The following is a 57,160-nucleotide window of genomic DNA, read 5'->3' on the forward strand; positions in this document are numbered from 1 at the left end:
TCTCGCGGGTTCGGCGCAATGGGCTTGCAACGAAATCATAACCAGCGCCATCACCGATCAGTGATTTCAGCATATCGCCGTTCCGATCGGCCTGCGAGCGACCATGGGCATTGATGTCGATATCAAGCTGCCCCTGAATGCGCTGCGAGACATTCCAGTCGGTTTCACCGTGCCGCGAAAAGTAGATGATCTCCCGAGCCAAAGCCTTACCTCAATTACCCATAAGCTTATTCTGCATAACCTTACCGCGACCGGCAAGACAAAGAAAATCCCGAAAAGTCGGTCGACTTTTCGGGATTTTGTATTTTCAGCCTCAGTCCTTGACGACCGAGATGTCCGGCGCATCGACCGCCTTCATGCCAATCACATGATAGCCGCTGTCGGCGTGATGAACTTCACCCGTAACCGAACGTGACAGATCGGAGAGGAAGTAGAGGCCAACATCGCCCACTTCATCAATCGTAACCGTGCGGCGCAGCGGCGCGTTATATTCATTCCACTTGAGAATGTAGCGGAAGTCACCAATGCCGGATGCAGCCAGCGTCTTGATCGGGCCTGCCGAAATCGCGTTGACGCGAATGTTCTGCGGTCCAAGATCAACAGCCAGATATTTGACACTTGCTTCAAGAGCTGCCTTTGCAACGCCCATGACGTTGTAGTTCGGCATAACTTTTTCTGCGCCATAATAGGTCAGTGTCAAAATCGAACCGCCATCGGCCATCAGCTTTTCCGCACGCCGCGAAATCGCAGTCAGCGAATAAACCGAAATCAACATGGTGTTCTGGAAATTGGCCTCTGACGTGTCGACGTAACGACCAGTCAGTTCATCCTTATCGGAAAAACCAATCGCGTGAACAACGAAATCGATCTTGCCCCACTTCTGTTCCAGCGCTTCAAAAACAGCATCAATGCTTGCACCGTCAGCGACATCGCAATGACCCGCAATAAAAGCGTCCAGTTCTTCGGCCAGCGGCTCGACGCGCTTCTTCAGCGCATCACCCTGATAGGTGAATGCGAGTTCAGCACCAGCTTCACGAGCAGCCTTGGCAATCCCCCAGGCGATGGAACGGTTGTTGGCTACGCCCAGAATCAATCCGCGCTTGCCCTGCAACAAACCTGACTTTGCGGTCATTAAGGGTCCTCATAGAATATAATCAACTAGATGCCCTATCGCACAGCATTGCACAGGCTTCAAGCAATTGCGCATAAAAAGCCGGGTATTATAAAATGCAAGCGACGGATCGCCGCCCAGTGCAGCGATCCGGTTACAGTTGAGCGAGGGCACAGTTCTTTAGTCGCCCTTACGTTTCTTGAGAAACTCTTCCAGCGCAGCATCGCCGCCTTCCGGCAGCATGATGCGGACGTGAACGTAAAGATCGCCATGACCGCCAGCTTTTAACGGCAGGCCTTTGCCTTTGAGACGCAGAACCTTATCGGAACTCGACCATGCAGGCACTTTAACGGCAATACGACCGCTTAGCGTTTCCACTTCCGCCTTGCCACCAAGGGCGGCATCCGCAAGATCCACCGGCAGGTCTACATGCACATCACGGCCTTCAAGCCTGAAGCGCGAACTGGGCTTGAAGTGAATCGTCACCAGAGCGTCGCCGGGGGTGCCACCCATAATGGGCTCGCCTTGCCCTTTGAGCCGGATAGTCTGTCCGTCTTCGACATATTGCGGCAGCTTGATCTTGAGGTGTTTGCCATTGGGGAAGACAGCCTCGACCTTTTCCGCACCCACAGCCTGCGACAGCGAAATCTGGATGGATGCCGAAAGATCACTGCCCTTAACTGGCCCGCGCTGGCGCGCACCACCGCGACCGGCACCAAAACCACCGCCGAACAGATCGTTCAAGATATCTTCTGCACCGCCGAAGCCACCCTGCGCTCCACCGCCGGCACCACGGAAATCAAAATTGCCAGCACCACCGCGCTGGCGGAAACCGGCGAACGGATCGCCGCCCGCACCAAATCCGCCCTGACCGCTAAAGCCCTGAAAGGCCTGCTTGCCTTCCGCATCAATTTCGCCACGGTCAAACTGGCCGCGCTTGTCCTTGTCGCCGACAATTTCATAAGCCTGATTAATTTCCGCAAAGCGCTCCTGCGCCTTCGGGTCATCCTGATTCTGATCAGGATGGTATTTCTTGGCCAGCTTGCGGAAGGCCGATTTTATTTCTTCGGGCTTCGCCGTTTTGGCGACGCCCAACACGCTATAGGGATCGCGCATATATAATCCTCATTCAGGAAAAGTGACTGAATATTCAGCCGTTAGACTCGTTGCACTTAATATGCGCACGAAGTCGGAAAAGTTCCAGAGCTATAGCGTACCGATTCTCAAAAAGCTTATAATGGTGCAAAAGATGTCAGGGTCCACTGGCCCCCGCGCTCCATACAGGTCTCTCCGCGATAAATAGAGACTCCATCGAAAGCCTCGCGAGAGGTTTCAAATTGACGACACAACGTGTCATTCACCTTGGTTTCGCCAACCGTCGTAATCATGCCCTGACTGCCGGTATCGTGATTTACCCAAGGCACAGGCTTTTTGCCCCATTGTGAAAAATTAAGGGCCGAAACAATCCCCTTGATTGTCGACTGGTCGGAGAGTTTGCCAGTATCCGTTTCATCTTTGTGCGGTGTTTTTATAGACCCCGTGATCGTTGAAGAATCGGGAACGGCTTTTTCGATGCTGAAGCCACCCATTGCACAGCCTGCCAAAGACAAAACAACCATAGCGAGAGCCGCATGGCGAATGATTCCCATGCCAGAAAAAGCAGAATCGTCACGTAGTTTTCGGCGGACGGATCGAGCGGCCAAAGGTCTTCCCTTAAATACATCCTAAAGATGTGATGAATATGGGGGATGTTGAGTTAACAAGCGGTTTGCGATCAAGGTAAACAAATCGATATAGAAGGACAACGCCCAAAATCTTACCAAGAATATCTTTAACGGTTCAAAGCCATGGACAAAATGCGCATTATGGAAGAAGTTCGCTTCCGAGATTTTAAAAACACCTGAAATGGCCGGAAAATGACAGACACAAGCGACGATTTCACCCTCAGCTCCGAACCGTTCCGGCTTTTTGGCGCGTGGCTCAATGACGCCACCAAAACCGAACTGAACGACCCCAACGCCGTTGCACTCGCCACCGTAGACCCGGACGGCCTGCCAAATGTGCGCATGGTTCTGCTCAAGGATTTCGATGAGCAAGGGTTTGTCTTCTACACCAATTACGAAAGCGCCAAGGGGCAGGAAATTCTCTCTGCTGAAAAAGCCGCGATGTGCTTTCACTGGAAGTCGTTGCGCCGTCAGGTGCGGGTGCGCGGCCCCGTTGAAAAGGTCAGTGACGCGGAAGCCGATGCCTATTATGCATCACGGCCGCGTGGCAGCCGTATCGGCGCATGGGCATCAAAGCAGTCGCGTCCGCTCGAAAGCCGCTTCGCGCTCGAAAAGGCAGTTGCCGAATACACAGCGCGTTTTGCCATTGGCGAGATCCCGCGTCCGAAACATTGGTCCGGCTTTCGTATTCGTCCGCAGTCCATCGAATTCTGGCATGACCGGCCATTCCGCCTGCATGACCGCGTTTTGTTTACACGATCTGCACCGGGGGATGACTGGAACAAAGACAGGCTTTATCCGTAAATATCTCACGAAAAAGGCCACCGAAGCGGTGGCCTTTTTCGTTTTAAACCAGCGGCTTCACCGCCACCCACAGGCTCCCAAGCACAAGGCCGAGGAAAATCAACCAGCCAACTGTGTTGTTTGAGAGAAACAGCTTTTTGCACTGATCTGGGTTGTCGATATCGAGCACTATGATCTGCCGATATAAATGCGCGCCCGCGGCAAGCAGACCCGCGAGTGCCGGCATCGGAACCTGAGCGACCGCAAAAGCTGCTGCAAAAAAACCGATTGCGCCACCATAGAGCACCATAAGTGCCGTCTTTGTATGTTTGCCAAACAGGCGCGCAGTAGAGCCAACGCCCACCAGTGCATCGTCTTCCTTATCCTGATGCGCATAGATCGTGTCGTAACCGATCGTCCACAGGATTGCGCCAATGTAAAGCAGCACTGGCGGCAGTGCGAGCGAGCCTTGTACCGCAGCCCACCCCATCAGAGCGCCCCACGAAAATGCCAGCCCCAGCACCAGCTGCGGCCAGTTTGTAAAGCGTTTCATGAACGGATAAGCTGCAACAATCAGAAGCGAAGAAAAGCCGAGTAAAATCGTAAACAAATTGAACTGCAGCACGACCACAAGCCCGACCAGAGCCTGAATCACCATAAATAACTTGGCCTGCCTGCGTGTTACCTGACCTGACGGCAGAGGACGCGAGCGGGTGCGATCCACCTTGTCGTCAATGTCCTGATCAGCAAGATCATTGTAAGTACAGCCAGCACCACGCATGGCGACAGATCCGACCAAGAACAGAAAAAGATGCCATATAGAAGGCACTATCATCCAAGCATCGTCGCCGGCTTTTGCCGCCGCTCCGGCAACCAACGCCGCCGACCACCAACATGGCCAACGCAGAAGCTGCCAGCCAATCGGGCGGTCCCAGCGTGCAAGCTGCGCATAAGGCCAAAGCGAAGACGGAAGCACGCGATAAACCCAATGGCCCGATGGCGCATCTTTGACACGCCCGCGGTTTTCACGCGACTGGACATCCGAACTCGGTCCGCTGGTGGGTTTTGACTGCTGCATGATTGCCTGCTTTCTAGAAACTGCCACGGCTCTGTCCGCTTTTTACTCAAAAATTGCGGCACTGCCCTTGCCCGCGCGCGCGATGGGCAATACAGACCCGTATCAATAAACACTTACTTATCTCACGCGCAGGGAGCAAGGCATGAAAGTTCTGTTGATCGGTTCCGGTGGCCGCGAGCACGCATTGGCATGGAAACTGGCGGCTTCCAAAAAGCTGACAAAGCTCTATTGTGCGCCCGGCAATCCCGGCATCGCCGAATTTGCAGAATGCGTGACACTCGACGTGACTGATCACAAGGCAGTCATTGCTTTTGCCAAGGATAAGGCCATTGATCTGGTTGTCGTTGGCCCGGAAGCACCGCTTGTTGCAGGTCTTGCCGACGATCTTCGCACTGAAAATATCCGCGTCTTTGGTCCGTCAAAAGATGCAGCGCAGCTTGAAGGTTCCAAAGGCTTTACCAAGGATCTCTGCGCGCGCTTTGATATTCCGACCGGCGCTTATGGCCGCTTCAACAATGCGCCGAAAGCCAAAGCCTATATCCGTGAAATGGGCGCCCCTATCGTGGTCAAGGCCGATGGACTTGCCGCCGGAAAAGGCGTCATTGTCGCCATGACGCTTGATGAGGCGCTGGATGCGGTCGATATGTGCTTTGAGGGTGCATTTGGCGCGGCAGGTGCCGAAGTGGTGGTCGAAGAATTCCTCGATGGAGAAGAAGCAAGTTTCTTCTGCATTTGCGACGGTAAAACTGCATTGCCGCTTGGTTCCGCGCAGGATCACAAGCGCGTCGGCGATGGTGATACGGGCGTCAATACCGGCGGCATGGGGGCTTATGCACCTGCCCCGGTTATGACGCCGGAAATTGTCGAACGCACCATGCGGGAATTGATTGAACCCACGATGCGCGGCATGGCTGAAATTGGTGCGCCGTTCTCGGGCATCCTTTTTGCGGGGCTGATGATTGGTAAGGATGGCCCAAAGCTTATCGAATACAATACCCGTTTCGGCGACCCTGAATGTCAGGTGCTGATGATGCGCCTTGAAAGCGATCTTCTGGACATCATCAATGCAGCCGTCGATGGCAAGCTCGATGAAGTCACGCTCGACTGGAAAAATGATCCGGCGCTGACCATCGTTCTGGCCGCGGAAGGCTATCCAGCCTCGCCGCAAAAAGGCAGCCTAATCCGTGGTCTTGAAACACTCACCGATGTTGAAGGCCTCAAGGTTTTCCACGCTGGTACGGCAGAAAAAGACGGCCAGATTATCGCCAATGGCGGCCGTGTACTCAACATTACGGCAATTGCTGAAACCGTTGCGGAGGCGCAAAGTAAAGCTTATGACGCTGTAAAACAGATCGACTGGCCGCAAGGATTTTACCGCTCCGACATCGGCTGGCGGGCTGTGGAACGGGAGCGCTCAGGCAAGTAATTCAGGCTATATGTCTGCTTTCATAAGATATAAGCGCCGTTGCAGGTCGATAACCAGCGCATTTTTAGCATAAGTGCGAAGCGGATTAGCGCGCGATCATGCGTGAAAACAAACAGATAGAGCATTTCCCATGTTTCAATGAAAACAGGAAATGCTTTAGCGAGCCCGATCAGTCGCAACTTCCAGATTGCTGTTTGAAAATGTGGGAGAAGCGACTTATATCAGCATCGGCGAACATTCCCATATTCTGGATAAAGCCGGAGAAACGTTTGTTAGATTCAAGATTGTTTTGATTATCGCCCTGCATCATCGCTTTAGTCTTTCATAAATAAGACATCAAACAATAAACCGGCAATATTTTGTTCAACAATATTCTGATCGCAACAATTTATAGTTCCGATAGTATTTTTATTAAATTGAGAAAAGCACCTTGTAAAAGCTTTTAATGCCGCATATATATGTGACATCGATTTTGTTTTCGAATGTTGCGGCGCGATTTCGCCCCCCGGTACTTCTTTCAAACTCGTGAAATTCGGCGATGGGCTTATGCTCATCATACTTCAACCGTGCGATTTGAAAGGAATTCAATATGGCAAACGGAACAGTAAAATTCTTCAATTCAACTAAGGGCTTCGGCTTCATTCAGCCTGATGACGGCGGCGTTGATGTGTTTGTACACATTTCGGCTGTTGAGCGTTCGGGCATGCATTCACTGAACGAAGGCCAGAAGGTCAGCTTCGACGTGGTCGCAGACCGTCGTTCGGGCAAGAATGCAGCAGAAAACCTGCAGGCGCTCTAATAATCATTCGAACGGAGTTTTTCGAAACTCTGTTTGCGTGGTAGCGCTTTAAAATTTGTCTCCAATCTTTGACCACGGATGTACTGGCACTGATTGTTGAGGCACTTCGAAGGTCGGGTAATTCCCGGCCTTTTTTTGTTTCAACCGTTCAGTCGCGACAATTTTGGTGAACAATTTCGATCGCGATCAATTCCAGCCTTGATGCGCGGTGAAAATGCAATCGGACAGTTTAAGCACTATCTGGAACGAGCGCAGAAGAAGATGCGGCGTTATCGAAAAACTGGTCCAAACTTCAATCATATGGCGACGTGCTTGCGGTGGCTCAGCGCGCAGCCTGGTAAAACGTAAAGCCAGGACCAAACAGCCAAAAACTTCGTTGTGTAAATATTGACGTTTACGTAATAAGCCGGTAGCTCTTAGTCATTGACAGCCGACGGGCTGAACGGATTGCACCAATTGAACGGGTAATTCGGAGCCTTTTGAGGAAAAGGTTCAGAGCAGGAACGCGTTCGATCATGCTCTGATTGTTTATTTTTGACGCGCATCTTGTCCGAAAACCGGTTCACACTTTCGGGATGCGATTTAGGAGGAAAGATGTATCGCGCGCCTGTTTCTGAAATTTTCCATATGCTGATGAAGGTCGCAGGACTGGAAAAAGCGTTAGAAGGTAATCATTTTCCAGAGTTTTCCGCCGATTTGGCCGAAGCTATTCTCGAAGAGGCAGGAAAGTTTGCTGCTGAACGCGTTGAGCCACTCCGCATCACAGGCGACAAGCACGGTGCGCGCGTTAAGGATGGCGTTGTTACCACCGCGCCGGGCTGGAAAGAGCTTTATGCCGATTGGATTGCAGGCGGCTGGAACTCGCTCACCGGCACGCCTGAATATGGTGGTCAGGGCTTGCCGACCATGATGTCGGTGGCAGTCAGCGAAATGTGGAATTCCGGCTCGCTGGCTTTTGCCATCGCGCCCACGCTCACCATGGGTGCGGTTGAAGCGCTAGAAAAGCACGCCTCGAAAGAGCTGAAAGACATTTATCTTGAAAAGCTCATCACCGGCGAATGGATGGGCACGATGAATCTGACCGAGCCGCAAGCAGGCTCCGACCTCGGGGCATTGCGCGCACGTGCTGAACGCCGTGACGATGGCTCATACCGCATCTTTGGACAGAAGATCTTCATCACCTATGGCGAACATGACCTGACGGATAATATCGTGCATCTCGTGCTGGCGCGCCTGCCCGATGCTCCCGCCGGAACCAAGGGGATTTCATTATTTCTTGTGCCGAAATTTCTCGTCAATGCGGATGGCTCGCTGGGCCGCCGCAATGATCTTTTCTGCTCGGGCCTTGAACACAAGATGGGCATTCACGCTTCCCCCACCTGTACCATGATCTATGGCGATGGATTTGTGAAAGGCGAGGAAACGGGTGCTGTCGGTTATCTGATCGGCGAAGAAAATCGCGGCCTCGCCTGTATGTTCACCATGATGAACAATGCCCGTTTGCTGGTTGGAATTCAGGGCGTGGGCGTTGCAGAAGCGGCCTATCAGCAAGCCCTTCATTATGCCAAAGACCGCAAACAGGGGCGCGCCCTTGGTGCCGATCCGAAGTCTGGTATGAGCCCGATCATCGAGCATCCTGACGTGCAGCGTATGCTGCTCACCATGAAAGCACTGACACAGGTTGCACGCGCAATTACCTATTCGTGTGCCCATGCTATTGATATGAGCCATGCAACGGAAGGGGAAGAAGCGCAATTCTGGTCGGATCGCGCTGGACTTCTCACACCGATGGCCAAAAGCTTTGCCACCGATGCAGGCGTGGATGTCGCATCACTTGGTATTCAGATCCATGGCGGCATGGGCTTTATTGAGGAAACAGGTGCCGCGCAATTGCTGCGCGATGCACGCATTACGCCGATCTATGAAGGCACCAACGGCATTCAAGCCATTGATCTCGTGCTGCGCAAGCTGCCACTGGGCAACGGTGAACATATCAAAGGATTCTTTGCCGAGTTGCAGGACGATGCCGAGAAGGCGAAAGTCTCGAACCGTCGAGAGCTGGGCGAAACAGGTTCGCGCCTTTCTGCTGCCATCGCGCAAGCGCGCGAAGCAACCGATTGGCTGCAAAAGGCTGCAAGCGAGGGCCGCACTGAAGAGGCACTTGCTGGCGCTACACCTTATCAGCGTCTTTTATCACTGACCGCTGGCGGCGCTTATCTGGCACGTGCGGCCCTTACCAGCGATGAAAGCAGCCATGCCGTTCTTTGCCGCTTCTTTGCTGAAAACATGCTGGCGGAAGTATCATCTCTGAAAGACACCGTGATAACGGGTTCAAGCAGCCTTACTGCGGCGAAATCTGCGCTGGAGCACTGATCATGAGTGAGCATATTCTGATCGAGCGCAAAGGCGCAGTGCAGATTATCCGGCTTAACAGGGCCGATAAGAAAAACGCCATTACGCGCGCCATGTATGCCACCATGGCCAAAGCACTGATTGACGGCGATGCCGATGAAAGCGTGCGCGTTCACGTGTTTCTCGGTGTGCCGGGCGCATTCTCGTCAGGCAATGACATGCAGGATTTCATGGCAGCTGCATCGGGTGGCAGTCTTGGCCAAGAAATTCTCGATTTCCTTGGCGCGCTCTCAAGCGCAAAGAAGCCGATTGTCTCCGGCGTCGATGGCCTCGCCATTGGTATTGGCACGACAATCCACCTTCATTGCGATCTGACATTTGCAACCAGCCACGCATTGTTCCGCACGCCTTTCGTTGATCTGGGGCTTGTGCCGGAGGCAGCATCCAGCCTGCTGGCACCGCCGCTTATGGGGCATCAGAAAGCATTCGCTCTTCTGGCATTAGGCCACGGCTTTGATGCGCAGGCCGCTCTTGAAGCCGGCATCGTTTATAAGATTGTCGAAAGCAGCGAGCTGGAAACCGAAGCTCTGAAAGCGGCAGACGAAATTGCTGCCAAGCCTCCGCAGGCAATGCAGATCGCCCGCAGGCTAATGCGGCTTCCCGCTGAACCCGTTTCAGAGAGGATCGCGCGGGAAGCAAAGCATTTTGCCGAGCGACTGACTTCGAACGAAGCACGCGAAGCCGTGATGGCTTTCCTAAGCCGAAAAAAATAATGCGATAAAAAAACCCGGATGGAGTTACCATCCGGGTGGCTTTGTTGGAGGTCAGCCAAGTTGGTTGCCTCAGCTTCGGAGCTTTAAATGTCTGAAAAGGTCCTTCATCTTTCCAGACGGCCGCCGAGTGAAGCGTTATTCTTTAGATAGTATAGAAATTCGACAAGACCGTGTTCACACGCGAATGTGATATTTTCTTAATTTCGAGCGATAATCTCACGGCCTTCAATCACCATGCGAACACCCAGCGAACCTGTCTTGCGACGTGCCAGAAAACGCGGACGACGGCGGCGTGGCTCCTGCCCCTGACGGCGTGCCTGTGGCTCAGACGTGCGAACAGGGCCAGTGCTTTCATAAAGCGGACGTGCAACGCCATCCTCTTCAACCAGCATCATTGGCAGATTGAAGGTTGCGGCCCATGCGCGCCAATCAGCTGCAACATCGGTCAGATCGTGCGCAACCAGCAGCGGCACGGAGAGCTGCGGATCTTCATGCATCAGTTCCAGCGTGACGGTGATTTCGCCGAACTCATCTTCAACCGCACGTGCCGTCACGCCGACGAAAGCGTTAATCGGAAGTGCAAGCGACATTGGCAAACCGCTTGATGGCAAAATCTGGCGGACAACCGCGCCCCGCTCGCTGATGGTGAAGGTTACATCTGCGTCACAATCTTCTGCCGGGTAAGTCACGACCTGTGGCAAGTGAAACGGATCCAACCGAAGTTCCTGACCTGCCCATTCCGGCTTCTTAAGTCCGCTGCTCATCATTTTCGACGCCTCTGCCTTATCTCTCTGTTTTTTTGAGAGCCAGTTATTCCGGCTTCTCTTTATGAGCGATGTTCGCTCTTGTTGATTTGGAGAATAGGCGATGAATATTACCGGGGCGCTTAACGCGTTAGGTTAACTTTTCCCTGCTTTTTCATTTGGTTACTGCTTTACAACCAGGTGTAAGAACTCGGTAATGCTTGCTAATTTTCGTTTACATAAATGAAAAGGCGGACAGTTTCCTGCCCGCCTCGATTTCGTCATATTTGCTGAAATTACAGCACTTTACCCGGATTCATGATGCCATTCGGGTCAAATGATTTCTTAATATGGCGCATCAGTTCAAGCGCTACGTCCTGCTTGAAGAAGGCAAGTTCTTCGCGCTTCAACACGCCGATACCATGCTCCGCCGAGATCGATCCCGTATAAGAAGCAACAATTATATGAATGCGGTGATTAAGGTCGTGCCAGCGATCAAGGAAAGCCTGCTTGTCTGCACCAACAGGCTGCGACACATTATAGTGCAGATTGCCGTCGCCGATGTGTCCAAAGCAAACGATGCGCGAGCCGGGAATCATTTCGAGCGTTGCTGCATTGGCCTCATGAATGAATTCCGGGATTTTCGCGACAGGAACCGAAATGTCGTGCTTGATTGAGCCACCTTCCGGCTTCTGCGCCCAGGACATTTCTTCGCGCATTTTCCAGAACATTTGTGCCTGCGCAACGCTCTCGGCAATGGCGGCATCCTGAATGATGTCGTTCTCAAACGCTTCCGTCAGGATTGTTTCAAGCGTCGTACGCGCATCGTCTTCTGAACGGCTCGATGAAATATCGACCAGCGCATACCAGTCATGCGGGCTTTCAAGCGGATCGCGCACACCATCCACATGGGCGATGGTAAATTCAACGCCGACACGCGGCATCAGTTCAAAGCCGGTGAGCGACGGGCCGGCATGTTCGGTCGCAAGCTGGAACAGGCGCAGCACATCTTCCGGGCTGCGAAGACCGGCATAAGCGACGCCCTTGCCCTTTGGCTGCGGGTAAATCTTCAAAACGGCAGCAGTGATAACACCGAGTGTACCTTCCGAACCAATGAAGAGGTCCTTCAGATCGTAGCCGGTATTGTCTTTCTTCACATAGCGAAGGTCGTTGAGAATCTCACCGCTTGGCAAAACCACTTCAAGACCGAGGCAAAGTTCACGCATATTGCCATAGGCGAGAACTGCCGTGCCGCCAGCGTTAGAACCAAGATTGCCACCAATCTGGCATGAGCCTTCGGCACCCAGCGAAAGCGGGAACAGACGACCCACTTTCTGCGCTTCATCCTGGAGGTTTTTCAGGATCACACCGGCTTCCACCGTCACCAGATTGCCAACCGGATCAACCGAGCGCACCTTGTTCATACGGCCAAGCGACAGAACGATTGCAGTGTTGCTCTGATCCGGCGTCTGACCGCCAACAAGGCCGGTATTACCGCCCTGCGGCACAACTGGCGTTTTTGTTTCATTGGCGAGTTTCAGAATGTCAGAAACTTCCTGCGTTGAAGCCGGGCGCAGCACCAGCAGCGAACGGCCCTGATAAAGATCGCGCTGCTCAATCATAAATGGCGCAATGTCTTCGGGTGCGGTCAGCGCGTTCTTTTCGCCAACAATGGCTGCAAATCGTTCGATCAGGGCGGTGTCGAGCATGTGCTTCTCTTAGATGTTTGGGGAACTAGCGCGGGGCCGCCGCGCGTTTAAGACGATCATTAATGGCCTCACCGAGACCATCGAACGGAATGGGTTCAACTGCGATTACACGTGCGCCGCTTAAATCAAGCTTGCGCATGAAATCAAACAGATTGCTGGCCGCTTCGCGCAGATCACCTGTCGAGCTGAGATTGAGCAGAGCAACCGCCTTTTCGGCATTGACCACGCGCTCAGGCCCGAATGCCAGCAACGCCTCGCCCTCCTCAACACTCGCTGTATTGAGCCGCATGGCAGCATTGGGCGCATAATGCGATTCCATCATGCCCGGTGCCTGAATGGCAGCTTTGTGTTCGGCGCGTTCGAGTTTTACACCAAGAACGGCTTCAATCTCCTCAGCAGCCAGACCACCCGGACGCAGCAGGCGCACGCGCTCGCCTTCAACCTTGATGATGGTCGATTCAACACCTACGCCACACGGACCGGCATCAAGGATCATATCGATCTTGCCACCCAGATCGTCCGCCACGGCTTTGGCCGAAGTCGGGCTGATGCGGCCGGAAGTATTGGCGCTCGGTGCTGCAACCGGACTGTCGAGATTCTTTATAACATCACGTACTTTTCCGGTTGGCATACGGATAGCAAGTGTCTCAAGTCCCGCTGTCACCAGCGGATGAATGGGGCGCCGCGTATCCTGTTTGGCTTTAAGCGGCAGAACGAGAGTCAACGGCCCCGGCCAAAAAGTCTCCGCGAGTTTGCGCGAGACAGCATCAAAGGTCACATAGCGCTCGGCCATAGCGATGCTGTCAACATGCGCGATGAGCGGGTTGAACTGCGGGCGACCCTTGGCGGCAAAAATACCGGCCACGCCTTCGCCATGCGCTGCATCCGCAGCAAGGCCATAGACTGTCTCTGTCGGAATCGCGACAAGGCCACCGCGGGCGAGCACTTCTACCGCACGCGAAACAGCATTGTCATCGAAGTCCAGAATATCGGCCAAGGTCATTCTCCTGCCGCTTTAGCTACACAAAGCCTTGCTTTTGAGCAAGTGTATCTCAAAGGCAGTTAATGCAAGATCGGAATGAGTTATTAAAAAAAGCCGCCTTTGAGGCGGCTCTTTTATTTTATCCGGCGATTTTCGAGAAATCGGCCACCTTGCTGGTGGCTGCGCGGATTTGTTCAAGCAGTGCAAGACGATTGGCGCGGACGTTTTCGTCCTCGTCATTGACCAGAACCTTCTCGAAGAATGTATCCACCGGACCGCGCAGCTTGGCGAGTGCCAGCATCGCACCACCGAAATCTTCGCGGGCAATGGCTTCTTCGGCTTCCTGAGCTGCGAGGTTTACCGCCGCATAAAGCGCCTTTTCCTCGTCGAGTTTCAGCAGAGCCGCATCGACAGTTGCGGCAACCTTGGTGCCCTTCTTCTCTTCCGCAGCCAGAATATTGGCAGCGCGTTTGGTGCCAGCCAGCAGGTTCTTGCCGTCTTCTTCATTGATGAAGACGATCAGCGCTTCAAGGCGACGGGCAACCAGCAGAAGATTATCGGCATCAGAAGTCAGAACTGCGTCAATCGCGTCATGACGTGCACCGTCTTCTTTCAGGTGAACCTTGAAGCGGTCATGCAGGAAGGACAGAAGATCAGCAAGCAGTGGTTCCGCGTTGGCTTCGATTTCCGCACGCTTCATTGTTTCGAAGTTGCGCAGTGCGTTATCGACATCCTGTTCGCCATCCACATCGCCAGACTTTTCAGCAGCCAGCTTTGCTTCAAACTCGCGCAATTGACGCTGAACCTGACTTTCCTTGAGCGAGGCATAGGCCGAACGCAGAAGTGGCATGAGCGGGAACTTCCAATCTTGTGACAACACAAGACGGATCACGCCAAGCGCTGCACGACGAAGAGCGAACGGATCTTTCGAGCCGGTTGGCTTTTCGTCAATCGCCCAGAAACCGACCAGCGTGTCGAGCTTGTCAGCAAGAGCAACAGCCACTGAAACCGGGTTTTTCGGCACGAAGTCAGACGGGCCTTGCGGCTTGTAATGTTCTTCCAAAGCGGCTGCGACAGATTCATCTTCGCCTTGAAGAAGCGCATATTTGCGGCCCATTGCACCCTGAAGTTCGGGGAATTCGCCGACAACTTCCGTGGTGAGATCCGCCTTTGCGAGAACTGCCGCGCGTGTGGCAAGCTTCGGGTCAGCACCGACGAGTGGTGCAATCTCAGCTGCCAGTTCGCGGATGCGTTCAACGCGTGCGCCCTGCGTGCCAAGCTTGGCGTGGAAGGTCACATTCAGCGCATCCAGACGCGCCATGCGCTGATCAAGCGGCTTTGTGAGATCAAGGCCGAATTTCTCGCCCGACGCTGAAAGCTTGTCGAGGTCCGGCAGATCATGCTGATCGGTGTGCCAGAAGTAGAGCGCGTCAGAAAGACGTGCGCGCACGACCTTGCCGTTACCATAAGCGATTTCCGTGCCGCCATCGCGTGCTGCGATGTTGGACACCAGAATGAACTTGTTCGACAGCGCCTCCGTCTCACCCTGTTTGCGGGTGACGAAGCATTTCTGGTTCACGCGGATGGTCAGCTGAATGACTTCCGGCGGAATTGCGAGGAATTCTTCCTCAAACTCGCCCATCAGCACAACAGGCCATTCGACAAGGCCCGAGACTTCTTCAAGCAGGCCTGCATCTTCGACCAGTTCCAGCCCGGAGGCGAAGGCGAGATTATGCGCGTCCTGCGAGATGATTTCCTTGCGGCGCTCCGCGTCAAGCACCACAAAAGCCTTTTCGAGCTTATCGACGTAATCCTCAAAGCGGCGCACTTTGATCGGCTGACCATCGCTTAGGAAACGATGACCATAGGTGACATTGCCCGACTTGATGCCATCAACATCAAAATCGACCACAACCGTTTCTTCGGTTTCAGGCCCAAACGTGCAAAGGATTGATTGCAGCGGACGCACCCAGCGCAACGCACCCGGTTTTGACGAGGCCGCACCCCAGCGCATCGACTTTGGCCAGGGGAAATTGCGGATCGTCTGCGGTACGAGTTCCGCGATGATTTCTTCCGCAGCGCGGCCCGGCTTGGTCAGATGAGCAACATAGAAATCACCCTTTTTCGGGTCGGAATGCACATGCGCCTGCGATACATCGGTCAATCCAGCCTTGCGCAGAAAGCCCTGGATGGCCTGCTCAGGAGCCGTAACGGATGGACCTTTCACGTCTTCATGCACGTCTTTTGAGCGCACTGTCAGGCCGCGAATATCAAGCGTCAGGCGGCGCGGCGTCCAGTAGGCAGTGGTTGCCTCATAGGTCAGACCAGCTTCCACCAGACCATCGGTGATCATCTTCTTGAAATCACCCGCAGCCTTGCGCTGCATGCGAGCCGGGATTTCCTCGGAAAAGAGTTCGAGCAGTAAATCAGGCATCACACAGCCTCGTTCTTAAGGTTGAAGCCGCCGGCGTCGGTGAGCAGAAACGCTTCGCCGCACTGACGCGCGAGATTGCGCACGCGCAGAATATAGCTCTGACGCTCGGTAACCGAGATCACGCCGCGCGCATCCATCAGGTTGAAGACATGCGATGCCTTGATGCACTGATCATAGGCCGGGAACACGCATTTATGCAGTGAGCCTTCGCCCGTGCTGCCCGCTTTTAGAATGGCTGCACACTCGCGCTCTGCATCAATGAAATGCTGATGCAGGATTTCTGTATTCGCCATTTCGAAATTGTAGCGGGAATATTCCTGCTCGGCCTGTAGGAAAACATCACCATAGGTAACTTTTTCTTCGCCTTCGAGACCATTGAAGTTCAAGTCATAGACATTGTCCACGCCCTGCACATACATGGCGAGGCGTTCAAGACCATAGGTCAGTTCACCTGCAACCGGCGAGCATTCAATGCCGCAAACCTGCTGGAAGTAAGTAAACTGCGACACTTCCATGCCGTCACACCAGCATTCCCAGCCAAGACCCCAAGCGCCGAGCGTCGGGCTTTCCCAGTCGTCTTCCACAAAGCGCACATCGTGCAGCGTCGGATCAAGACCGATAGCACGCAGCGAACCGAGATAAAGATCCTGAAGGTTCGGCGGCGATGGCTTGATGATCACCTGATATTGGTAATAATGCTGCAAGCGGTTTGGGTTTTCACCATAGCGACCATCCTTCGGGCGGCGCGATGGCTGCACATAAGCGGCTTTCCAAGGCTTTGGTCCAAGTGAACGCAATGTCGTTGCCGGGTGGAAAGTCCCCGCCCCCACTTCCATGTCGTAAGGCTGCAAAATAGCGCAACCATGTTCCGCCCAATAGTTATGGAGCGTCAGGATCAAGCCCTGAAAGGAACGGGTGGGGTGCATATGTGCTGGCAACGTACTGGACACGGGGTCAGGCCTTGTTATTGAAATGATTGGCCCGGTCTAATTTGTCCGCCTGCCACGGTCAAGCATGACATTTGATCGCTGAATACACCAAGCCCCAGATCGACAAATACAAGGCCCGGAAATCGGTGCGACTTCCGGGCTATAAAACTATTCGGTTTTGCTTTCAGGGGCTTTTGCCGGGGCAAGGCTCTTCTCCTGAACCCGTGCCTCAGAAGGTGTTGGATCGGGTGCCAGACCCTTTTTCAGCTTTTCTTCGATCTTGGCCAGTTCTTCCGGCTCAGGCTTGCCAGCGATTGCGTGATTCCACTGGAACGTAGCCTCGAGTTGGCGACCCGCCCGCCAGTAAGCATCACCAAGGTGATCATTGATGGTTGGATCTTCCGGGCGCAGTTTTACGGCTTTTTCAAGCTCAACCACGGCTTCCGGGTAACGACCGAGCTTGTAATAAGCCCAGCCAAGCGAATCAACGATATAGCCATCCTGCGGACGCAGTTCGACTGCTTTCTTGATCATCTCCAACGCTTCATCGAGGTTTTCACCGCGATCAACCCATGAATAGCCAAGATAATTCAGCACCTGCGGCTGATCGGGATAAAGCTCCAGCGCCTTTTTGAAATTCGGCTCTGCCTGATCCCATTCCTTCAACCGTTCATGCGCAATACCGCGTTGATAGAAAACCGGCCAGTCCTTACGCTCTGGCTTTTCAATCTGCTTCACCGCTGCATCATAGATTTTTGCAGCATCGGCAAAATTTTTGTCCTGTGCGTAGACGGCACCCAATGCCAGATAGGTGCGCAGATCCGTCTTGTCGCGTTCAAGCAAGGTTTTCAACTGCGCGATCGCTTCGCCTGTCTTGTCGTTTTCGGCAAGATTAAGCGCGCGCTGCATTTCGGCGTCGCGCCGGTATGGCGATTTTTCAGGCACACGAGCATAGTATTCAACAGCCTGTTCGGGCTGGCGCAATTTCGCCGAAATATCACCCAGCTGATAAAGTGTTGCATCATTATCAGGGCGCAGCGGCAGCGACATTTGTAAATAAAGCTTGGCAAAAGCTTCCGCGCCACCGCGATTGATCGCGGTTCCGAGCGTATAAAGCACTTCGCCAACGCCCTGCTGCGGCGTGTCGATCAGGCGAGGATATTTCTGTCCCGCCTCAAGTTTTTCGCGCATTTCAGTGATGGTCATGCGGCCGTTGAGCAATTCTTCTGCGTCTTTGAGAAGCTTGATCGCGCCTTCCTTGTCGCCCTGACGAAGCTTGAAGGAAGCATAGGCCATCACAACCCGCTCATACGTATCAGGAGCCGCAGCGCCACCGGGGCGATCGTCAATTGCCTGCTGGTAGTAATTGCGTGCATCCTGCTTCTGACCGGCAATATCCGCAATCAAAGCAGCATTATAAATGCGGAAAAGGTTATACCATTCCGGGCCTTCAATCTTGTTGACATCGGCCAGTGCACGTTTCGGATTGCCCTGCCCGACTTTGACCCAAGCGCTCATGAGACTGGTGGCGAGCACATCCATATCAGACTGAACGGATAGCATCAGCAGCGGGCCGGTCTTGCGATATTGCTTTTTGGAAATCGCATCGATTGCCAATGCAACACGCGAAAAGCGCTCAATCTCCGGCTGATCTTTTAGTTCTTCCGCAATCGGCAGCGCTTCCTTGAAGCGGCCCTCCGTCAGAAGTGCCAGAAGCAGATTCTGCTTGATAATGTCATTGCCGGGATCAAAAGCCATGGCCTGACGGTAGAAATCCACCGCAGCGCCAATATTGTTATCGGCCTCGGCCGTGCGGGCCGCCAGAAAAGCGCCCGCAAAAGAACCGGCACGGACTTGCGAAACAGGATCTGGATTGGCTTTTGCCATCGCCGTGTTTACAGGCAAGGCTGCGCCAGCCAAAGCCAGCAAAAGCAACCCATAAAACGAATGACGTTTTGTTCCCTGCCGCATAAAGCCCAGTCCTCTTTTCAAATCCGTATCAGTTCCCCCTATTCAGAGGCACCCCAAGCATGGCCTTTTTGGGATGTCAGGGCAAGAAAAGCATCCGTGATGGATGCTTTTCTTTCATTCTTATCAGCATGTCATCGCCCTGAAACCGGCTTCCACTTTCAGGTGACATGCTCAAAAGGCATCCGTGATGGATGCCTTTCTTTCAATTGAACAATAGCCTCAGTTTACCCGGCTAATGCAAAAATCGATGACTTCGATCAGTGCATCCTTCTCAGCTGTGGCTTTCAACGGTGCCAGAGCATCGCGCGCAATCTCACCGAAGTGACGTGCTCGCTGAACGGTATCGGCAATCGCGCCATGCTTTGTCATGATGCCAATCGCCTTTTCAAGTGAAGCATCGTCACTTGCACCTTCTTCAATCGCCTGCTTCCAGAAAGCACGTTCTTCGTCGGTACCGCGACGATAACTCAGGATAACCGGCAGGGTAATCTTGCCTTCGCGGAAATCATCGCCGGTGTTCTTGCCAAGATCAGCAGCCGAGCCACCATAATCAAGCGCATCGTCAACAAGCTGAAAAGCCAGGCCGAGATTCAGACCATAATCACGCAGGGCAACTCGCTCAGAGCGCGGCGCATCCGCGATAATCGGGCCGACTTCAGCGGCAGCCGAAAACAGCGCCGCCGTCTTGGCCTTGATGACCGCCAAGTATTCATCTTCGGTGGTTTCCATATTCTTGGCGGCAGCCAACTGCATCACTTCGCCTTCAGCGATCACCGATGCAGAGGTTGCAAGAACATCAAGCGCATCAAGCGAGCCCACATCGACCATCATCTTGAATGCCTGACCAAGCAGGAAGTCGCCAACCAGAACGCTTGCCTGATTGCCCCAGATCATACGCGCAGTGCTTTTGCCGCGACGCAGATCACTTTCATCAACCACATCATCATGCAAAAGCGTTGCTGTATGCATGAACTCAACAGCCGTTGCGAGGCGCACATGACCATCACCTTCATAGCCGCACATACGGGCGCTCGCGAGTGTCATCATCGGACGCAGGCGCTTGCCTCCCGATGAGATCAGATGATTGGCAACCTCAGGGATCATTTCAACATCGGAGCCTGCACGCGACAGGATCAGCTCATTGACCCGGCCCATATCGGCCTTCGTCAAATCGACCAGTGGCTGCACTGATCCGCCCTGTTTTTTCTTCGCGCCAAGATTCAAAACCACACCCAATGTCATCACTCCTAGCTGCCCGGTCACATTATGAAAGCGAACCGGATTGCTCAAGGCACCTATCAGCCCAGCAACGCTTAAGCTTTTTTACTCAGAGCCTGTTCACCATTGAAGGAAGCTGTTGTCAATGCGGTCTATTGAATACACATTGTCGAAATGATCGAACTTATGCGCACAAATGATTCCGTTCTGCTGTCAGTAGCGGAAGCTCTGATGAAAGAAGCAGGCATCATCTACTTCATCGCCGATACCAATATGAGTATCCTTGAAGGCTCTCTTGGCGTTATACCAAGGCGCTTTCTGGTCGAGGAAGACAGATTGGACGAAGCTCGGCGCTATCTTATCGATGCCGGTCTGGAGCATGAATTAAGAGATCATGACAAGTAACATATCCGAGCATCAGCACGATAGCATGGAAGAGACACTCGACACATTCCATCGGGGGGCCTTTCATCTCGTGCAGCCTGCAATGAAGGGGCATCGATCCGGCGTCGATGCAATGATCCTGGCAAGCAGCGTACCAGATGGATTTGCCGGTCGCCTTGCTGACCTTGGAAGCGGTGCGGGTGCGGCAGGGCTTGCCGTTGCGGCCCGCTGCAAAAATGCACAGGTCACGCTTATTGAGCGCTCCGGCTTCATGCTCGGCTTCGCACGCAAGACACTTGCCCACCCACTCAATGCAGCCCTGACTGATCGCGTCGACATCCTTGAAGCCGATGTCTCGCTGGCTGGTAAGGCGCGTGCCGCCGCGGGGCTATCCAACGACAGCTTCGATTTTGCGATCATGAATCCCCCATTCAACGAGGCACGTGATCGCTCAACACCTGACCCGGTGAAAGCAGAAGCGCATGTCATGCCGGAAGGCATGTTTGACCAATGGATGCGCACGGCCTCCGGCATCGTCAAGCCAGGCGGTGGCGTTTCCGTCATTGCGCGCCCCGGCTCGATTGCGCCGATACTTGAAGCACTCGAAGGCCGTTTTGGCGGCTTGAAAATCATTCCGATACAGCCTCGACCGCAAAACTCAGCTATTCGCATCATCATTACGGGCATTCGTGGAAGCCGCGCAGGATTGTCGCTCATGCCTGCCCTTGTTTTGCATGGCGATGCAGGCAATGATTTCACGCCACGTGCCACAGCCATTAATAATGGCCAGACTTCACTGCTTTAAGAAATGGCTGCACATCACACGGTCGAATCTGCAAACAATATATTCTGGGAAAATGAAGTCATGATTCTGGTCGTGGGAACTGTGAGACTGCCTGCGGAAAAATTAGACGATGCTCGCCCCATCATGAAACGAATGATTGAAGCAAGCCGCGCTGAGACCGGCTGCATTGATTATTGTTATTCTCAAGATGTACTCAAGCCGGGAATTATCCATGTAAAAGAGCTATGGCAGGATCGCAATTCACTGGAAAAACACTTCGCATCAGACCATATAAATCAGTGGCGTTCCTATTGGCCCGAACTGGAAATAACGGACCGCAATCTCGTTCTGTATGAAGTCAACACTCCGGAAGCAACCTGAAAAGAAGAAGAATGACATCAAATCCGAAGCCTGTCCGCCCCATCTCCATCATGCGCCGCTTTCTGGACAGCGAATCTTCCGGTGGCATTGTGCTCATGGCAGCCGCAGCGCTTGCGCTGATCGTCGCCAACACACCCTTTTCAAGCGCTTATTTTGATGCGCTGCATTTCTATATCGGGCCGCTCAGCCTTGCACATTGGATCAATGACGCATTGATGGCGATCTTCTTTTTGCTGGTCGGCCTTGAGATCAAGCGCGAGTTCCTTGATGGTCAGCTTGCAAGTTGGCCCAATCGCATCCTTCCCGGGATCGCAGCCGCAGGCGGCGTTATCGTACCAGCGCTGATCTTTGTTGCCTTTAACTATGGCGATGCAGAAAAAGTACACGGCTGGGCTGTGCCTTCCGCCACTGACATTGCTTTTGCTCTTGGCGTATTATCACTGCTTGGACCACGGGTACCAACAAGTCTCAAGGTTTTTCTTGCAACGCTTGCAATCCTCGACGATCTTGCAGCTGTCATCATCATCGCGGTCTTTTATACAGCGGAAATTTCAATGCCTTATCTCGGCGCAGCCTTTGCAACTGCGGCGGTGATGTTTGCCATGAACCGTTTTGGCGTAGCCAAATTGCTGCCCTACCTCATCGGTGCCGCAGTGCTGTGGTTCTTTGTGCTCAATTCCGGCGTTCACGCCACGGTTGCAGGTGTTGTCGCTGCGCTCATGATTCCGCTTAAGCCGGGCAAGGCAAAGCCGGATGATATGAGTTCGCCTCTTCACCAGCTCGAACACGCACTGGCCAAACCAGTTGCCTTTATCATTGTTCCCATTTTCGGCTTTGCAAATGCCGGCATCTCATTTACCGGAATGACACCCTCAATCATCTTCGACACATTGCCACTTGGCATCATGCTGGGGCTGTTTGTCGGCAAGCAGATTGGTGTTTTTGGTGCAGCATGGCTTGCGATAAAAACCGGGCTTGCGCAGAAGCCCATGGGCGCGAGCTGGGGCCAGCTTTACGGCGTTGCCATTCTGTGCGGTATCGGCTTTACCATGAGCATCTTCATCGGTCTGCTGTCCTTCCCGTCGGAATTCTTGCAGGCAGAGACGAAAATCGGCGTCCTTACAGGCTCTGCGCTCTCTGCAATCTGTGGTTACTTCCTACTCAGAATGCTGGCAAAACCACAAAACTGACGATTTTTTAATGCCCGGAACAAAATTCCGGGCATTTTTCTTTGTATTTTCAGGAATGATTTCTACATCTGGGGTAACAATTTTTTCAACTGGAGTTTGATTTGTCCGGCCTCTTGTCCCGCTTCATTCCGCGTCGTTTTCGCAAAAAAGAAATTGAAATCCCGGTTGTACGCCTTCACGGTGCGATCATGAGCGGCGGCTCACCGTTGCGTCCTTCGCTTTCGCTGGAAACGGCAGCAGGCGTGCTTGAAAAAGCCTTTGGCGAAAAGGAAGCGCCAGCCGTTGCAATTTCGATCAACTCGCCCGGCGGCTCACCGGTTCAATCGCGCCTGATTTATCGCCGTATCCGCGATCTGGCGGACGAACATCAAAAGCGTGTTTTCGTCTTCGTGGAAGACGCCGCTGCGTCCGGTGGTTACATGATTGCACTGGCGGGCGATGAGATCATTGCTGACCCCTCTTCCATCGTCGGCTCGATTGGTGTCGTATCGGCATCGTTTGGTTTTCCGGAACTGCTTAAAAAGATCGGCGTCGAACGTCGCGTTTATACAGCCGGACAAAACAAGGCCGTACTCGACCCATTCCAGCCAGAGAAAAAGGCCGATATTGACCGGCTGAAAAAGCTTCAGCTTGAAATTCATGAAACCTTTATCGACATGGTGAAAGAGCGTCGTGGCAGCAAGCTTGCAAACGATCCCGACCTTTTCACCGGCATGTTCTGGACTGGCATCAAGGGCAAAGAAATTGGCCTGATCGACGGTCTTGGAGATATGCGCAGCTTTTTGCGCAAAACCTATGGCAATAAGGTGAAACTCAAGCTGATCGAACCCAAGCGCGGATTTCTGGGCCGAAAGGTGCCGGGTGTCGAAATGGGCCTCGGCCTTGGTATCGACCCCTCCGCTATCGCAGCCCATCTTGGCGATGGTATGCTATCGGTTGCAGAAGAAAAAGCACTCTGGGCGCGATACGGGCTTTGAATTCCATGGTTTTACCATGTTATGGTGCATAAAGACCAAGATCAGTGTTACACTGCTGCTAAGATTTATCCACACATGTCCTGAAATGGCAATTGCAGGACATGTGTAAGCCTAGAGCGTCAAGCGTCCTTTTGGACGCACAAAGGGCGCTCTCATTCTGTGAAGGCACGATGCTAAAAGGACTAGAGGCCATGCCCCAGCTTATTTTTCTGCTGCTGATCCTCGCCGCCGCCTGGTACGGTTACCGGTCGTTCAAGCGCGAAGCGGTTCGCGTGACCCAGCGTGTGCGTCGGGCAGAGAAGGAAGCCCAGAACCGTGCCAATGGCACTTTGGTTCAGGATCCCAAGACCGGCGAATATTACGTCAAAAAAGACTGATCCTGATTTACCTAGAAAATGCACAATACAGCACAGGCCGCACAAACGGTTCGACACACTGCTCCGGCCAAGACCAATCTCGCGCTCCATGTAACCGGGCGCAGGGATGATGGTTATCATCTGCTTGATATGCTTGTGGTTTTTGCCGATTATGGCGATGTCATTGAAGTGACGCCCACCCCGCAGGATCAGTTCACTATCAGTGGTCGTTTCGCCAAAGGGGTTCCGCTTGATGGTGGCAATCTCGTTTTAAAAGCCCGCGATGCTTTGCGAGAATATGCTGCGCGTGATTTGCCCCCTGTTGCCATCCACCTTGAAAAGAACCTGCCCGTTGCTTCCGGTATTGGTGGGGGATCAAGCGATGCTGCGGCAACACTTCTTGCGCTCAATGAACTATGGCAGCTGAAGCTGGATTCTGACACGCTTGCAGCGCTTGGCCTAAAGCTTGGCGCAGACCTTCCTATGTGTCTGCATGGCGCGGCCTTTGGTACGCCGTTGATCGCACGTGGCATTGGTGAGCGGCTTTCCCCTGTAACAGGCATACCGTCGCTTCCCCTCTTGCTTATCAATGATGGCACGGCTGTTGCCACACCCGCTGTATTCCAGGCACTGACAAAGCGCGACCATCCGGCGCTCGCCTCGCCACCTGAAGGCAGCGTTGAAGCGATGTGTGGTTACCTTGGGTCAACACGCAACGACCTGCTGCCAGCCGCCCTCAAGCTTGCGCCACAAATCAACGACAAGCTTGATTGCCTGCGCGAGCACGGCGCGCTCTTTGCGCAAATGTCAGGTTCAGGAGCGACGTGCTTTGCCATATTCAACGACATGGCGCGCACACATATGGCGGCAAGCGCCATCCGCTCGAAGAAACCGGACTGGTTCGTTATTTCAACGAAAACAACGGCTTCCGCTGACTAAAGCACTTCCTGTTTTGATTGAATCATTGGAAATGCTCTGTGTTTGTTTTCAAGCATTATCCAACGCTCTCGGTAGACGCCTTGGTAAGGCCCGGTCTTCGCCTTTTATTGTTCACATATACTTGAACAAAATTCACCGCAGAGAAGGCATGCCGCTAAAATCCGCCTTATTGTTCACCTTTACGAATACAATCTGTGAACCAAACGGTGGCTAGGCGCAGCCAATCGAAAGGCCTATCTCTTGCTCATCGAAACGACGAACACAGCGTCGCTTCACAAAAACCAAGGAGATAGAAAATGAAAAAATTTGTTCTTGCTACTGTTGCCGTTGTTCTGAGCGCCGGTGCTGCTTTCGCTGAAAACCCAAATGTTGGCACCCCTGCCGATCTTTATGCCAATGACCGCACGCCCGTTGCAGCCCAGCAGGTTGATCGTACGGCAACCGCTTCCATCGGTCAGGTCTCCGTTCAGGACGGCTCAGCTCATCGCTTCGGTGACGCATCGCCTTCGAGCTTTCAGAACTAAGCTCAGTTTGTAAACAATCCCGCTGGGCGGAATGATCCGAACAGCACCCCAGTTATCTCCCCGGTGGATGGCGTTAGCGCCACCCCGGTGCCCCCGGAAGCACTGATGCCATCCAAAGGGCGATATAGAAGGAATAGAAAAATGAAAAAGTTTGCTCTTGCTGCTGTTGCCGTCGTTCTGAGCGCCGGTGCTGCTTTCGCTGAAAACCCAAATGTTGGCACCCCTGCCGATCTTTATGCCAATGACCGCACACCCGTTGCAACACAGCAGGTTGATCGCACGGCAACCGCTTCGATTGGTCAGAACACCCATCAGGACGGCTCAGCCCATCGTTTTGGCGATGCATCGCCTTCGAGCTACCAGAAATAATATCAGCTTGCTCTGATATCATTCAAAAAGGCGAAGCTTCAGGCTCCGCCTTTTGTTGTTTCTGGTGGCAAAATCGGGTGGGACAGCCGCACAGGCTTGAGTTGTTTTATGACAACCGGTGGGATGCCCCCATCCCGGATCAATGGCCTGATAACCAAGACAGGCGCCAGAAGTCCTGCATCGAGCGACGGCTTTGCACCCAAAAACCTGCCCACCAAACCCGAATCATGTGGTGTTGAAAAGCGTGCCGGCGCTTTTCCCGATTCCATATGCCGCCGCACGGCATCTTCCCAGCCATCCTGAAGAATTGCACCGGGCTTTAAGACGAGAAGCCACTGCGTTCGCAGATCATCAAATGCCTTCGGTAAATCCTTAGCATCGTAAAGCGAACATCCCGCCCCTTCGGCAACCAATCGTGTCGCATCGCTGGAACCGCTATCCGCAACAACAACACGTCGCAAAAGCCCTTCAACAACGGCGGATACCAATGCTGACAACGTTTGAGCCAGAGGCTTCTCAGAATTTCGCGCCATAATCAAAACGGATAACATGCGCCCTTTTATATCAAGGCTGCGTGATCGAAAAGCTGCCTGACATAATGTTCTTGATTTGTTCCGACTATTGGATTACGAATAGTGCCTGAAACGAGAGAGTCGGTTATGGAAATTATCCAGCAGGCAGACAAAGCAGCATTCGCAGCAGGAGGCGCGGAACACGCCAATGCGCTTGTGAGCGAAGCAGGCTTACGTATTGACCACGCACGGCGCCGTGGACGCGGCGCTGGCATCAATCCGACAGGGCGTTTTGAGCCGACCACACGACATGAATTTGACGATGGATGGGAGACGCTCGAAGACCTGCCCGCTTTCAAGACTGACGTGCAGATTGAAAAGCCCCGCACCATCATCACGCGCAATGATTCACCCGATATCAATTTTGACCGCTCTATCAACCCCTATCGCGGTTGCGAACATGGCTGCATCTATTGCTTTGCCCGTCCAACGCACAGCTATATGGGGCTTTCTGCCGGGCTTGATTTCGAGGCGCGCCTGTTCGCCAAGCCGGATGCGCCCCGCCTTCTGGAACGCGAACTTGCGAAGCCCGGCTACCAGCCCAAGACAATCGCCATTGGCACCAACACCGATCCTTATCAGCCCATCGAAAAGAAATGGCGTATCATGCGCGAAATTCTCGAGGTGCTGGAGGCTGCCAATCATCCCGTCGGCATTGTCACCAAATCAGCGCTCGTGGTGCGTGACATCGATATTTTAAGCCGTATGGCTGAAAAGGGTCTGGCCAAAGTCGCGCTTTCAGTCACCACGCTGGATGCCAACCTTGCGCGCACGATGGAACCGCGCGCATCAACACCAACTTTGCGGCTTCAAGCCATTCGAAAGCTCAACGAAGCCGGCATTCCAACCAATGTCATGATGGGGCCGGTCATTCCCGGCATCAATGATCATGAGATCGAGCGCATTCTGGATGCTGCTTTCGCACAAGGGGCGCGCGAAGCAGGTTATGTGTTGCTGCGTCTGCCGCTTGAAGTGGCACCTTTGTTCAAGGACTGGCTGCTGCGCAATTATCCTGACCGCTATCGGCATGTGATGTCACTGGTACGCTCGATGCGTGACGGCAAGGACTATGACGCGGAATGGGGCAAGCGGATGCGCGGCACAGGCCCCTATGCCTGGCAGATTGGGCGCCGTTTTGAAATTGCTGCGCGCAAGCTCGGCTACAATTCAAAGCGCGTTGCGCTGCGGACAGATCTGTTCGAGCCTGTCGAAAAAGGCGGCAAACAGCTTTCTCTTTTTTGAGCCGCAGCGCGTGTGGGAATCCGTCATCCACAAAAGCAAGGCGCTGCGAGCCTATTGTTCGCTTCACGCATGTCAGAGTTGTCAGTTGTGTATTTAATCTCCGTCTGATTTTTTCGGACGGAAGGCCCCTGCTTTTACGCCACTATCCTCGGCAGGGACCTTGCGGAGAATCAGAAGCAATGCGAGCATTGCCGCCAAATGAAACGCTTGAGTTCTGATTCTCCGCTCCTCTTTGACATCCCGCTTGCACCTGACTTCTCAGAAGAGAGAAGGCTTATGGCGCGCGGGCTTCGTCATATTGCAGGTATTGATGAAGCTGGCCGCGGGCCGCTCGCAGGCCCCGTTGTTGCTGCTGCAGTTGTTCTTGATCCGGAAAACCTGCCTGAGGGGCTGGATGACTCCAAACGCCTGAATGCCAAAAAGCGCGATGCGCTTTACGAAATCATTCTGGCCAAAGCACTCACCGTTTCGGTCGCAAGCCTGAGTGCGCGCAGCATTGATGGAAGTGACATTCGAAAAGCAGCGCTTGAAGCCATGCGCCGCTCGTTTCTGGGCCTGACACTCAGCCCGGATCACGCATTGATTGATGGTCGCGATATTCCGCCCGGTTTGTCTTGTCCGGGATCTGCATTGGTAAAAGGCGATCAGCGCTCAATGTCAATTGCAGCAGCGTCCATTGTGGCGAAAGTCACGCGTGATCGCATGATGGCCCGCAGTGCAGCGGTTCATCCTGCATATGGCTTTGAGGTGCACGCGGGTTACGGCACAGCTAAACACCGTGCAGCCATCGAAGCAATTGGCCCAGTACCAGGCGTTCACCGCTATACTTTTGCACCAATTAAAGGCCGCTTTTCGTCTATTTAATGCGGATCTGTATGTTGAATTTTTACGGCAACGTTTGACTAGCAGGAGTGCTTGTCAAACTCGCTGAAGGCTTCCTTTGCGACAGCAAGGCCATTCATCGCTGCGGGAAAACCAGCATAGACAGCCATTTGGATTATAACCTCAACGATTTCCTCCCGTGTCAGTCCGGTGTTCATGCCTGCCAGAATATGTGCTTTCAACTGCTGCGAGTTATGACCAAGTGCCGTTAACGCCGCTATCGTGCCAATCTGGCGGTCGCGCGCCACAAGGCCCGGTCTGCTGTAAATGTCACCATAAGCAAATTCATAAATATAACGGGCAAAATCCGGCGCAATGTCGTCTAAAGCTTCAACGACGCTACAGCTTGAGTCTGCATGTAATGATGTGAGCTTTGCTCTGCCACGCTCCAAACGGCGATTATCGTCCTGCATCAAAGCCCCCCTTATCCTCTCAAGAGCCTCCCAATTTCAACCAAACCCAGGGTACGGCGTCACACCTCTGAGCGAAACTCCAAAAACTTGGGTTGCTTTGCGCGAGGCAGCACTCCCTTCTAAATGTTGCATAGCTTCATATTTTGGCCAAAACCCAAATAAAAAAGCCGCCCTTTTGAGGCGGCTTATAAAACTCTATTAGAGATGAACTTAGTTCAGGTTGGATTTAACCTGACCGACTGCATCCTTGAACAGGGTGCCTGCAACCTTGGTATCAACCTTGTCGGCAACGATCTTGCCAGCAGCTGCAATTGCCAGATCAACAGCCGAAGCACGGACTGCATTGATTGCATCGGTTTCAGCGGTTGCAATCTTCTGCTCAGCAAGCTTGTTGCGACGAACGACATATTCTTCGGTCGCACGCTTGGCGTCTTCGAGTAGAGCCTTTGCTTCGCGTTCAGCAGCGGCAACAATGTCGCCTGCTTCTTTTTCCGCTTCCTTGCGCTTGCGATGGTATTCAGCAAGAAGCTGCTGGGCTTCTTCGCGCAGGGTTCGGGCTTCTTCGAGTTCGTTCTTGATATTCTCGGCACGCTCATCAAGTGAGCGACCGATCATACCCGGAACCTTCAGATAAACAATCAGTGCGATGAAGAGAATAAGCGCAACAAGCGCCCAAAATGTTGAATCCATTTTCGTCTCCTCAGGCGTTTGCGGTTTTGACGGCTGCGGTCACATCAGCTTTGTCAGCCTTTGTGCCCAAAAGCTGTTCAACAATCGCAGACGTTGTTTCTTCGGCAATCGTACCGACATCGCTCATGGCCTTCGCCTTGATTGCTGCGATACGTTCTTCCGCTTCAGCAAGCTTGCCTTCAAGAGCTGCCTCAGCAGCTGCACGTTCAGCATTCGCTTCGCCCTTGCCCTTTTCGCGGGCAGCTTCAGCAATCGAAGCAGCCTTGGCGCGGGCAGAGGCCAGTTCCTGCTCGTAAGCAGCAATGGCGTTGTCAGCATCCTGCTTGAGGCGGGCGGCCTGCTCAAGATCCTGTGCAATACGGTCACGACGGTTTTCGATCACGCCACCGATACGTGGAAGAACCACGCGCGAGAGGAACAGATAGAAAAGGCCGAAAGTGATCGCCAGCCACAGAAGCTGTGATGCGTAATGGGTAGAATCAAACGGCGGGAATACGCCGCTGCCGTGTCCGGCATCGTGCGCGACCCCGGTTTCGGTGTGCACAGCATCGGCTGCGCCGTGCTCGCCAGCAGCTGGTGCCGGTTGCGATTCGGTGGCGGTTTGGGCAAACGCCGTGGACACGAACATCCAGATTTCCCCTTCAATCCAGCATATTCATTTCCGGGCAAAAGAACCGGAAAATTGAACCATGCTCACTCAGACTTCATATGCAAAGGCCAGCCGCGCTGCATTTCAAGATACAGATCGCGGCAGGCCAGTTTCTTGCGACTGTTGATTAAACAGCGAAGAGGAGCAGAAGCGCGATGAGCAGCGAGAAGATGCCCAGAGCTTCCGTCACAGCGAAACCGAACACGAGACGGCCGAACTGGCTGTCAGCAGCGGATGGGTTACGCAGAGCGCCCGAGAGATAGCTACCGAAAATGTTGCCGAGGCCGAGAGCCGTACCGGCCATACCGAAACAGGCGAGACCGGCGCCGATGTACTTTGCTGCTTCCGCTTCCATGTTAAAGCTCCTTCTGGATTGCAAATTAGTGCGGATTTCTGTTCTGGCGGAAACCCGCCGGTGAGAACCTCAAAGCGCTTCGTGTTTTATTATAGCAATACGAGGCGCTTTAAATATTTTCATTACGCATGTTGTTGTCGGAAAACCGGTAAACCACTTTTCCGCAACATGCTTTAGTGACCCGGATGTACTGCGTCGTTGATGTACATGCAGGTGAGAACGGTGAAGACGTAGGCCTGGAGGAACGCAACCAGAAACTCAAGCGCGGTGATCGCGACCGTCATGATGAGAGGCAGGATAGCGCCACCCACACCCAGCGCTCCGAGCGAGCTGAGCGAGACAACAAAGCCTGCGAAAACCTTGAGCGTGATGTGGCCTGCGAGCATGTTCGCGAAAAGACGAACCGAGAGGCTGATTGGACGCGAAAGGAAAGAAATGATTTCAATGGCAACAACCAGTGGCACGATAATGCCCGGCACGCCGCTTGGCACGAAAAGCTTCAGGAAGCCAATGCCGTGCTTGTAGAAACCGTAAATGATGACTGTTCCAATAACGAGCAGCGATAGCGCAAATGTTACGATGATCTGGCTGGTGACCGTGTAGAAGTAAGGAAACAGACCGATAAAGTTTGCGACCAGAATAAACATGAACAGCGAGAAAACGAAGGGGAAGAACTTCATACCCTTCGAACCGGCCGAATCTCTCAAGCTTGACGCCACGAATTCATAAGCCATCTCCGAAACCGACTGAAGGCGGCTTGGGATCAATCCACGGCTCGACGATGTGAAATAAAGAAAACCGGATGCGAGCACCACAGTTGCGACCATGAAGGCCGAAACATTGGTGAACGACAGGTCCAATCCACCGACGTCGATCGGAATCAATCGGGAAACCTGGAACTGATGAATCGGATCGTTGGCCAACTTAACCTCGTCTGTCGTTCCTGCCCTAAGGCACTTCACTGGCGAACCAAAGGTTCGCTTGGGCGTTTCAGTCACGGACCAAAGGCCCGTTGTCACAAGCGTCTATACGCGAACATTCTTGTCATGTCCGCTAAGACTTAGTCTTTCTTGCCCTTATCCACGTCAGACTTAATATTGCCTTGATCGGCGACATAACCTGCGGAACGGAGCACGTTGAGGGTGCCTGCACCAAAGCCTAGAAGGAGAAAGATGATCAACCCCCAAGGCGACGTGCCTGCGTAACGATCAACAAACCAACCAATCAGCGCGCCAACTATGATACCAGCGATAAATTCACTGGAGAGTTTCATGGCCTGCGCAACGGAACTGGAAGTTTCCGACCGCTCATCCTCGGAAGCCGGAGCTTTGAACATACCCTTTTTGGCCAATTCGGCTTCAAGGCGATTCAAACGCTGATCCAGCCCCCCGGAAACAGTTTTCCCGCCTGCACTCTTGCCTTCGCCGGGTGCTTTTCCCGGTTCAGTGCCGCTCGTCATTGGCAGCTCCTTTTTGCAAGAAACGCGGGCGTTGAAAGCCCATTTCCAAGTTGCGCGCAACATATTGACACACCGCCCGCTAGTCAAGGCAGTGAAGCAGTTGCTTCAAAAGGTTTTTTCTCTTGGAAATACAATAATTTAGCCACTGGTGCGACTCATTTTCCACCCAAAGGCAAAAATCACACAGCCATTCGGCCCAAAAATTGGAATCAAATTGGGCGTCGGTCAGCAGAGAGATTCATCAATCTGCACCTGTTTCGACCGGCATACGAAACAAATAAATGTGTGCGAAAGTGATTTTCCATGACGGGCTGTATCAGCTCCAACCGCCGCCATAAGTCCTGTAAAACACATGAAGTCCGATCTTGGTCATTTTCTTCATGGTTGGCGCCCAGAAAGGGCTGACATAGGTTGCATGATAATGCGTGGAAGAGCCAACATCCGGCAACCAGATGCGGCCTGCAGTCACCGTTTTGGCAACCTGCTGCGCCATGCGCCATTGCGGCATTTCGGTTACACGATGTTTCTGGCCGTCGCAGGCAAACGAAAACTGACAGGCATTCAACCAGTTGCGATTTTGATAAACAACGCCGCAGATGGTTCCTGGATAGGCGGGATTGCGCACCCGATTAAGCACAACCTGCGCGACAGCCACCTGCCCCTTGACCGTTTCGCCGCGCGCTTCGTAATAAACGGCCTCTGCAAGACATTTCTGTTCTTTTGCTCCAAACGACTCAGCGGGTAAAGGCGTTGCGGCCCAAGCATGATCCTGACTGCTGATTGGAGGCACAAACCGGCCTGCATCGGCCTCTGGCGTCAAAATGCTCTCAAATGGAGAGGTTTTGCCATAATCCGGCTTAGACGGCGCGTAGCCCAACGCGAGAACGTCGGGCTGATCGTTGTTTATAAGCTTTGCCAATTGAACAGGAATGTCACTTTTGGGCTTGGGCGGTTTGATCGCGTGGAACGCCATCGCAATCTCAACCTCCTTCCCTTCTATGCTGGACTTGGAGAAAGCCATCCGCGCATCGATCTTTTCGCGCGGCGCGGTGATCATGCTGATTTTTTCAAACATGCTGCCCGCGTTAAATGCACGCGCCGGTGCCTTCGGCTTGACCGAAACGATGCGGTCCGTTTTATCCGCGCGATTGATACGGTTTTCATCCGGGTTCGGGTCGTCAACGCCAAGCTTTGCGGTTTTGTGGCCACCCGAAAGCGCAACACGACCGATGCCCGGAACTTCAATGCCACCGCTGGAAATACTGCCGGTTACAGTCGTTGCGTCAACGAAAGGCATTTCCGCCTGATGAAGCGAGCCAACGGGTGCTTTGGCGACGAATGCCGTCCAGCGATGACCGGCAATATCAGCGCTCGGAACGAGGCTTGCCATATCCTGAAAGGCAATTGCATTGGAATTGAAAAGATAGGTGATTGCGGCCAGAACGAGCGGTACCATACGGTGTGGTTTGCGCACGACCTGACGTGGCTTGGCACGCACGGCGTAATAGCGACCATCCTCCGGACAATAGCCCGTCACCGGATAGTGCCATACCGGCTCGGCAACGGCCTTCGACCGGCCAAACAGCGCTCGTATGGAACCAAAACGCACCGCAAACTCCACTCGCAACAATTACTTAACTATAGCGAATAATGGAGCATTAACCTTGATGGATGGTTAACAGATTTTCGTTTACCCTTTGAAAATATTGATTAATTTTGAATTAACGCCAGACGCCGCTTGCTTGTTTTCATTTGCTTTTTTGAACCTCTAAACAACCAATGAGCGCAAGCTTCTCCCTTCGCGATCTATTCGGCGTAAAAAATGAATTTAAAATGCGCAGGCACAACCAACCCGCTTTAATTCGGCTTAACCGCCCAGCGTTGAATGTCGTCACTCTGGCCAATCAATGCCAGACCATTGGCAATCGAATCAAACTGATTCGAACTTGTAACCATTGCATCGGGGAAGCGCCGCTCGAAGGCCGTGCGAATGGCCGGCACGAAGGAAGTGCCGCCCGTCAGAAACACACGGTCGATGCCATCAAACGTCAGCCCGGCATTTTGCACGGCCTGCTCAACGGATTGCTCGATATTAGCCACATCGCTGGCAATCCAACTATCGAAATCATCGCGCGTGATAGCGGAACGAATTTCAAAATCATCGGCCTTGAAATGCAGTTCGGATACTTTTTCCGACGACAGGCGAACCTTGAGATTTGAGACGGCCCGATAAATTTCATAACCGTAGTCGTTTTCGATCAGATGAATGAAATGTTCAAGCGGCTCAGGATCAACTGCATTCTTGGCAAGATCGGTCAGTGCGCGAATAGTTGCGGGCGAATTCATCAGAAACAATGTGTTCCAGCGCGCGAAATTTGCATAATAATGCCGCGGTATCGGCAGGCGCTTGCCAAAAGATTTATATTCGCCATTTTTGCCAAGGAGCGGCGACACCGCATTGTCGATGATGCGATAATCAAATGTGTCGCCCGCAATGCCAAGACCTGTCTGGCTCAGCGGCGTGAAACTCAAACCATTCGCACCCACGTCAAAACGCACGATGGAAAAATCGCTCGTACCACCACCAAAGTCAGCGACCAGAACGGTGGATTGGGTTTTGAGTTCCTGTGCATAAAAATAAGCAGCCGCCACAGGCTCATAAACATAGTGAATGTCGGTGAAGCCAAAAGCACGGAACGCTTTTTCATAACGCTGCATGGCCAGGTCTTCGTCCGGCGATACTCCGGCAAAAATGACCGGACGGCCAATAATGACACGATTGCCCTTTGGAGGCAGGCGATCACCAAGGCGTGCTGCAACGGATTGAAGAAACGTTTCTAAAATATCTTCAAACTTGAAACGCTTGCCGAAGACCGGCGTATCGGTGAAGGATTTTTGAGCCGCAAACGTCTTGAATGATTGCAGCATACGCGTTGAATGCGGTGCATTCACAAAGGCATCCATCGCCCATGCCCCGCTTTCGCAGGTGCGCTCACCAGTTTCCCGATCCTGCCAGAAACAGAGAATCGAGCGGTAGCCGGTCATGTCGACGCCATCCTTTGGCACACTCAGCACAGCCGTCCGACCATCTGGCGAGGCCAGAGACAGAACAGTGTTCGTTGTACCGAAATCGATGCCCAGTGTAACGCCGTCAAACTGGCTCTGGCTAACGGTCGTCATAATCTGCCTCTGATGGTGGGGATTTTCAGGAGGCGGCGAAGTAGCAGACAGATAAGAGTTTCTCAAGTCACCAAAGACGAATAAGAGACAATCACAATGAATGAACCGAAGGAGCACACATGTCCCGCTTAGACGGAACGACTGCCATTTTAACAGGCGCCGCACGTGGTTTGGGTGCTGCTCTTGCTTTTTCCCTCGCCGAAGCCGGGTGTGATCTCGTGCTGTGCGGTCGCAACCTGAAGGCACTTGAAGAGACGGCCCATAAGATTGCGGCACATACGGGGTGCAAGGTGCAAACAGTGCAGGTCGATCTTGCAGACATGACAAGCGTGGCTGCCGCTATGGAAACAATCAAGGCGGACCACAGCTCTATCGATATTCTTATCAACAATGGCGCTATGTGGCTGGAAGACAGAGAGGACGAATATTCCATTGAGGAAGTTTCGGGCGTCATCAATGCCGCGGTAACCGGAACCTTTATGTTCACGCAAGGGATGCTGCCCCTTCTCAACGCGTCATCGCGCCCGGATATTGTCACCATCGGTTCGATCAGTGGCCTGCCAAATGCACCCTTACAAACAGTTTCGGTGCCGTTCTATGCTGCAAAGCGCGCACAGGCTGCACTGGCAGACGGACTACGGCAAAAGCTTGCCGGAACGCCAGTGCGTTCCATCATCGTGCACCCGCCCTACCTCGAAGACGCGTCGCCCCTGGAGGACAACTGGGAAGCCTCCGCCCATCGAAAAAAGGGACAGGCAGCCACAAGCCGCGATATCGTTGAATCTGTGCTCTTTGCGCTCACGCGCCCACGCCATGTCACATTGTCGATTACTGTCGACGCTGATGAGGGCGGCGTTTTCGGCTAGAACTTTAAATGCTCTGAGGACGCGTTTCCCGCAAAAAGAAAGCCCGGTTTCACAACCGGGCTTTCATTTATCTCTTCTTTTTTGCGCGACCCGCAAACGGATTGTCCGACGTCTTGAGCGACAGACGGATCGGCACGCCCGGCATATCAAATGTCTCACGCAGGCCATTGATGAGATAACGCACATAAGATTGCGGCATCGCATCAGGGCGTGAACAGGAGACCACGAAGCCCGGTGGGCGGGTCTTGATCTGCGTCATGTATTTGACTTTGAGGCGACGGCCAGAAACTGCCGGCGGTGGCTGGTGCGCAATAACGCCTTCAAGCCAACGGTTCAGACGACCCGTCGAAATGCGACGGTTCCAGATTTCATGGGTCTTGACGACATTCTCCATGAGCTTGTCCAGCCCCTGCCCGCGCTCACCGGAAATCGGCACAGCACGAAGGCCACGCACCTGTGGCAGAAGCCGCGCCGTCTTTTCGTAAAGATCTTCGAGAACCATCTGGCGATCTTCGATCAGATCCCATTTGTTGAACGCAATAACCGGCGCACGGCCTTCGCGGATGATCAGATCGACGATCTGCAAATCCTGCTTTTCAAAAGGGATCGTCGCATCAAGCACGATAATCACCACTTCCGCAAAGCGGATCGCACGAAGACCATCGGCAACCGAAAGCTTCTCAAGCTTTTCCTGCACGCGCGATTTACGACGGAGACCAGCCGTATCGTAAAGCTTGATATTGCGTCCGCGCCATTCCCACTCGACCGAGATCGAATCGCGCGTGATACCGGCTTCAGGCCCTGTCAGCAGACGATCTTCGCCAAGCATTGTGTTGATCATCGTGGACTTACCCGCATTCGGACGTCCAACAATGGCAATGCGCAACGGCTTGGTGGCATCATAATCCGGGATGATTTCCTCATCCGGGTCTTCAATATCATCGCCAATCAACTCACCAACGGCAGCCGGCGTGAAAGCCTCTTCCGCAGCTTCTTCTGCACGTTGATCGGCAAATGCACGCTCTTCGCCCAGAAGCGCGACAATTGCGTCACGCAAATCGGGCATGCCCTGACCATGTTCAGCAGAAACAGGACATGGTTCCCCAAGGCCAAGCTGGAAAGCATCATAGAGGCCAGTTTGCGCGCCCCTCGCTTCCGCCTTGTTTGCGACCAGCACAACAGGCCTGCCGGAACGGCGGACCAGTTCGGCAAAAGTGCTATCGGCTGGCGTCAGCCCGGCTTTCGCGTCAATGACGAAAAGAATGGCGTCAGCTTCCTGAATGGCAGCCTCCGTCTGGGCACGCATGCGCGCTTCCAGACTGTCATTGGCAGCATCTTCAAGACCAGCCGTATCAATGACCTGAAACTTCAAATCATAAAGCTTGGCATCATGAATACGCCGGTCGCGCGTGACACCCGGCAAGTCATCAACCAGCGCCAGCTTGCGGCCGACGAGGCGATTAAACAGGGTGGACTTGCCGACATTGGGACGCCCGACAATGGCGAGAGTGAAACCCATAGGTTCGTATTACTCCGAAATTGGTTTAGCTCAGCCCTGAGCTTCTGGCATTTTAATGCCAGCGCCGCGCATGAGATCAAGCATTGTATTGGCGCGCTGGCGGATGTTCGCCGGAGCCAGTGTGTCATTGGCAATCTGCTGGTAAAGTTTTGCGGCATCGTCGAAACGCTCCGCTTTCCATGCTGCCAGACCAAGGGTCTCACGCGCACTCGAACGCATTGGATTGCCGTCTGCCGAAAGCGTTTCAACGCGCTTTGCGACATCATCATAAGAACCAGAATCCACCAGCAGATAGGCTGCACGAATGCGCGCTATGTCGCGCATCGGCGCGGGAACTGCATTATCCGCTGCAACCGCATCAAAAGCCGTAACAGCCGCTGGCACATCACCCTTCTCCGCCAGCACAGAGGCAGCACGCAAACGCGCCAGTACCGGATAAGAGCCATAGCCTGTCTTTTCAAGATCATCGAGTGCGGCGATGGCTTCTTCGTTCTTGCCGGAAGCGGCAAGATCGAGAGCCGCCAGGAACTTATCGCCAGAGGCAGATGCCTTGCTCTCAGTCCAGTGCTTATAACCGACCCAGCCGGCTGTACCGATTACAATCGCAATCGCCGCGCCAATTAGAAGAGGGCCAAAGTTTTTCCAAACCTGCTTCGCCCGTTCCGAACGGAGCTCTTCGTTTACCTCGCGAATGAAACTGTCGTCTGCCATGGACCTGCCATTTTTTACTTGAGCGCTATGCGCATAAAGCCACGCTCTGAAAACTGTTGATCTTAATTTCTATGTTCAGGCGCTTTTAGTCGGAATTCGCGCCATATGTAAGACCCGTCAGCGAAATAAGCTGCACCTTACCCGAACAATCTGTATTTGTGTCCGAGCTTCGCCTTATTCAACACGTAGGAAGCAACCTTTCCCCCAAAGTGGCGTTCACTCTCTCATGCGTATTCTTTCTTCTGTCCTTGCTGTCACGGCCTCTTTTGCTTTTGTCACAAATCCGGCTCAGGCAGAAACCTCTAAGCCGCAATATGTGCTGATCTCTTTTGACGGCGCGCATGACAACAAGCTTTGGACCCGTTCACGCGAACTGGCGAAAAACAACAATGCGCATTTCACTTATTTCCTGTCCTGCGTCTTTTTGATGGAAAAGAAAAACCGCCGCGATTATCAACCGCCGCAAAAACGTGCCGGTGCATCCAATGTCGGCTTTGCTTTGAGCCATGATGAAGTTGTGACGCGCCTTGATAATATCTGGCAGGCGCACCTGGAAGGGAACGAAATTGCCAGCCATGGCTGCGGCCATTTTGATGGCACCAACTGGTCCACGGCCGACTGGGACAAGGAAATCAAAGAATTCCGCCGCATCACTGCCGATGCTTATAAGAATAACGGTATCGACGGCGAGCCCGAGGGCTGGCAAGAACTGGCGCGCCACGGCATAAACGGCTTCCGCGCGCCCTATCTTGCGGCATCAAAGCCCGTACAGGATGCATTGAAAGCCAATGGCTTCCGCTATCAAGCATCATCGATCACGCGTGGACCGGAACTGCCACAGATCACTGGGCAGTTTGCGTCTTTCGGTCTGCCGCTTATTCCTGAAGGCCCATCGCAGCGGCTTATCGTGGGTATGGATTACAATCTTTATGTCCGCCACTCCAAAGGCAAGGAAGCGCCCGCCCAGGCAGCTGTGTTTGAAGAACGTGCCTATAAAGCTTTCCGCACGGCCTTCGACAAACAGTATAATGGTGAGCGCATTCCCTTACAGCTTGGCTTTCACTTTGTGCTGATGAATGACGGGGCTTACTGGCGCGCCATGGAACGTCTCGTATCCGAGGTCTGCAACAAGCCTGATGTGAAATGCACGACATATAATGATTATCTCAACACAATCATCGCTCCGGGCGGCAGCGCCGCGCAGAGAAGATCGTAAAGATTATGACATCAGGCCGAGATTTTCCTGATCCAGCACCGGCAATGGCTCTTGATAAATCACCGCTTCAAAGCCACGCAGACGCTTATAGATCGAAAGAAGTTCGATAATGGTCGTCCATGAATTAACGAGATACTGGAACGACCCACGCACCTGATCAAATACATTGAGTATCTGGTTCATCAGGCCAAGCGTCAGCTTGCCCGCAACAATTGATGGCACCAGAATAAGTGTCGGAAAAATACTGTCAGCCTGCAAATAAAAGATACGGGCAACGTTGAAATAGACGTAGTGAAAGTAGAGCCGAAAATAATTCTGGCGGACACTGGAGAACAGTTCTCCCATCTTAAGCGGCTCGGCACGATGCGCATGATCTTCACCATAGACCAACTCCTTACGATAGGCCGCTTCCACGCGCTGATTGTTGAATTCCAGCCCCGGCAGTTTGATGCCGACCAGCGCCAGAAAGCCGGTGCCAAACAGCGCCCAGACAATTGCCGCCCATACCAGCGCATGCGGCACCAGCCCGATGATTGGCAACTCGCTCACCCTGTTAGAAAACGAAAACAACACCGGAAGAAACGCGATCAGCGTCATGATCGCCTTGATCAGATTGACGCCCAGCTGTTCAACGGTCGTAGAAAAGCGCATCGTATCTTCCTGAACGCGCTGCGCAGCGCCTTCGACCGAACGCAGTTTCGGCCAGTGGCTCATGTAAAAATCATTCATCGCCGTGCGCCAGCGGAAGATATAATGGCTGGTGAAAAACGCGCTCAGCACGCCAATGGTGACACCAACAAAGGCAATGCCTGCGAAGTCCACCATACTCCAGTAAAAATCAACTGCCTGCACCGAGCCGGGCGTTCCCAGCGCCTTCTGCACCATATCATAAAACGGGCCATACCATGCGTTGACCGCAACGCTGACCTGCACACTGAAATAGGTCGCAAACAGAATCAAAGCCGAACCAAGCACAGACCATCGCTGCCATGGATGCGGCGCAAACCATGACCAGACCGCATAGAATGCGAACACGGCGACAGCAAAATAGATATAAAACCAAAGGAAAGGCGCAGACCAGAAGAGGCTTGCGCCAATGATGGGTGCAACATCAGCTGCCGCCGGTGGCAAACCGATTAAACCTCCGAGTGCCGCACCACCTTCATACCAGCCAATAATGGCAAGCAGTGTCCAAACGAGCACGGATGAGAAGAACAGCTTAGGACGCGGGAAAAAGGATACGAACATTGCAATAGGTCCAACAAGTATGTTGGCTGCATAAGGCACCGATCCAAAACTGTTTACCAATTAAATTTTTTTAAGGTTTTCCATTACTTGGCAGCACGCCCAGCGGCGTAAGCAATGATCGCCGTCATCAGGAGGGCAAAGGCTGCAACGAGAGTGGGGACAGTGAACGAGCCAAAGCGTTGCGCCATGAAGCCTGCAATCAGCGGCCCTGCAATCTGTCCGATGCTGAAACAAACCGTCATCCTTGCAAGGGCACGCTTCGGCGACTGCGGTGCAAGCACACGCGCGGTCTGAAGCCCGAAGGCCGTTAGCGCCATAAAGGTTATGCCAAGCAATGCACCGCCAACCAATGGCCCCAAAGGTGGCGGAAGCAACACGCTTGCCGCCACGCCGAGAGCTTCGATCGCCGCAGTCAGCGCAAAAGCGATAAAGAGACCAAACTTCCGAATGGCAGGCGACCAGAGCCAGATCGAAGGTGCAGCGCATAATCCCGTCACAACCCACACGGCTGCTTCCATCAACGAGCCACCATCATTTGCCCGTACGATTGTGATGATGAACGTTGCCGTGATCACATAGCCAAAGCCAAAAATGCCATAGGCTATTGAAATCGCATTAAAAGCAAAGCTGCTTGGCAGTGCCGGTTCGCGCTTGCCATTGGCTCCGCCAACTGGCCCTTCCTTCACAAGCGCAACCACCAGAACAGCCATGACCAGACTTAAAATGGCAGCTCCAATCCAGTCGGCCCGCCAATCAAGTCCCGAAAACCGGATACCCGCAACCATGATCGCTGAAAGCGCAATACCTGCGCCAACCCCGCCAAAATGCAGCGCACCAAGCTCTGCCCGTTCGGCAATCGCTATATGGCTAAGCACGATTGTCGTGCCAAGAATCATCGTCACGGCGCTGATAAAGCCTGCTGCAAAACGAATGATCGAAAACGGCCAAACGCCATCAAAAAATGCCATCGCGGCACAGAGAACCGCACTGATGATCAAACCGGCAATGACGCTTTTGCGTTCAATCCCCGCTGACCAGCCATAGCCCGCAACCATTGCTCCCAACAGATACCCAACATAGTTGGCGGAAGCGATAAAGCCTGCATCTGCGGCATTAAAACCCACATCCACCATCATGCCGGGCAGGATCGGCGTGTAAATAAAGCGGCCGATCCCCATTGCCGCAATCATGGCGAAAAAGCCGCCAAAAGCGTAACGAAGAGCAATACGATGCGAATTTGTTTGGGAGAGTGCTTGATTCATAGCGCTGAAAATACGCTTTGGGTAATCGTGCACAACTGAATTTTTCTGATTGAGACAATCACTCGAATTGAGTTCAATTTTTCGGCATCCCGCAAAAGCAGCCTAACCGGCCTGTATATCCGGTCTGTTTTTTGGGGGGCGCGTTGGCACGCTGTCTGGCTGGCCTGAATGAAGAAAATGCAGCAATGTCTCGTTCATTGATTGCAGCCGGAAAGCCGCATCCCGCCAACTGAAATCAATATCCTGCGGCACGGGTGAAAGGCGTTCAGGCGCGTCGCCCTCGCCCAGATTACAATTATGGATGACCGATTGAAGCGATTGTGAAATCCATTCGGGCGGCGACGCTTCCTTCTTACGAAGCGCATTACCGACGGCCTCTCCAAAGAGCAGAGCCGTTGCATAAAGGCGGATGCCGCGGCGATCATAGCGGCCTGCCATTTCACTGATCTCGCGCGCAACCAGCCGACCGCGCAAAGACCAGCGCGCGTTTGACCGGGCGAGCGCTATGCCATCCCCCAGCGCGTTGACCGCGCGTTGCGCCTGTGTAAACTGGTTGATTGCGCTCTGTGCGTGGATAACATCTTGTGTTTCCAACGCAATTGCCGACTTTTTGAGACCTTTCAGGATATTATCGACAAGTCCCCGCACGGCTCTGTCGATCAGGCGCACCGGATCGGGTGTCAACAATATCTGACTGAACAAAAGCCCGACACCCGCGCCCACCAGAACATCAATAAGCCGTGTCATTCCCGCGACCTGCGGCCCCATTGCCAGGACAAGAATAGCAGAAACGCCCGATTGAATGGCGATAGCCGGCGCAAGACCGAAGGTCGTTGCAATCACCATGGCGATGCAGGTGACAACACTCATATGCAGGACCGGAATCGTATGGGGCAGAAGCAGAGAAAACTCGCCCACCAGCACGCCAGTCGTCACACCTGCGATCACGCCAATCGCCTGTTTGCCATGATTGGGCAGATTGGGCGCAAGACAGATAACGGCTGTCACCATCGCGAAGAGAGGGCGCGGCTGCCCCAGCATCCACTGACAGATCAGCCATGCGACTGCGCCACCAACAGAGGCAATCAGCGCATCACGCCAACTCACTGACCATTGCTGAAAAATCTTCTCTATTCGCTGACGCATTTATTAACCTGCCAATTTATCCGTCACGCTGGAGATACTATCTATGACAGGTTTTGCGGTACTCAAGCCTTGAAGAATGCCTCATACTGATCCGGTTTGAACCCGACAGTCAGCGCGCCATTCCTCTCAAGCACCGGGCGCTTGACCATAGAGGGTTGTGCCAGCATGAGTTCACGCGCCTTGGCAGCATCGACATTGTGGCGCTGTTCTTCGGGCAGCTTACGGAACGTGGTGCCCGCACGATTGAGCAACTTTTCCCATTCGATGTCTTTCAGGAAACGGTCCAGCGTTGCATCATCAAGGCCGTCTTTCTTGTAATCGTGAAAAGCATAGTCAATGCCATGATCTTCAAGCCATGTGCGCGCCTTCTTCATGGTGTCGCAGTTTTTGATGCCGTAAATCGTGACGCTCATGTCCGAATCCTTCAATTTTTATCCGATCAAAAGCTATCCGCAGCGGGGTTGCAACCCTCAATGTTTGAAGGCTGGCGCTCTCTTTCAAGCAGATCGCGCTTGCGTTCCACACCCCAGCGATAGCCGGACAATCCACCATCATTGCGCACAACCCGATGACAGGGAACCGCAACAGCAATCTTGTTGGCGCCACATGCCTGCGCCACGGCACGGATTGATTTTGGCGCGCCGATCATTTGCGCAAGTTCGGTGTAGCTCACTGTTTTACCAAACGGGATTTGCAGCAATGCCTGCCAAACCCGTTCCTGAAAAACAGTGCCACGCAAATCCAGTGGCAAATCAAGCCCAATACGAGGGTCTTCAACGAACCCGATAATTTGCGCAACATGATCCTCAAAATCCCGGTCCCCTCCGATAAGCTCGGCTTTCGGGAACCGGTCTTCGAGATTGCTGATCAGCGCCTCCGGCTCATCGCCCATCAGAATGGCACAAACACCCTTCGCACTTTCCGCAGCAAGAACCGCCCCCAGCGAAGACTGACCGACAGCAAAGCGGATTGTCTCATTCTGCCCACCGGATTTATAGGTCTTTGGCTTCATTCCCAGAACCTTGTCCGATGCTTCATAGAAGCGGCTTGATGAATTATATCCAGCTTCATAAATGGCGGCTGTCACGCTTGCTTGCGGCGTTTCAAGGGCTGAACGGATTTTTCGCCCGCGCTGCGCATCCGCATATTCTTTGGGCGTCAGTCCGGTGAAGGCTTTGAAAAGACGGTGAAAATGCGATGCACTGGCACCAACTGCGCGCGCTATTTCGTCAAGGTCCGGTATTTCTTCCGCAATATCGATATAGTGACAAGCGGCTGCAATCATATCAGCATGACGGGCATTGTTCTGTGCATCAAGCGTTGCTGGCAGATTGGGTTTACACCGTATGCAGGGACGAAATCCTGCGCGTTCCGCGGCCTCTGCCACGTCAAAAAACTGAACGTTTTCACGTTTTCCACGCCGTGAAGGGCAAGACGGGCGACAATAAACGCCCGTCGTGCGTACGCCATAGAAAAACTCGCCATCCGCAGCTTTGTCGCGTGTGAGAACTTTGTGCCAGCGGCTTTCATCCGTGTCATCGTTGAGCGTTGGCGTGCATGTCATCAGGTTCATGTCCATTGATCCTTCTTACTATGAAGGAAATCTAAAGCCTTACAAGACTGACAACACTCCGCTGCTTACTTTCAAATTCATCAGCCCCTACGAGCCTGTGCAATTGCATCGATCAGGCCCTGCTTTTTCATCACGCCGCCATAGAGTCTGGTGCCGATCACAAAAGACGGCGTGCCACCGAAATTAAACGCCTCGCCCTGCTCCATGTTGCGCTCAAGGATAGCATCGATCCTTACGGCATCTGCCTGATATTGCGCTTCAAGTTTTTTCGGATCAAGACCGGCCTTTCTAAGAGCCTCGTCCGTCTGATCTTTGCTCAAACGCCCTGTCGTTTGCATCATGGCTTCCATTGCCTTGACATAGGCGCCGGATTTTTCTGCTGCCAGAACCAGCCGTGCCGGATAGGCAGAATTATCGCCAAAGATAATCCAGTCTTTAAGCACCAGCCGCACTTTGCCATCGTTTTCAACAACGCGCATCAGTTCAGCATGTCCTCGCTTGCAGTAAGGGCACTGGTAGTCGAAATATTCGACAATGGTGACATCGCCATGAGGATTGCCGAGCACCGGGATATCTTTGTCATAAAGCACATCGGCCACGCTCGGCATGCTTTGCGCAAAACTTCCGCCACCAGAAATGGCAATCGTCGCGGCTCCTGCTGCCGTTGCAGCAAGCATCTGGCGGCGATTTATCATCAGCTTTCTCCCTGAGACGATTGAGCCTTGTTGAGAACAACAACACGGCTTCCGTTGGAAACCCGTTTGTGAAGATCGATAATATCCTGATTGAAGAGACGGATACAGCCAGACGAGGCCGCCTTGCCAATTGACCATGGCTCGTTGGTGCCGTGGATACGGTAAAGCGTATCCTTGCCATCACGATAAAGATAAAGTGCGCGTGCACCGAGCGGATTGCGGATACCGCCTTCCAGACCTTGGGCATGTTTTGCATAATGTTCGGGGTTACGCTTGATCATGTTCTGCGTTGGCGTCCAGCGCGGCCATTGAGCCTTATAGGCGACCTCTGCGTCACCGCTGAATGTCATTCCGGCACGCCCGACGCCAACGGAATAGCGCATGGCCTTGCCGTCCGGCTGCACCAGATAGAGATAGCGCTTATAGGGATCGACGATAATCGTGCCAACCGGATGCGTGGTCTGATAGTCGACCTGCTTACGAAGATTTCTTTGCGCTATTTTGCTCAGATCAAGTGCCGCAATATGATTTCCACGATCGGTGACCGCGCCATACATGACTTCATATTCGCTTTTCGCCGTCTGTATCTCAGGCTCAACGACAGGCGCAGCACGCACCGGCTCAGGCGCGAGGGCCACGGGTTGCGGCATGGTGACGGGAATCGGCCTGTCTGTGGGAACGCTTGTGCACGCCGCAAGAGCCAGTGGTAAAAAGCCGACCAGGATCATTCGCGCGTATGACAGGCACGTTCTTAGCTTCGCAGTGCATAAATTCAATTTCTCAAACCCCAATATCGCTGTCCCCAAAACATGCCGGCCTTCATAAGCTGAAATTTTATTTAAATGAACAAGTAGATTATAAAAAGCCAATGATCGCGTCACCTTAAGGCAACCTTAAGCTGGCGAAGCGAAAGCTGGCTCAAAATCAGTCAACACTGAAACAGGGACGACTATGCGTATTCTGGTGGTTGAAGACGATGCACTCCTGCTCGACGGCCTTACCGTGGGGCTGGGATTGGCCGGCTTCACCGTGGATGCCGTTGCAAGCTGCGGCGACGCCGAAGCAGCCCTTGCAACGCAGAACTACAACGCAATTGTGCTCGATCTCATGCTGCCAGACGGTTCCGGTCTTGATGTGTTGAAGTCGATGCGGCGGGCACGGGATCAAACGCCGGTGCTGTTGCTAACCGCCCGCGATCAGGTGCCGGAACGCATTGCAGGGCTTGATGCGGGTGCGGACGATTATGTCGGCAAGCCGTTTGATCTTCATGAGCTTGCAGCGCGCGTGCGCGCCATTGCCCGGCGCGGCGCAGGTCGTGCCAGTGCCACGCTTGAATGGCAGGGCGTTGAACTTGACCCGGCGGAAATGTCAGTGCAATTCAACGGTGAACCGCTTCGCCTGACGCGACGCGAATTCTCTATTCTGCGCACGTTGATGGAGCGGCCAACCGCAACCGTTTCCAAGTCATCACTTGAAGAAGCACTTTATGGCTGGCAGGAAGAGGTGGAGAGCAATGCGGTCGAAGTGCATATTCATCACTTGCGCTCGAAGCTCGGTTCAGCCTTCATCGAAACGGTGCGCGGCGTTGGCTACAGGCTCGCGGGAGCCCAAACATGAATTCCATCCGCAGCCGTCTGACGGGCATATTGATCGGGATCACCTTTCTCGTCTGGGTGTTTGCGGTTATCTGGATTCATGTGAGCACGGAAGCCAGGCTTGAAAAAGTACTGGATGCGCGTCTCATGGAAGCAGCCCGCATGGTTAATTCGCTGCTGACCGAGCGGCGTGTTGAAGTCGCGCCCGATGGAAATGGCGGACAACTTTCGCTCAAGCCCTTGCCCGATTTTCCGCTCTATGACCGGCAGCTTTTCTGCCAGATATGGGCTATCGATGGAAGGCTGGTTGGCCGCTCGGAAAGTGCGCCCGGCGCCCGCCTGACCAACGTGGCGAACGGATTTTCGGATACGGTTGTTGCAGGCGACCGTTGGCGGGTTTTTGCCGTGGAAAACACGCAGCTTGGTTTGCGTGTCATGGTCGCCGATAGCCTCTCGGTCCGAGAGCGCCTCGTGCAAAATGTGGTGGCCGGTGTTGTTCTGCCTGCCCTCCTCTTGCTGCCCATTCTTGCCATCCTGATCTGGCTGTGCGTGCGACGCGGACTTAATCCGTTGAGCCGTCTTGCCAGCACGTTGTCGAAGCGCGACGCGCGCGATTTGCATCCTCTGCCAGAAGAGAAGCTGCCTTCCGAAATCGCACCCGCAGTGTCCGCTTTGAACGATCTTTTCCATCGCGTGGAAGAGGCGCGCGAACGCGAGCGCAATTTTGCAATTTTTGCCGCGCATGAACTCAAAACCCCACTGGCGGGCCTCAAGACACAGGCGCAGATCGCAGAGAGTGCCAAAGATGACACCATGCGTCTCAAGGCAATCCGCCAGATTGCGTCAGGTGTTGATCGCACGAGCCGCCTCGTCAGCCAGCTGCTCGACCTTGCGGCCCTGGAAACAGGTGACGAGATGGTGAGGCCCACGCCCGAACCCGCCTGTCAGTTGCTGGTTTCTATCTCGACCGACATGCGTATGCTTGCGGCAAATCGCAACGTGACGATTGAGCTTCCCAATAATCTTCCGCTTGTGACAATGGAATATCCGCATCTCTTCACGCTTGCCATGCGCAATCTGATTGAAAACGCCGTCAACCACTCACCGGAAGGCGGGTCTGTGCGATGCAACCTTCAGCGGGATGACGACAAGCTTGTGCTCACTGTCGAGGATGATGGTCCCGGTATTGCGCCTGAAGACATGGCACATGTGACCGAACGCTTTTATCGCGGCTCGAACAGAAGTGAGAATGGCAGCGGTCTGGGGCTGGCTATTGTGAAAATGGCAACAGCCCGTATGGGTGGAAAATTGCAGCTTCACAATCGCCCCGAAGGCGGCTTGCGCGCTTCATTGATTATCCCAGCACAATAATCCGAAATCAAAAATTTTAATCGAATCAAATAGCTATTTCTCACGCTAAAAAAGCTATTCCTCTCGAAGCGCCCAATTCGTCGCATCCCAATCAAGTGCTATTTGATTTAGATCAATGACACGCAACCGTGGAATGCCGATAGAAGGGCTATCGCTATAGCTGTCGTCACTTGGACACTTGGGCAGCTTCTGACTTGCGCTGCGAGGGGATTACATGAACTACGCCGCTGGAACAGTCCTGTCTGGTCTGGGAGCACTTTTTGCTGTGCTTCTGGCCGGATTTTCTCATGATGAGCTGTTTAGAATCCACATGTGGATTCTGTTCGCAACACTTGCCATCTTCACCATTCTTTTGATGCGTAATGCCGATTACGGCCTGACGCCAAAGAAAGTCGATCAGTCCACCTATATGGATGGGCCGATCCGTTATGGCGTCATCGCAACCGTGTTTTGGGGTGTGGCCGGCTTTCTCGTCGGCGTGCTTATCGCAGCACAGCTCGCCTTCCCGGATCTCAATCTGCAACCCTATTTCAACTTTGGCCGCCTGCGTCCGCTGCATACATCGGCAGTGATCTTTGCCTTTGGCGGCAACATCCTGATCGCCTCGTCGTTCTATGTCGTGCAGCGCACCTGTCGCGCGCGCCTCATCGGTGGCGATCTGGCCTGGTTCGTTTTCTGGGGCTATCAGCTTTTCATCGTGATGGCAGCAACCGGCTATCTGCTCGGCATCACGCAATCGCGCGAATATGCTGAACCGGAATGGTATGTCGACGTCTGGCTCACCATCGTTTGGGTCGTCTATCTCGTCGTCTTCCTCGGCACCATCCTGCGACGCAAAGAGCCACATATCTATGTGGCAAACTGGTTCTACCTGTCGTTCATTATCACCATCGCCATGTTGCACATCGTCAACAATCTGGCGATTCCGGTCTCCTTCCTTGGCGTGAAGAGCTATTCGGCTTTCGCAGGTGTACAGGATGCAGTTACCCAATGGTGGTATGGCCATAACGCGGTGGCGTTCTTCCTGACCGTGCCGTTCCTCGCCATGATGTACTACTTCGTGCCGAAGCAGGCGAACCGTCCGATCTATTCTTATCGCCTGTCGATCGTGCACTTCTGGTCGATTATCTTCCTCTACATCTGGGCCGGCCCGCACCATCTGCATTACACCGCTGTTCCCGATTGGGCGCAGACGCTCGGCATGGTGTTCTCGATCATGCTCTGGATGCCGTCATGGGGCGGTATGATCAACGGTCTGATGACACTTTCGGGTGCATGGGACAAGGTCCGTACTGATCCGATCATCCGTCTGATGGTTGCAGCGATCGCCTTCTACGGCATGGCAACCTTTGAAGGTCCGATGCTGTCGATCAAGGCTGTGAACTCGCTGTCGCACTACACCGACTGGACGATTGGTCACGTTCATGCGGGTGCGCTTGGCTGGAACGGCATGATCACCTTTGCTGCGGTCTACTACCTGACGCCAAAGCTGTGGAATCGTGAACGCCTCTATTCGATCCGTATGGTCAACTGGCACTTCTGGCTCGCCACACTCGGCATCGTGCTCTACGCCTCTGCTATGTGGGTTTCCGGTATCCAGCAGGGTCTGATGTGGCGCGAATATGATAGCCAGGGCTTCCTCGTTTACTCGTTCGTCGAAACCGTTGCTGCCATGTTCCCTTACTACGTCATCCGTACACTGGGCGGCGTTCTCTATCTCTGCGGTGGACTGGTTATGGCCTGGAACGTCTATCAGACCATTCGCGGAAATCTGCGCAAAGAAGCCCCTATGGGCGGTGTGCAGCCTGTGGTTGACGCAACCATGCAGCCAGCGAAATAAGGAGTGTGATTGATGTCTTTTCTGAAAAACCACTCCAAACTGGAGAAAAACGCAACGCTGTTGCTGATTGCCTCGCTGGCCGTCGTAACTGTGGGCGGCATCGTGGAAATCGCACCGCTGTTCTATCTCGAAAATACCATCGAGAAGGTGGAAGGGATGCGTCCCTATTCACCACTGGAACTGGCAGGCCGCGACATCTATGTGCGTGAAGGCTGCTATCTCTGCCACAGCCAGATGATCCGCCCATTCCGCGATGAAGTGGAGCGTTATGGCCATTACAGTCTGGCAGCAGAGTCTATGTATGACCATTCGTTCCAGTGGGGATCGAAGCGCACGGGTCCAGACCTTGCGCGCGTCGGTGGTCGCTATTCAAACGAGTGGCATGTGCAGCATCTGGTGCGCCCGCGCGACGTGGTGCCGGAATCGGTCATGCCGAATTACGGCTTCCTGCTCAACACCCCGCTCAAGATCACTGATATTTCGGCGAACCTCAAAGCTAATGCTGCCGTCGGGGTGCCTTATAGCCAAGAGATGGTCGATAACGCGGTTGCCGATCTGAAAGCACAGGCTGAGCCGGACGCTGATACGACCGCCCTTCTTGAACGGTATCCAAAGGCGAAAGTTGGCGACTTTGACGGCAACCCACAGGTCATTTCGGAGATGGATGCATTGATTGCCTATCTCCAGATGCTCGGCACGCTCGTTGACTTCTCGACCTACGACCAGTCCCCCAAAGCACGATAAAGCGGAGAATTAGCCATGGATTACAACACCCTGCGCACTTTCGCCGATAGCTGGGGCCTGCTCGCGATGGCTCTGTTCTTTGTATTCGTGGTGCTTTTTGCTTTCCGTCCGGGAAGCAAAAAGAAAGCCGATGATGCGAAGGAAATTCCATTCAAGGACGACAAAAATGACTGACAAAAAAATTGATGAAGTCAGTGGCGTAGAGACCACCGGACATGAATGGGACGGCATTCAGGAACTCGACAACCCCATGCCACGCTGGTGGCTGTGGACATATTACGCAACCATCTTTTGGGCATTAGCCTATGTCATCGCCTATCCGGCATGGCCACTGATCTCAAGCTCGACGGCTGGTCTCACTGAATGGTCGAGCCGCGGTGACTTCTGGAAGGAAAATGCCGAGATCGCATCTGAGCGTCAGGGCATCATGGACCAGATCAATGCGAAAGACGTCAATGAGATCATCGCTGACGAAAACCTGCGCCAATATGCGATTGCAGGCGGCGCAGCAGCGTTTCGCGTGAACTGCGTTCAGTGCCATGGCACAGGTGCACAGGGCGCTCCCGGCTATCCGAACCTCAATGATGACGACTGGTTGTGGGGTGGTTCGGTAGACGACATCCTGACGACCATTCGCCATGGTGTGCGCTCGCCCGATGACAGCGAAACCCGCATTTCGGAAATGCCTGCCTTTGTCGATGTGCTCGAACCAGAGCAGATTCGCGATGTGAGCGCCTATGTGGTCAGCCTTTCCGGCACGCCACACAATCCGGACATGGTCCCGGCAGGCAAGCAGGTCTTCGCTGAAAACTGCGCGGTCTGCCATGGCGCAGATGCAAAGGGTCTGCGTGAATTCGGCGCGCCAAACCTCACCGATGCCATCTGGTTCTATGGTTCAGGTGAAGACGCGATTGCAAAGCAGGTGGCTCGTCCAAAGCATGGCGTGATGCCCGCATGGGAAGCACGCCTCGGCGACGCGACTGTCAAGCAGCTTGCCATCTTCGTTCACTCTCTGGGTGGCGGCGAATAACAAATACTGGCCCCGGCAACGGGGCCAGCCAGCTAAAAATGACGCCCCGATCTAACGGCAATCGGTCGCTTCATTTCAAATCACTGCATTGGAACGGACGGCGAATAACCACCCCGCTCTCAAACATTGAAAGTGCGATCCCCCGGCAAGCCAGCTTCTGTCTGTCCGGCATCGTGCTTCAGGAGCAAGGCAAATGTCAGACGATGTCGAACGGATAGACGTTCAGGCAGTTAACTCCCCCAAGATCCGCCTCCCTAAAAGTGGAAAGTCGCTTTATGCGGCGCGGGTCAAAATTTTCCCGAAGCGCGTGCAGGGCAATTTCCGCCGCTTCAAATGGATGATCATGTTCATCACATTGGGGATCTACTATCTGACGCCATGGCTGCGCTGGGACCGCGGTCCCTATGCGCCCGATCAGGCAGTTCTGATCGATCTTGCCAATCGCCGGTTCTATTTCTTCTTCATCGAAATCTGGCCGCAGGAATTCTATTATGTCGCAGGTCTGCTCATCATGGCAGGCCTTGGCCTGTTCCTGATAACGTCAGCGGCTGGTCGCGCATGGTGCGGCTATACCTGTCCACAAACCGTATGGGTCGACCTTTATCTGGTGGTCGAACGTGCCATCGAAGGCGACCGCAACGCACGCATGAAGCTCGACAAAGCGCCGTGGAGCTTCGACAAAATCTGGAAGCGTGTCACCAAACACGCCATCTGGTTGATGATCGGTATTTTGACGGGCGGCGCGTGGATTTTCTATTTTGCCGATGCACCAACCCTGCTCGTCGACTTTGTAACCGGACATGCAGCTCCCGTCGCTTACATCACCGTGGCGATCCTGACAGCCACGACCTATGTTTTTGGCGGGCTGATGCGCGAGCAGGTTTGCACCTATATGTGCCCCTGGCCGCGTATTCAGGCAGCGATGCTTGATGAAAATTCGCTGACTGTGACCTATAATGACTGGCGCGGCGAACCACGCTCACGCCATTCCAAGAAGGCAATTGCCGCCGGGGAAACCGTAGGCGATTGCGTGGATTGTAACGCCTGTGTTGCCGCCTGCCCGATGGGTATCGATATTCGCGATGGCCAGCAGCTAGAATGCATCACCTGCGCGCTCTGCATCGATGCCTGTGACAGCGTGATGGACAAGGTCGGCAAAGAGCGCGGTCTCATTTCCTATGCAACGCTTGCCGATTACGACTGGAATATGGCGCTGGCCACCAACAATGGCACCGCTCCGATTAATCCGGCGCGCGTTTATGAGGCACCAAACAAGTTGTCCGGTGCTGTTGAGCATCTTTCGTGGAAAAAGATCCTGCGTCCACGCATTCTGTTCTATTTCATTATCTGGGCACTGATCGGTCTGACGCTGGTGATCTCGCTTTCGACGCGTCAGCGCATTGGCATCAATGTGCTGCATGACCGCACACCGCAATATGTGCTGTTGTCCGATGGTTCGATCCGCAACGGCTATACGGTCAAGCTGCTCAACATGATCCCTGTTCCGCGTACCTTCCGGCTTTCAATCGAAGGCCTTCCGGGTGCAACGCTGACCGTGCAGGATGAAAACATCGATGCAGACGGCAATTATGATGTGCCGGTTGAACCCGACAGGCTGAAAACGCTGCGTGTTTTTGTAACCCTGCCGCATGATGCCATAACGGAGCAGCGCTCCGACTATGAAATCGAAGTGCGCGATGCAGACGGCTCTGAAACAGCCCGCTACAAAGCAACTTTCATGGCTCCAGAAATGACCGGGGAGAAGAGATGATGTCAGTGAAATCAAAAACCACCAATGGCTTCACCGGCTGGCACATGCTCGGCATTATGATCGCTTTCTTCGGTGTCATCATCGCCGTCAATATGACGATGGCTTATAAGGCAGTCAGCAGCTGGAGCGGGCTGGTTGTGAAAAACACCTATGTCGCCAGTCAGGAGTTCAACGCCAAAGCCGAAACCGGCAAGGAACAGGCAGCCCTTGGCTGGCAGTCGCAGCCCGCTTTTGCGGAAGGTGTCTTTACGTGGCGTCTTACCGATCGTGATGGCAAGGCTGTCAGCATGAGCGGCGGCACGGTCGAATTCAAGCGTCCTGTCGGCGATGCCCATGACACCAAAGTCACACTCTCCATTGCAGAAGACGGTGTTCTGACAGCACCGCTCGAACTGGGCGAAGGCGCATGGATTATGGAAGTCAATGCCGATGCGGGCCTTGACGACCCGTATCGCCACATCATCCGTGTTCTGGTGAAGGACGGGAGGATCTTATGAGTTGCTGCGTTGAAAATGCACAGATAGCCACGGTCATCCAATCGATTTCGCCAGACGAAATGCTGGTCGCAAGCCGTGCGCTCGGCGATGGTTTACGCCAGCTTGATCTCTCGGTTCCCGGTATCCATTGCGGTTTGTGCATCAAGACCATCGAACAGACGCTCGGCAAGCTGCCGGGCGTTTCTTATGTGCGCGTGAACCTGACCGCACGCCGCGTCACCATTCGTTGGAAGGATGGCGAAACGCCACCCGATGTGATCGATCCGCTCCGTCGCCTTGGCTACGAAGCGCATATTTTTGATATGGTGCAGGACAAGGACCCGACCTTCACGCGGCTTTTGATCGCGCTTGGCGTTGCAGCCTTTGCATCCAGCAATGTCATGCTGTTGTCTGTTGCGGTCTGGTCGGGGGCCGATGCTGCCACCCGCGATATGTTTCACTGGCTTTCCGGTCTGATCGCGCTACCGACACTGATTTATTCGGGCCGAATTTTTTATGTTTCTGCATGGAATGCCTTGCGGACCCGACGCGTGAATATGGATGTACCCATTGCGCTAGCTATTTCGCTTGCCTTTGGCATGAGCGTTTATGAAACGATGAACCATGGCCAGCACGCCTATTTTGACGCTTCGGTCACGCTGTTGTTCTTCCTGCTGATTGGCCGCACACTCGATTATCTGATGCGCACACGTGCACGCTCTGCCGTGCGTGGTCTGGCACAATTAAGCCCGCGCGGCGCTGTGGTGATCGGCGACAATGACGAGCGCAACTATCTGCCGGTCAATGAAATTCGCATAGGCCAGCGCATCATCCTTGCAGCTGGTGAACGTGTTCCTGTCGACGCCAAAGTGGAAGATGGTCGCTCGGAACTCGACTGTGCCATTGCATCGGGCGAAAGCGATGCGGTTCCAGTCGGCCCCGGCTCGGATATTCGTGCGGGAACCATGAACCTCTCCGCACCACTTGTCATTCGCGCAACGGCGGAAGCCAAAGATTCCTTCCTTGCCGAAATGGTGCGTCTGATGGACGTTGCCGAAGGCGGTCGCGCTTTTTATCGCCGTCTCGCTGATCGGGCGTCTGAACTTTATGTGCCGATGGTACATACAATTGCTTTTGCGGCCTTTGTCGGCTGGATGATTTATACCGGCGGCGACTGGTATCGCTCGATCTATATCGCTATCTGCACGCTCATCATCACCTGCCCCTGTGCGCTCGCACTTGCAGTGCCAATTGTTCAGGTGGTTGCAGCACGCCGCCTGTTTGAGAACGGCATCATGATCAAGGACGGCTCGGCCATGGAGCGGATGGCCGAGATCGACACGGCCGTATTCGACAAGACCGGCACGCTGACGCTCGGCCAGCCTCGCCTGATTGATCGCGGGTCAATCGATCCGAATAATCTTGAGATTGCATCTGAACTCTCACTTTATTCCCGCCATCCTTTGTCGCGGGCACTTGCTCTGTTTTCCGGAGCAAAGCCTATGACTGACTTCACACGCATTGAAGAAATCCCGGGGGCTGGCATTGAGGCCGAACTGAGTGGTACGATCTATCGGCTTGGCAAACGTGAATGGGCTGACGACAAGGCAGATGCTAATCTTTCTGATGGGCCGGAAACGTGCCTTTCGATCAATGGCGAGTTGGTCCAGACTTTCCGCTTTGAAGATCAGCCGCGCGAAGATGCGCTCGCCGCAATCGGTGCACTGAAACGCAATGGCTTGCAGCTTGAGATTATCTCCGGCGACAAAATGCCTGCTGTGAAAAAGCTTGCCGGTTATCTGGGTGTGGATACCTATCGTGGCGAAGTTCTGCCAGCCGACAAATCCCGGCTTGTGCAGGGTTTAGCAAATGACGGCCATAAAGTGCTGATGGTTGGCGACGGGCTCAACGATGCCCCTGCGCTTGTTGCGGCACATGTTTCCATGGCTCCGGCAACTGCCGCCGATATTGGCCGCAATGCTGCCGATTTCGTGTTTCTGCGCGAAAGTCTGTCTGCTGTTCCGCTGGCATTTGCAGTGTCAAAAGAAGCAGGCCGATTAATCAGGCAGAACTTTGCGCTTTCCATCGGCTATAATATCATCGCTGTGCCGATTGCGATTTTCGGCTTTGTCACACCATTGGTGGCAGCGCTCTCGATGTCTCTGTCGTCCATCGTGGTTGTCAGCAATGCGATGCGGTTGCGGGCCGGAAAACAGAAACAGCCGATGCAGACCACTGTTGCACGCGCTGTGGTTTTGAAGGAAGCGCATAAATGAGCGGACTTCTTTTTCTCATTCCCATCGCGCTTTTTTTGGGCGCGATGGGCCTTGCTGGTTTTCTATGGTCGCTCAAAAATGGCCAGTATGAAGACCTTGACGGCGCAGCAAACCGCATTCTTATCGACGATGATCAGGTGCCCGCCAAGAAAGATGAATCGTTATAACAGAATCGCGAATGTCGGTCTGAATCGTTATAACAATACACCCCTCCCCCCCCCCCCAGCGTGATGACACGCTGCAATCTCATCTTATTCTGTTATGAGAACGGCTCTGAGATCATTGACATTGGTGCCGGTCGGCCCCGGGATAAACAGATCATCAATCGCGTCAAATGCACTCCACGCATCATTGGCATTCAACCGCGCTGCACCGTCCTCGCCAGCCTTTTGCAGCCGCGAAACAGTTGTGCCATCGGCAAAAGCACCGGCATTATCTTCCGA

The 57,160-nt window shown here is 53.6% G+C and carries 59 protein-coding genes (2 of these 59 cut by a window edge); 28 read left to right on the top strand and 31 right to left on the bottom strand.

Annotated features, from left to right (window positions below; translation table 11 throughout):
• From VBH83_RS04345 to VBH83_RS04360, 4 genes are all read right to left on the bottom strand, one after another.
• Positions 1-202, bottom strand: the start of a protein-coding gene (locus VBH83_RS04345) for a histidine phosphatase family protein (protein WP_265983059.1). 389 nt of this gene lie to the left of the window's left edge; the window shows 202 of its 591 coding nt (coding positions 1-202); the start codon lies at positions 200-202; its stop codon lies beyond the left edge, outside the window.
• A gap of 111 nt (positions 203-313) precedes the next feature.
• Complete coding sequence (gene fabI, locus VBH83_RS04350; RefSeq protein ID WP_265983058.1) at positions 314-1,132, bottom strand: enoyl-ACP reductase FabI; 819 nt, start codon at positions 1,130-1,132, stop codon at positions 314-316.
• Between the two features lie 159 nt (positions 1,133-1,291).
• Entirely contained in the window at positions 1,292-2,227 is a 936-nt protein-coding gene (locus tag VBH83_RS04355; protein ID WP_265983057.1) for a DnaJ C-terminal domain-containing protein, read from the bottom strand.
• 116 nt (positions 2,228-2,343) lie between these two features.
• Positions 2,344-2,814 (bottom strand): RT0821/Lpp0805 family surface protein, encoded by a 471-nt coding sequence (locus VBH83_RS04360; RefSeq protein WP_396996526.1) that lies wholly within the window; start codon positions 2,812-2,814, stop codon positions 2,344-2,346.
• A gap of 213 nt (positions 2,815-3,027) precedes the next feature.
• Here VBH83_RS04360 and pdxH point away from each other — a divergent pair, with 213 nt between their 5' ends.
• Positions 3,028-3,639, top strand: coding sequence for a pyridoxamine 5'-phosphate oxidase (gene pdxH, locus VBH83_RS04365; protein WP_265983056.1), 612 nt, complete (start codon positions 3,028-3,030; stop codon positions 3,637-3,639).
• Positions 3,640-3,682: 43 nt separating this feature from the next.
• On the opposite strand, the gene ubiA is transcribed toward pdxH, so the two are convergent.
• A complete protein-coding gene (gene ubiA / locus VBH83_RS04370) occupies positions 3,683-4,696 on the bottom strand; it encodes a 4-hydroxybenzoate octaprenyltransferase (RefSeq protein ID WP_265983846.1) in 1,014 nt (337 codons plus the stop codon).
• 142 nt (positions 4,697-4,838) lie between these two features.
• Here ubiA and purD point away from each other — a divergent pair, with 142 nt between their 5' ends.
• The 4 genes from purD to VBH83_RS04390 all read left to right on the top strand — a co-directional run bounded on the left by purD (position 4,839) and on the right by VBH83_RS04390 (position 10,046).
• Entirely contained in the window at positions 4,839-6,122 is a 1,284-nt protein-coding gene (gene purD / locus VBH83_RS04375; RefSeq protein ID WP_265983055.1) for a phosphoribosylamine--glycine ligase, read from the top strand.
• A gap of 589 nt (positions 6,123-6,711) precedes the next feature.
• Complete coding sequence (locus tag VBH83_RS04380; protein ID WP_024896137.1) at positions 6,712-6,921, top strand: cold-shock protein; 210 nt, start codon at positions 6,712-6,714, stop codon at positions 6,919-6,921.
• A gap of 594 nt (positions 6,922-7,515) precedes the next feature.
• Positions 7,516-9,294, top strand: coding sequence for an acyl-CoA dehydrogenase (locus VBH83_RS04385; RefSeq protein ID WP_265983054.1), 1,779 nt, complete (start codon positions 7,516-7,518; stop codon positions 9,292-9,294).
• Between the two features lie 2 nt (positions 9,295-9,296).
• Entirely contained in the window at positions 9,297-10,046 is a 750-nt protein-coding gene (locus tag VBH83_RS04390) for a crotonase/enoyl-CoA hydratase family protein (protein WP_265983053.1), read from the top strand.
• A 197-nt stretch (positions 10,047-10,243) separates the two neighbouring features.
• On the opposite strand, the gene VBH83_RS04395 is transcribed toward VBH83_RS04390, so the two are convergent.
• The 7 genes from VBH83_RS04395 to VBH83_RS04425 form a co-directional block, all read right to left on the bottom strand.
• Positions 10,244-10,813 carry a DUF6101 family protein gene (locus VBH83_RS04395; RefSeq protein ID WP_265983052.1) on the bottom strand — a complete coding sequence of 190 codons (570 nt, stop codon included), beginning with the start codon at positions 10,811-10,813 and terminating at the stop codon, positions 10,244-10,246.
• A gap of 272 nt (positions 10,814-11,085) precedes the next feature.
• On the bottom strand, positions 11,086-12,498 hold the full coding sequence (locus VBH83_RS04400; RefSeq protein ID WP_265983051.1) for an FAD-binding oxidoreductase: 1,413 nt from the start codon (positions 12,496-12,498) through the stop codon (positions 11,086-11,088).
• Positions 12,499-12,523: 25 nt separating this feature from the next.
• Positions 12,524-13,501: an L-threonylcarbamoyladenylate synthase gene (locus VBH83_RS04405; protein WP_396996531.1), complete on the bottom strand. Its 978-nt coding sequence runs from the start codon at positions 13,499-13,501 to the stop codon at positions 12,524-12,526.
• Positions 13,502-13,619: 118 nt separating this feature from the next.
• Positions 13,620-15,914, bottom strand: a complete 2,295-nt coding sequence (gene glyS, locus VBH83_RS04410; RefSeq protein ID WP_396996533.1) for a glycine--tRNA ligase subunit beta — start codon at positions 15,912-15,914, stop codon at positions 13,620-13,622.
• The gene (locus VBH83_RS04415; RefSeq protein ID WP_265983844.1) at positions 15,914-16,840 is read right to left on the bottom strand and encodes a glycine--tRNA ligase subunit alpha; all 927 of its coding nucleotides are present in this window, start codon (positions 16,838-16,840) and stop codon (positions 15,914-15,916) included. The genes glyS and VBH83_RS04415 overlap by 1 nt, the downstream gene beginning before the upstream one ends.
• A 171-nt stretch (positions 16,841-17,011) precedes the next feature.
• The gene (locus VBH83_RS04420; protein WP_396996535.1) at positions 17,012-18,814 is read right to left on the bottom strand and encodes a tetratricopeptide repeat protein; all 1,803 of its coding nucleotides are present in this window, start codon (positions 18,812-18,814) and stop codon (positions 17,012-17,014) included.
• Positions 18,815-19,033: 219 nt separating this feature from the next.
• Entirely contained in the window at positions 19,034-20,050 is a 1,017-nt protein-coding gene (locus VBH83_RS04425) for a polyprenyl synthetase family protein (RefSeq protein ID WP_396996537.1), read from the bottom strand.
• A 156-nt stretch (positions 20,051-20,206) separates the two neighbouring features.
• Between VBH83_RS04425 and VBH83_RS04430 the strand changes: the two genes are divergently transcribed.
• The 9 genes from VBH83_RS04430 (at position 20,207) to VBH83_RS04470 (ending at position 25,936) form a co-directional block, all read left to right on the top strand.
• Positions 20,207-20,437, top strand: a complete 231-nt coding sequence (locus tag VBH83_RS04430; protein WP_396996539.1) for a DUF2007 domain-containing protein — start codon at positions 20,207-20,209, stop codon at positions 20,435-20,437.
• Complete coding sequence (locus tag VBH83_RS04435) at positions 20,427-21,221, top strand: methyltransferase (protein WP_396996541.1); 795 nt, start codon at positions 20,427-20,429, stop codon at positions 21,219-21,221. Before VBH83_RS04430 ends, VBH83_RS04435 begins: the two co-directional genes overlap by 11 nt.
• Before the next feature lie 60 nt (positions 21,222-21,281).
• Positions 21,282-21,581 carry a putative quinol monooxygenase gene (locus tag VBH83_RS04440; protein ID WP_265983046.1) on the top strand — a complete coding sequence of 100 codons (300 nt, stop codon included), beginning with the start codon at positions 21,282-21,284 and terminating at the stop codon, positions 21,579-21,581.
• Positions 21,582-21,592: 11 nt separating this feature from the next.
• Positions 21,593-22,771 (top strand): Na+/H+ antiporter NhaA, encoded by a 1,179-nt coding sequence (nhaA, locus tag VBH83_RS04445; RefSeq protein WP_265983045.1) that lies wholly within the window; start codon positions 21,593-21,595, stop codon positions 22,769-22,771.
• A 101-nt stretch (positions 22,772-22,872) separates the two neighbouring features.
• On the top strand, positions 22,873-23,748 hold the full coding sequence (locus tag VBH83_RS04450; RefSeq protein WP_265983044.1) for a S49 family peptidase: 876 nt from the start codon (positions 22,873-22,875) through the stop codon (positions 23,746-23,748).
• A 191-nt stretch (positions 23,749-23,939) separates the two neighbouring features.
• Positions 23,940-24,125 carry a hypothetical protein gene (locus tag VBH83_RS04455; RefSeq protein ID WP_265983043.1) on the top strand — a complete coding sequence of 62 codons (186 nt, stop codon included), beginning with the start codon at positions 23,940-23,942 and terminating at the stop codon, positions 24,123-24,125.
• An 18-nt stretch (positions 24,126-24,143) separates the two neighbouring features.
• Positions 24,144-25,043 (top strand): 4-(cytidine 5'-diphospho)-2-C-methyl-D-erythritol kinase, encoded by a 900-nt coding sequence (locus tag VBH83_RS04460; protein ID WP_265983042.1) that lies wholly within the window; start codon positions 24,144-24,146, stop codon positions 25,041-25,043.
• Between the two features lie 296 nt (positions 25,044-25,339).
• A complete protein-coding gene (locus tag VBH83_RS04465; RefSeq protein ID WP_265983041.1) occupies positions 25,340-25,567 on the top strand; it encodes a hypothetical protein in 228 nt (75 codons plus the stop codon).
• A 141-nt stretch (positions 25,568-25,708) separates the two neighbouring features.
• Positions 25,709-25,936, top strand: coding sequence for a hypothetical protein (locus tag VBH83_RS04470; RefSeq protein ID WP_265983040.1), 228 nt, complete (start codon positions 25,709-25,711; stop codon positions 25,934-25,936).
• A 38-nt stretch (positions 25,937-25,974) separates the two neighbouring features.
• Here the strand turns inward: VBH83_RS04470 and VBH83_RS04475 are convergent, their stop codons facing one another.
• On the bottom strand, positions 25,975-26,487 hold the full coding sequence (locus tag VBH83_RS04475) for a glycosyl transferase (RefSeq protein ID WP_323054528.1): 513 nt from the start codon (positions 26,485-26,487) through the stop codon (positions 25,975-25,977).
• A gap of 108 nt (positions 26,488-26,595) precedes the next feature.
• On the opposite strand from VBH83_RS04475, the gene VBH83_RS04480 reads away from it, so the two are divergent.
• Positions 26,596-27,750 carry a PA0069 family radical SAM protein gene (locus tag VBH83_RS04480; protein ID WP_265983038.1) on the top strand — a complete coding sequence of 385 codons (1,155 nt, stop codon included), beginning with the start codon at positions 26,596-26,598 and terminating at the stop codon, positions 27,748-27,750.
• A gap of 198 nt (positions 27,751-27,948) precedes the next feature.
• Positions 27,949-28,614: a ribonuclease HII gene (locus tag VBH83_RS04485; RefSeq protein WP_265983037.1), complete on the top strand. Its 666-nt coding sequence runs from the start codon at positions 27,949-27,951 to the stop codon at positions 28,612-28,614.
• A 38-nt stretch (positions 28,615-28,652) separates the two neighbouring features.
• On the opposite strand, the gene VBH83_RS04490 is transcribed toward VBH83_RS04485, so the two are convergent.
• The 8 genes from VBH83_RS04490 to VBH83_RS04525 form a co-directional block, all read right to left on the bottom strand.
• Positions 28,653-29,045: a carboxymuconolactone decarboxylase family protein gene (locus VBH83_RS04490; protein WP_265983036.1), complete on the bottom strand. Its 393-nt coding sequence runs from the start codon at positions 29,043-29,045 to the stop codon at positions 28,653-28,655.
• 210 nt (positions 29,046-29,255) lie between these two features.
• The gene (locus VBH83_RS04495) at positions 29,256-29,735 is read right to left on the bottom strand and encodes a F0F1 ATP synthase subunit B (protein WP_396996546.1); all 480 of its coding nucleotides are present in this window, start codon (positions 29,733-29,735) and stop codon (positions 29,256-29,258) included.
• Positions 29,736-29,745: 10 nt separating this feature from the next.
• Positions 29,746-30,363, bottom strand: a complete 618-nt coding sequence (locus VBH83_RS04500; RefSeq protein ID WP_265983034.1) for a F0F1 ATP synthase subunit B — start codon at positions 30,361-30,363, stop codon at positions 29,746-29,748.
• Between the two features lie 148 nt (positions 30,364-30,511).
• A complete protein-coding gene (locus VBH83_RS04505) occupies positions 30,512-30,739 on the bottom strand; it encodes a F0F1 ATP synthase subunit C (RefSeq protein ID WP_007632966.1) in 228 nt (75 codons plus the stop codon).
• 173 nt (positions 30,740-30,912) lie between these two features.
• On the bottom strand, positions 30,913-31,662 hold the full coding sequence (locus VBH83_RS04510) for a F0F1 ATP synthase subunit A (protein WP_095446113.1): 750 nt from the start codon (positions 31,660-31,662) through the stop codon (positions 30,913-30,915).
• Positions 31,663-31,799: 137 nt separating this feature from the next.
• Complete coding sequence (locus VBH83_RS04515; protein ID WP_265983033.1) at positions 31,800-32,198, bottom strand: AtpZ/AtpI family protein; 399 nt, start codon at positions 32,196-32,198, stop codon at positions 31,800-31,802.
• Positions 32,199-32,514: 316 nt separating this feature from the next.
• The gene (locus VBH83_RS04520; RefSeq protein WP_265983032.1) at positions 32,515-33,807 is read right to left on the bottom strand and encodes a cell wall hydrolase; all 1,293 of its coding nucleotides are present in this window, start codon (positions 33,805-33,807) and stop codon (positions 32,515-32,517) included.
• Between the two features lie 248 nt (positions 33,808-34,055).
• Complete coding sequence (locus VBH83_RS04525) at positions 34,056-35,378, bottom strand: Hsp70 family protein (protein WP_265983031.1); 1,323 nt, start codon at positions 35,376-35,378, stop codon at positions 34,056-34,058.
• A gap of 119 nt (positions 35,379-35,497) precedes the next feature.
• On the opposite strand from VBH83_RS04525, the gene VBH83_RS04530 reads away from it, so the two are divergent.
• A complete protein-coding gene (locus VBH83_RS04530; RefSeq protein WP_265983030.1) occupies positions 35,498-36,244 on the top strand; it encodes an SDR family oxidoreductase in 747 nt (248 codons plus the stop codon).
• A 67-nt stretch (positions 36,245-36,311) separates the two neighbouring features.
• Here the strand turns inward: VBH83_RS04530 and der are convergent, their stop codons facing one another.
• Both der and VBH83_RS04540 read right to left on the bottom strand, forming a co-directional pair.
• Positions 36,312-37,763, bottom strand: a complete 1,452-nt coding sequence (gene der, locus VBH83_RS04535; protein ID WP_265983029.1) for a ribosome biogenesis GTPase Der — start codon at positions 37,761-37,763, stop codon at positions 36,312-36,314.
• A 30-nt stretch (positions 37,764-37,793) separates the two neighbouring features.
• Complete coding sequence (locus tag VBH83_RS04540; RefSeq protein WP_265983028.1) at positions 37,794-38,474, bottom strand: tetratricopeptide repeat protein; 681 nt, start codon at positions 38,472-38,474, stop codon at positions 37,794-37,796.
• Between the two features lie 226 nt (positions 38,475-38,700).
• Between VBH83_RS04540 and VBH83_RS04545 the strand changes: the two genes are divergently transcribed.
• The gene (locus VBH83_RS04545) at positions 38,701-39,690 is read left to right on the top strand and encodes a polysaccharide deacetylase (RefSeq protein WP_265983027.1); all 990 of its coding nucleotides are present in this window, start codon (positions 38,701-38,703) and stop codon (positions 39,688-39,690) included.
• Positions 39,691-39,693: 3 nt separating this feature from the next.
• Here the strand turns inward: VBH83_RS04545 and sbmA are convergent, their stop codons facing one another.
• The 7 genes from sbmA to VBH83_RS04580 all read right to left on the bottom strand — a co-directional run bounded on the left by sbmA (position 39,694) and on the right by VBH83_RS04580 (position 46,342).
• Positions 39,694-40,938 (bottom strand): peptide antibiotic transporter SbmA, encoded by a 1,245-nt coding sequence (gene sbmA, locus VBH83_RS04550; protein ID WP_265983026.1) that lies wholly within the window; start codon positions 40,936-40,938, stop codon positions 39,694-39,696.
• 83 nt (positions 40,939-41,021) lie between these two features.
• Positions 41,022-42,200: a YbfB/YjiJ family MFS transporter gene (locus VBH83_RS04555; protein ID WP_265983025.1), complete on the bottom strand. Its 1,179-nt coding sequence runs from the start codon at positions 42,198-42,200 to the stop codon at positions 41,022-41,024.
• 102 nt (positions 42,201-42,302) lie between these two features.
• Positions 42,303-43,346: an aromatic acid exporter family protein gene (locus tag VBH83_RS04560; RefSeq protein ID WP_396996553.1), complete on the bottom strand. Its 1,044-nt coding sequence runs from the start codon at positions 43,344-43,346 to the stop codon at positions 42,303-42,305.
• A gap of 62 nt (positions 43,347-43,408) precedes the next feature.
• Positions 43,409-43,759: an ArsC family reductase gene (locus VBH83_RS04565; protein ID WP_396996555.1), complete on the bottom strand. Its 351-nt coding sequence runs from the start codon at positions 43,757-43,759 to the stop codon at positions 43,409-43,411.
• Between the two features lie 26 nt (positions 43,760-43,785).
• Entirely contained in the window at positions 43,786-44,919 is a 1,134-nt protein-coding gene (gene ada / locus VBH83_RS04570; protein WP_396996557.1) for a bifunctional DNA-binding transcriptional regulator/O6-methylguanine-DNA methyltransferase Ada, read from the bottom strand.
• 80 nt (positions 44,920-44,999) lie between these two features.
• Positions 45,000-45,614, bottom strand: coding sequence for a DsbA family protein (locus VBH83_RS04575; protein ID WP_265983021.1), 615 nt, complete (start codon positions 45,612-45,614; stop codon positions 45,000-45,002).
• Entirely contained in the window at positions 45,614-46,342 is a 729-nt protein-coding gene (locus VBH83_RS04580; protein ID WP_396996560.1) for a L,D-transpeptidase family protein, read from the bottom strand. Before VBH83_RS04580 ends, VBH83_RS04575 begins: the two co-directional genes overlap by 1 nt.
• Before the next feature lie 223 nt (positions 46,343-46,565).
• Between VBH83_RS04580 and VBH83_RS04585 the strand changes: the two genes are divergently transcribed.
• The 10 genes from VBH83_RS04585 (at position 46,566) to ccoS (ending at position 56,884) form a co-directional block, all read left to right on the top strand.
• Entirely contained in the window at positions 46,566-47,231 is a 666-nt protein-coding gene (locus tag VBH83_RS04585) for a response regulator (protein WP_396996562.1), read from the top strand.
• Positions 47,228-48,580: an ATP-binding protein gene (locus VBH83_RS04590; protein WP_396996564.1), complete on the top strand. Its 1,353-nt coding sequence runs from the start codon at positions 47,228-47,230 to the stop codon at positions 48,578-48,580. The genes VBH83_RS04585 and VBH83_RS04590 overlap by 4 nt, the downstream gene beginning before the upstream one ends.
• A gap of 214 nt (positions 48,581-48,794) precedes the next feature.
• Complete coding sequence (ccoN, locus tag VBH83_RS04595) at positions 48,795-50,420, top strand: cytochrome-c oxidase, cbb3-type subunit I (RefSeq protein WP_396996566.1); 1,626 nt, start codon at positions 48,795-48,797, stop codon at positions 50,418-50,420.
• 12 nt (positions 50,421-50,432) lie between these two features.
• The gene (ccoO, locus tag VBH83_RS04600; protein ID WP_265983016.1) at positions 50,433-51,164 is read left to right on the top strand and encodes a cytochrome-c oxidase, cbb3-type subunit II; all 732 of its coding nucleotides are present in this window, start codon (positions 50,433-50,435) and stop codon (positions 51,162-51,164) included.
• A 15-nt stretch (positions 51,165-51,179) separates the two neighbouring features.
• Positions 51,180-51,338, top strand: coding sequence for a cbb3-type cytochrome c oxidase subunit 3 (locus VBH83_RS04605; protein ID WP_265983015.1), 159 nt, complete (start codon positions 51,180-51,182; stop codon positions 51,336-51,338).
• Complete coding sequence (ccoP, locus tag VBH83_RS04610) at positions 51,331-52,194, top strand: cytochrome-c oxidase, cbb3-type subunit III (protein ID WP_265983014.1); 864 nt, start codon at positions 51,331-51,333, stop codon at positions 52,192-52,194. The genes VBH83_RS04605 and ccoP overlap by 8 nt, the downstream gene beginning before the upstream one ends.
• A 193-nt stretch (positions 52,195-52,387) precedes the next feature.
• Positions 52,388-53,965 (top strand): cytochrome c oxidase accessory protein CcoG, encoded by a 1,578-nt coding sequence (gene ccoG / locus VBH83_RS04615; protein ID WP_265983013.1) that lies wholly within the window; start codon positions 52,388-52,390, stop codon positions 53,963-53,965.
• Positions 53,965-54,462 (top strand): FixH family protein, encoded by a 498-nt coding sequence (locus tag VBH83_RS04620; RefSeq protein WP_265983840.1) that lies wholly within the window; start codon positions 53,965-53,967, stop codon positions 54,460-54,462. The genes ccoG and VBH83_RS04620 overlap by 1 nt, the downstream gene beginning before the upstream one ends.
• Complete coding sequence (locus tag VBH83_RS04625) at positions 54,459-56,717, top strand: cation-translocating P-type ATPase (RefSeq protein WP_265983012.1); 2,259 nt, start codon at positions 54,459-54,461, stop codon at positions 56,715-56,717. The genes VBH83_RS04620 and VBH83_RS04625 overlap by 4 nt, the downstream gene beginning before the upstream one ends.
• Positions 56,714-56,884: a cbb3-type cytochrome oxidase assembly protein CcoS gene (gene ccoS / locus VBH83_RS04630; RefSeq protein ID WP_265983011.1), complete on the top strand. Its 171-nt coding sequence runs from the start codon at positions 56,714-56,716 to the stop codon at positions 56,882-56,884. The genes VBH83_RS04625 and ccoS overlap by 4 nt, the downstream gene beginning before the upstream one ends.
• Before the next feature lie 84 nt (positions 56,885-56,968).
• Here ccoS and VBH83_RS04635 read toward each other — a convergent pair whose 3' ends face one another.
• Positions 56,969-57,160 carry the end of a glycerate kinase gene (locus tag VBH83_RS04635; protein WP_265983010.1) on the bottom strand. Its footprint extends 1,104 nt past the window's final position, so only the last 192 of its 1,296 coding nucleotides appear in the window; its start codon lies beyond the right edge, outside the window — the gene reads right to left on this strand; its stop codon occupies positions 56,969-56,971.

The sequence above is a fragment of the Ochrobactrum sp. S1502_03 genome (assembly GCF_044435015.1).
In the GTDB taxonomy this organism is placed as follows: domain Bacteria; phylum Pseudomonadota; class Alphaproteobacteria; order Rhizobiales; family Rhizobiaceae; genus Brucella; species Brucella chromiisoli.

Coding starts and splice junctions, on each gene's coding strand:
- ccoN (WP_396996566.1), top strand. CDS start 48,795: ATGAACTACGCCGCTGGAACAGTCCTGTCTGGTCTGGGAGCACTTTTT.
- VBH83_RS04420 (WP_396996535.1), bottom strand. CDS start 18,814: ATGCGGCAGGGAACAAAACGTCATTCGTTTTATGGGTTGCTTTTGCTG.
- VBH83_RS04385 (WP_265983054.1), top strand. CDS start 7,516: ATGTATCGCGCGCCTGTTTCTGAAATTTTCCATATGCTGATGAAGGTC.
- VBH83_RS04495 (WP_396996546.1), bottom strand. CDS start 29,735: ATGGATTCAACATTTTGGGCGCTTGTTGCGCTTATTCTCTTCATCGCA.
- VBH83_RS04530 (WP_265983030.1), top strand. CDS start 35,498: ATGTCCCGCTTAGACGGAACGACTGCCATTTTAACAGGCGCCGCACGT.
- VBH83_RS04355 (WP_265983057.1), bottom strand. CDS start 2,227: ATGCGCGATCCCTATAGCGTGTTGGGCGTCGCCAAAACGGCGAAGCCC.
- pdxH (WP_265983056.1), top strand. CDS start 3,028: ATGACAGACACAAGCGACGATTTCACCCTCAGCTCCGAACCGTTCCGG.
- VBH83_RS04395 (WP_265983052.1), bottom strand. CDS start 10,813: ATGATGAGCAGCGGACTTAAGAAGCCGGAATGGGCAGGTCAGGAACTT.
- VBH83_RS04440 (WP_265983046.1), top strand. CDS start 21,282: ATGATTCTGGTCGTGGGAACTGTGAGACTGCCTGCGGAAAAATTAGAC.
- VBH83_RS04470 (WP_265983040.1), top strand. CDS start 25,709: ATGAAAAAGTTTGCTCTTGCTGCTGTTGCCGTCGTTCTGAGCGCCGGT.
- VBH83_RS04560 (WP_396996553.1), bottom strand. CDS start 43,346: ATGCGTCAGCGAATAGAGAAGATTTTTCAGCAATGGTCAGTGAGTTGG.
- VBH83_RS04575 (WP_265983021.1), bottom strand. CDS start 45,614: ATGATAAATCGCCGCCAGATGCTTGCTGCAACGGCAGCAGGAGCCGCG.
- ccoS (WP_265983011.1), top strand. CDS start 56,714: ATGAGCGGACTTCTTTTTCTCATTCCCATCGCGCTTTTTTTGGGCGCG.
- VBH83_RS04380 (WP_024896137.1), top strand. CDS start 6,712: ATGGCAAACGGAACAGTAAAATTCTTCAATTCAACTAAGGGCTTCGGC.
- VBH83_RS04590 (WP_396996564.1), top strand. CDS start 47,228: ATGAATTCCATCCGCAGCCGTCTGACGGGCATATTGATCGGGATCACC.
- VBH83_RS04540 (WP_265983028.1), bottom strand. CDS start 38,474: ATGGCAGACGACAGTTTCATTCGCGAGGTAAACGAAGAGCTCCGTTCG.
- VBH83_RS04435 (WP_396996541.1), top strand. CDS start 20,427: ATGACAAGTAACATATCCGAGCATCAGCACGATAGCATGGAAGAGACA.
- VBH83_RS04545 (WP_265983027.1), top strand. CDS start 38,701: ATGCGTATTCTTTCTTCTGTCCTTGCTGTCACGGCCTCTTTTGCTTTT.
- VBH83_RS04490 (WP_265983036.1), bottom strand. CDS start 29,045: ATGCAGGACGATAATCGCCGTTTGGAGCGTGGCAGAGCAAAGCTCACA.
- VBH83_RS04580 (WP_396996560.1), bottom strand. CDS start 46,342: ATGATCCTGGTCGGCTTTTTACCACTGGCTCTTGCGGCGTGCACAAGC.
- nhaA (WP_265983045.1), top strand. CDS start 21,593: ATGACATCAAATCCGAAGCCTGTCCGCCCCATCTCCATCATGCGCCGC.
- glyS (WP_396996533.1), bottom strand. CDS start 15,914: ATGCCTGATTTACTGCTCGAACTCTTTTCCGAGGAAATCCCGGCTCGC.
- der (WP_265983029.1), bottom strand. CDS start 37,763: ATGGGTTTCACTCTCGCCATTGTCGGGCGTCCCAATGTCGGCAAGTCC.
- VBH83_RS04555 (WP_265983025.1), bottom strand. CDS start 42,200: ATGAATCAAGCACTCTCCCAAACAAATTCGCATCGTATTGCTCTTCGT.
- ccoG (WP_265983013.1), top strand. CDS start 52,388: ATGTCAGACGATGTCGAACGGATAGACGTTCAGGCAGTTAACTCCCCC.
- VBH83_RS04460 (WP_265983042.1), top strand. CDS start 24,144: ATGCACAATACAGCACAGGCCGCACAAACGGTTCGACACACTGCTCCG.
- VBH83_RS04480 (WP_265983038.1), top strand. CDS start 26,596: ATGGAAATTATCCAGCAGGCAGACAAAGCAGCATTCGCAGCAGGAGGC.
- VBH83_RS04455 (WP_265983043.1), top strand. CDS start 23,940: ATGCCCCAGCTTATTTTTCTGCTGCTGATCCTCGCCGCCGCCTGGTAC.
- VBH83_RS04505 (WP_007632966.1), bottom strand. CDS start 30,739: ATGGAAGCGGAAGCAGCAAAGTACATCGGCGCCGGTCTCGCCTGTTTC.
- VBH83_RS04565 (WP_396996555.1), bottom strand. CDS start 43,759: ATGAGCGTCACGATTTACGGCATCAAAAACTGCGACACCATGAAGAAG.
- VBH83_RS04625 (WP_265983012.1), top strand. CDS start 54,459: ATGAGTTGCTGCGTTGAAAATGCACAGATAGCCACGGTCATCCAATCG.
- VBH83_RS04400 (WP_265983051.1), bottom strand. CDS start 12,498: ATGCTCGACACCGCCCTGATCGAACGATTTGCAGCCATTGTTGGCGAA.
- VBH83_RS04605 (WP_265983015.1), top strand. CDS start 51,180: ATGGATTACAACACCCTGCGCACTTTCGCCGATAGCTGGGGCCTGCTC.
- VBH83_RS04465 (WP_265983041.1), top strand. CDS start 25,340: ATGAAAAAATTTGTTCTTGCTACTGTTGCCGTTGTTCTGAGCGCCGGT.
- ccoP (WP_265983014.1), top strand. CDS start 51,331: ATGACTGACAAAAAAATTGATGAAGTCAGTGGCGTAGAGACCACCGGA.
- VBH83_RS04620 (WP_265983840.1), top strand. CDS start 53,965: ATGTCAGTGAAATCAAAAACCACCAATGGCTTCACCGGCTGGCACATG.
- fabI (WP_265983058.1), bottom strand. CDS start 1,132: ATGACCGCAAAGTCAGGTTTGTTGCAGGGCAAGCGCGGATTGATTCTG.
- VBH83_RS04515 (WP_265983033.1), bottom strand. CDS start 32,198: ATGACGAGCGGCACTGAACCGGGAAAAGCACCCGGCGAAGGCAAGAGT.
- ubiA (WP_265983846.1), bottom strand. CDS start 4,696: ATGCAGCAGTCAAAACCCACCAGCGGACCGAGTTCGGATGTCCAGTCG.
- ada (WP_396996557.1), bottom strand. CDS start 44,919: ATGAACCTGATGACATGCACGCCAACGCTCAACGATGACACGGATGAA.
- VBH83_RS04525 (WP_265983031.1), bottom strand. CDS start 35,378: ATGACGACCGTTAGCCAGAGCCAGTTTGACGGCGTTACACTGGGCATC.
- VBH83_RS04475 (WP_323054528.1), bottom strand. CDS start 26,487: ATGTTATCCGTTTTGATTATGGCGCGAAATTCTGAGAAGCCTCTGGCT.
- VBH83_RS04485 (WP_265983037.1), top strand. CDS start 27,949: ATGAAACGCTTGAGTTCTGATTCTCCGCTCCTCTTTGACATCCCGCTT.
- VBH83_RS04585 (WP_396996562.1), top strand. CDS start 46,566: ATGCGTATTCTGGTGGTTGAAGACGATGCACTCCTGCTCGACGGCCTT.
- ccoO (WP_265983016.1), top strand. CDS start 50,433: ATGTCTTTTCTGAAAAACCACTCCAAACTGGAGAAAAACGCAACGCTG.
- VBH83_RS04500 (WP_265983034.1), bottom strand. CDS start 30,363: ATGTTCGTGTCCACGGCGTTTGCCCAAACCGCCACCGAATCGCAACCG.
- purD (WP_265983055.1), top strand. CDS start 4,839: ATGAAAGTTCTGTTGATCGGTTCCGGTGGCCGCGAGCACGCATTGGCA.
- VBH83_RS04405 (WP_396996531.1), bottom strand. CDS start 13,501: ATGACCTTGGCCGATATTCTGGACTTCGATGACAATGCTGTTTCGCGT.
- VBH83_RS04415 (WP_265983844.1), bottom strand. CDS start 16,840: ATGCACCCCACCCGTTCCTTTCAGGGCTTGATCCTGACGCTCCATAAC.
- VBH83_RS04430 (WP_396996539.1), top strand. CDS start 20,207: ATGATCGAACTTATGCGCACAAATGATTCCGTTCTGCTGTCAGTAGCG.
- VBH83_RS04390 (WP_265983053.1), top strand. CDS start 9,297: ATGAGTGAGCATATTCTGATCGAGCGCAAAGGCGCAGTGCAGATTATC.
- sbmA (WP_265983026.1), bottom strand. CDS start 40,938: ATGTTCGTATCCTTTTTCCCGCGTCCTAAGCTGTTCTTCTCATCCGTG.